Below are 56,299 nucleotides of genomic sequence, written 5' to 3' on the forward strand. Positions count from 1 at the left end.
GCGACCACCTTGAGGATCACACCGTGCTCAATCTTCTTGCCGCGCGGGTCCTGCATTTTCGGGTAATCGATTTTTTGTACTTCGACCTTGCCAGCGCCGAGATACACCACACCGCGATTTCCAGACATCTTGTCACCTCTCTAGTTTTTTTTAACGAGGAGTCGCCGCACGTTTGGTGCCCAGTGTCGAATCTGGCCAGGCATCGGCCCGCCACTGAACCTGCCACGCACAGCGTGTCGCTTGCAGCTAAGGATGCGCCGATTCAAACCGGGCTTTTTCGGTCACACCGCCCTCAGCTATCTCAAAAACGACAAGCACAGAAATAAGCCGCGATTTTGTCCGGACCTGAATTTCAGCCAGGCCAAAACGCCGGAATTGAGCATAGAAGCTCATCCGGGATTTGCGTGTTTAAAACGACAGAGCCTCAGCCCGCAAAGCGGACTGAGGCACGGAGGTAAACCTGAGAGGCCGGGTTACAGAACGACGGTGCGGTTGGCGTTGAGAAACACCCGCCGCTCGATGTGATAACCCACAGCCCGCGCCAGCGTCAGGCACTCGATATCGCGGCCCCTGGCGATCAGGTCTTCGGGGTAGTACGAGTGGTCGACCACTTCCACGCCCTGGGCAATGATCGGCCCTTCGTCGAGGTCGTTATTGATGTAGTGCGCCGTGGCGCCAACCATCTTCACGCCCTTGTTGTAGGCCTGGTGATAAGGCTTGGCGCCCTTGAAACCCGGCAACAGCGAGTGGTGAATGTTGATGGCCTTGCCATCGAGCTTGCGGCACAACTCCGGCGACAGGACCTGCATGTAACGGGCAAGAATCACCAGCTCTGCGCCGGACTCTTCGACCACCTGCATCACCTTGGCTTCCTGACCCGGCTTGTCGTTCGGATCCAGCGGGAAGTGATAGTAGGGAATCGAATGCCAGGCGGCCAACGGCTCCAGATCCGGATGGTTGGAGACCACCGCGACCACGTCCATCGACAACTGATTGATCCGCTGGCGGTACAGCAGATCGTTGAGGCAATGATCGGCCTTGGAGACCATGATCACGACTTTGGGGCGGTAGTTGGGGGCCGTCAGCTCGAAGACCATCCCGAACCCCGCGCCACGCTCGGCAAGGCCACTGCGAAAGGCAGCCTCGTCAAAGCCATCTGGCTGGCGGAATTCGACACGAATGAAAAAGCGCGCGGACAACCGGTCATCGAACGAATGATGCTCGGTGACATAGCAGCCCTGCTCGAACAGGTAGCGCGTAACCGCATCAACAGTACCCAAGACGCTGGGGCAGTCGGCGGTGAGAATCCAGGTATCGGGGGCACGGCTCATGAGTCATCCTTTTTGCAGATGTGAAACCGGCAGGAGCGGCTTTAGCCGCGAAAGGGTCAGGCCCGATCGCGGCTAAAGCCGCTCCTGCGACAGATCAATCAGCCCTTGATACCCAGGCCGTATTCCGCCGAAGCATCCTGCAGCCACAGCCACCAGTAGTCGGAGAAGCTGCGGCGCACCAGCAGCTCCCAGGTTTCTTCGCCGGTGCGGCGAATCACCAGTTGCGACTTGGCGAACACCGTACCCACGGCCTTGCCGACCGGGAAGTTGCTGGGGTGAACATCGTAGCTGGTGGATTTTTTCAGCACATCGACCACGTTCGGGCCGCTCAGCTCAAGAATCGACCAGCCGCCGCTGACGTTGACGATAGCAATATGCTGACCGTCCAGCGCAGCGCGCAGCTTCTGCTCGGTTTCCAGTTCGGTCCCGGTCGGTACGATCAGTACCCACTCATCGGGGCCAAGCCATTGCAGCGAGCGCTCGCCGTCGATCACCAGACCCAGCGGGCCTGGCAGTTCCAGACCCAGGGCTTTTTTAACGCCGGTTGCGAAAGCCTTGTCATGACCATTACCACGAATGGTCAGGTGACCCAGCAGGTTCTTGTCGCGCAGCGACACGCCAGGGTTGGTGTTGCCTTTACCAACCAGTTTGTCCAGGCCCGCGTGGAACAGCGGTTGCTCGGCCTTGGCACCGGTGGTTGGACGTTGCTGGTATACGTTGACTGTAGTCATGACGCACCTGTTATCAATTCTGTTGTACAACCGGGCTTCGACTCTGTAGGAGCGACCTTGGTCGCGAAGGTCTTCGCGAGCAAGGCTGCTCCTACAGACCTCCCATTACTCGATGTTCTGGCGCTCGTTCTTCGGATCGAAGAACACGGTCGAAACGATCTCGGCCTCGATCACGCTGCCATCGGCCAGCGGTGCGTAGACCTTCTCGCCCATACGGTTGATACCGCCTTTGACCACGGCCAGGGCAAACGAATAGCCCAACGAGTTGTGCGCGTAGCTGGAGGTCACGTGACCGACCATCTTCATCGGGATCGACTGGTTAGGATCGAACACCAACTGGGCACCTTCCGGCAGCCAGCGTTTCGGGTCCAGCGGCTTGAGACCGACCAGTTGCTTGCGCTGCTCGCGCACGCAGTCTTCGCGGTTCATGCCACGCCAGCCGATCCACGAAAACGGTTTGGTGCGGCCCACACACCAGCCCATGTTCAGGTCGTCCGGGGTCATCGAGGAGTCAGTGTCCTGGCCTACGATGATGAAGCCCTTCTCGGCCCGCAGCACGTGCATGGTTTCGGTGCCGTACGGGGTCAGGTTGTACTTCTTGCCGGCCTCGGCGATCTTCTCCAGCACACCCATGGCGTAGTCAGCCTGGACGTTGACTTCGTACGACAGCTCGCCGGTGAACGAAATCCGGAAGATCCGCGCCGGTACGCCGGCCACTTCGCCTTCTTTCCAGGTCATGAACGGGAACGCTTCACGGCCCAGGTCGATGTCGGTCAGTTCCGACAGCAGTTTGCGACTGTTCGGGCCCGACAGGGTCAGGGTCGCCCAGTGGTCGGTCACGGAGGTGAAGTACACCTTCAGGTCCGGCCATTCGGTCTGCTGATACAGCTCCAGCCACTGCAGAACGCGCGCCGCGCCGCCGGTGGTGGTGGTCATCACGAAATGGTTGTCGCCGACACAGGCGGTCACGCCGTCGTCGAATACCATGCCGTCTTCTTTACACATCAGGCCGTAACGCGCCTTGCCCACATCCAGCTTGGTCCAGGCGTTGGTGTAAACGCGGTTGAGGAACTCGCGGGCATCCGGGCCCTGGATGTCGATCTTGCCGAGGGTCGAAGCGTCCAGCAGGCCGACGCTGTCACGCACTGCCTTGCACTCACGGGCCACGGCCGCGTGCATGTCTTCACCACCTTTGGGGAAGTACCAAGGGCGCTTCCACTGGCCGACGTCTTCGAATTCGGCACCGTTCTTGACGTGCCAGGCATGCAGTGCGGTGAAACGCACCGGCTCGAAGAGGTGACCGCAGTGACGGCCCGCCACGGCACCAAAGGTGACCGGGGTGTAGTTCGGGCGGAACATGGTGGTGCCCACCTCGGGGATGGTCACGTTCAGCGAGCGTGCGGCAATGGCCAGACCGTTGACGTTACCCAGTTTGCCCTGATCAGTACCGAAGCCCAGCGCGGTGTAGCGCTTGACGTGCTCGACCGACTCGAAGCCCTCACGGGTTGCCAGTTCAATGGCCGCTGCGGTGACGTCGTTCTGCAGGTCGACGAACTGCTTCGGCGCACGGGCGGTGCCCTTGTCGTGCGGCACCTGGAACAGCGCGACAGTCGGCTCTTCGGTACGACTTACGGTTTTCGGCAGCACGCCTTCGACCGCCTGGAAACCGGCTTCGCTGGCCGCACGCACGCCACCTTCGAAACCATCGGCCAGGGTGTCGCCCAGGCTGTAAACGCCGTTCAGACCACCGACGCAAACACGCTTCTGAGGGGCATCGCCGGCCACGAAGCCAAGAATGTCTTCACGCCATACCGGACGGCCGCCCAGGTGCGAAGCCAGGTGCACGACCGGGCTGTAGCCGCCGGAGCTGGCGATCAGGTCAGCATCGAGCCATTCACCAGGGCTGGTGACTTTCATGCTTTTCAGGTCGATGGCCGCCACGCGGGCACCGGTCACACGCTTGGTGCCACGGGCTTCGATCACCGCACTGGAGGTCAGGATGCGCAGGCCTTTGGCACGCGCCTCTTCAACCAGCGAACCACGCGGGTTATGACGGGCATCGGCAATCGCCACCACTTGCAGTCCGGCATCCAGCCAGTCCAGCGCCACGCGGTAGGCATAATCATTGTTGGTCGACAGCACCAGCTTCTTGCCCGGTGCCACGCCATAACGACGCACGTAGGTCGACACGGCACCGGCCAGCATGTTGCCCGGTACGTCGTTGTTGGCGTAAACCAGCGGCCGCTCGTGGGTACCGGTGGCCAGCACAACCCGCTTGGCACGTACACGGTGCACACGGTGGCGAACCTGGCCGATCGGCGCACGGTCACCCAGGTGGTCGGTCAGACGCTCGTGAATGGTCAGGAAGTTGTGGTCGTGGTAGCCGTTGACCGTAGCGCGAGGCAGCAGCACGACGTTCTTCAGGCCCGCCAGTTCGGCAACCACGCTGGCAACCCATTCGGTGGCCGGCTTGCCGTCCAGGCTTTCGCGGGTGTCGAGCAGGCTGCCGCCGAACTCTTCCTGTTCGTCAGCCAGGATCACCCGGGCACCGCTGCGCGCAGCGGCCAGGGCTGCGGCCAGACCGGCAGGGCCGGAACCGACCACCAGCACGTCGCAGTGCTGGTTGTAGTTGTCGTAACGGTCAGGGTCGTTTTCCAGAGGAGAACGGCCGAGACCTGCGGCCTTGCGGATGTACTTTTCGTAAGTCATCCAGAACGACTGCGGGTACATGAAGGTCTTGTAGTAGAAGCCCGGTGGCATCATCTTGCCGCCGACTTTACCCAAGATACCCATCACGTCGGTGTTCACGCTTGGCCAGCCGTTGGTGCTGGTGGCGACCAGCCCGGTGTACAGCGCCTGTTGTGTGGCCCGCACGTTCGGAATCTGGGTGGCCTCGGTGGCACCGAGTTGCAACACAGCGTTCGGCTCTTCGGCACCGGCGGCAAAGATGCCGCGCGGGCGCGAGTACTTGAAGCTGCGGCCGATCACATCAACGCCGTTGGCCAGCAGAGCGGACGCCAGAGAGTCACCGGCAAAGCCTTGGTAGGTCTGACCGTTGAAGGTGAAGTTCAGCACCTTGCTACGGTCGATACGGCCGCCATTGGGCAGACGATTGGTCTGGCTCATACCTTTTCTCCCTCGGCGGTGAACTGTGGCTTGGCGCCAATCGGATAGGTTTCGAGAATTTCGTAGGTCACGGTATTGCGGGTGACGTTGAAGTACTGACGGCAGCCGGCAGCGTGGTCCCACAGTTCATGGTGAATACCGCGCGGGTTATCACGGAAAAACATGTAGTCGCCCCACTGCTCGTCGGTGCAGGCATTCGGGTCCAGCGGGCGCGGAATGTGCGCCTGGCCGGCCGAGTGGAATTCCTCTTCGGAGCGCAGCTCGCCACAGTGAGGACAGAAGATTTGCAACATGTTCGGACTCTCCTGTTAGTGAGCGACGGCAGCAGCGCCGTGTTCGTCGATGAGGGCACCGTTGTGGAAACGGTCGATGGAGAACGGTGCCGCCAACGGGTGCATCTCGCCCTTGGCAAGACTGGCGGCAAACACGTTGCCCGAACCCGGCGTGGCCTTGAAGCCACCGGTACCCCAACCGCAGTTGAAGAACATGTTCGGCACCGGTGTCTTGGAGATGATCGGGCAAGCATCCGGCGAAGTGTCGACGATACCGCCCCACTGACGGTTCATGCGCACCCGCGACAGGATCGGGAACATCTCGACGATGGCCTGGATGGTGTGCTCGATCACCGGGTACGAACCGCGCTGGCCGTAGCCGACCCAGCCGTCGATACCGGCACCGATCACCAGGTCGCCCTTGTCGGACTGGCTGATGTAACCGTGTACGGCGTTGGACATGATCACGCTGTCGATGATCGGCTTGATCGGCTCGGAAACCAGCGCCTGCAGCGGGTGCGATTCCAGCGGCAGACGGAAGCCCGCCAGTTTGGCCATGTGCCCGGAGTTACCGGCAGTGACCACCCCGACGCGCTTGGCGCCAATGAAGCCCTTGGTGGTTTCGACACCGATGCACACGCCGTTCTGCTTGCGAAAACCGGTCACTTCGGTCTGCTGGATCAGGTCGACGCCCAGGGCGTCGGCGGCACGGGCATAGCCCCAGGCCACAGCATCGTGACGAGCCACGCCGCCACGGCGTTGTACGGTGGCGCCGAGGATCGGGTAGCGGGTGTTCTTCGAGCAGTCCAGGTACGGAATCTCGGCCGCGACCTGTTCAGTGTTGAGCAGCTCACCGTCCACCCCGTTGAGGCGGTTGGCGCTGACCCGACGCTCAGAATCACGGATGTCCTGCAGGGTGTGGCACAGGTTGTAGACGCCGCGCTGGGAGAACATCACGTTGTAGTTGATGTCCTGCGACAGGCCTTCCCACAACTTCATGGCGTGCTCGTACAGGTGGGCCGATTCGTCCCACAGGTAGTTGGAGCGCACGATAGTGGTGTTACGGGCGGTGTTGCCGCCGCCCAGATAACCCTTCTCGATCACCGCCACGTTGGTGATGCCGTGTTCCTTGGCCAGGTAGTAGGCGGTCGCCAGACCATGGCCGCCACCGCCGACGATGACCACATCGTAGACCTGCTTGGGCGTTGGCGTGCGCCACATGCGCTGCCAGTTCTCGTGGTGGCTGAGGGAGTGCTTGAAAAGGCCGAAGCCCGAATAACGTTTCATGTAAGGCGACTCCTGACTCAGCGGTAAACCGGGAAATCGGCGCACAGGGCGGCAACATGGCTGGCGACGTTAGCCTCGACATCGGCATCGCCGAGGTTGTCGAGGATGTCGCAGATCCAGCCGGCCAGCTCGATGCATTGGGTTTCTTTGAAGCCACGGCTGGTGACAGCCGGGGTGCCGATCCGCAGCCCCGAAGTCACGAACGGCGACTGCGGGTCATTCGGTACGGCGTTCTTGTTGACGGTGATGTGCGCGCGGCCCAGGGCGGCGTCAGCATCTTTACCGGTCAGGCCCTGACGGATCAGGCTGACCAGGAACAAGTGGTTGTCAGTACCGCCGGAGACCACGTCGAAGCCGCGGTCGATAAACACCTTGGCCATGGCTTGGGCGTTATTGATGACCTGCTGCTGGTAAGCCTTGAAGCCTGGCTCCAGCGCCTCTTTGAAGCACACGGCCTTGGCGGCGATGACGTGCATCAGCGGGCCGCCCTGAGCGCCGGGGAATACGGCGGCGTTGAGTTTTTTCTCGATCTCTTCGTTGGCCTTGGCCAGGATCAGGCCGCCACGTGGACCGCGCAGGGTCTTGTGGGTGGTGGTGGTCACCACGTCAGCGAACGGGATCGGGTTGGGGTACAGGCCCGCTGCGACCAGACCGGCCACGTGGGCCATGTCGACGAACAGCAGCGCACCGACCTTGTCAGCGATGGCGCGAAAGCGCGGGAAGTCCAGGGTCTTGGAGTAGGCCGAAAAACCGGCAACGATCATCTTTGGCTTGTGCTCGACGGCCAGGCGCTCGACTTCGTCGTAGTTGATCAGACCGGTGTCGGTGTCGATCCCGTACTGCACGGCGTTGTACAGCTTGCCCGACGAAGAAACCTTGGCACCGTGGGTCAGGTGACCGCCATGGGCCAGGCTCATGCCCAGGATGGTGTCGCCGGCTTGCAGCAGCGCCAGGTAGACCGCCGAGTTGGCCGAAGAGCCGGAGTGCGGCTGGACGTTGGCGTAATCAGCGCCGAACAGCTCTTTGGCGCGATCGATGGCCAGTTGCTCGACCTTGTCGACGTGCTCGCAGCCGCCGTAGTAACGCTTGCCCGGATACCCTTCGGCGTACTTGTTGGTCAGGCCACTGCCCTGCGCTTGCATGACGCGCTTGCTGGTGTAGTTTTCAGAGGCGATCAGTTCAATGTGGTCTTCCTGACGCTGCTCTTCGGCATTGATGGCCGCCAACAGTGCATCGTCATAACCCTGAATCTGGTCTTGTTTGCTGAACATCGCGGTCTCCCCAGCGGCGTCGCGGCGCCATTCATTATTGGATAGGGTGGGTTCATCACCCAGTGGCTGAGATGGTAGGCCGGCGGCGTCCTGCCCAGATGCCTGCACACGCCACGCAAAGGTGCTTTTACGACATGGATTTGACGGCGTGGAACATTCCGCCATGCGCCGTCGTCGCGGCGCCCCTGAAAAGCCCTGCAAGTGACGCGCAAAGCCCTGTAAACCGTGCCTTTGCGCGATCAGCAGGCGAGCCGCAGCAACCGAGGGCTGCGGCGGTTTTACCGGGAAAAAGAGGGGAATCGGGAGAGGAGAATGGCGTATTCAGACAAGTGACGCGGGTCATTGCAGGAGCGGCTTTAGTCTTCGCGGATAAATCCGCTCCTGCAGGCAACGGCTATCAGGCGTCCGGCTTGCCCGGTGCCTGTGCATCAGCACGGAACATGGCGCGGATGCCGCGCACCGCCTGACGGATCCGGTCCTGGTTCTCGATCAGGGCAAAACGCACATGGTCGTCACCGTATTCACCAAAACCGATACCCGGCGAGACGCACACCTTGGCCTCGGCCAGCAGCTTCTTGGCGAATTCCAGCGAGCCCAGATGGGCATAAGCCTCGGGGATCTTCGCCCAGACGTACATCGAGGCCTTGGGGTTCTCGACCATCCAGCCCAGCTCGTGCAGGCCCTTGACCAGCACATTGCGGCGCTGGCGATACTGTTCGGCGATATCCAGCACACACTGCTGGTCGCCTTCCAGTGCCGCGATGGCTGCTACCTGCAGCGGCGTGAAGGTGCCGTAGTCGTGGTAGCTCTTGATTCGCGCCAGGGCGCCGACCAGTTCCGGATTACCGACCATAAAACCAATCCGCCAGCCGGCCATGTTGTAACTCTTGGACAGGGTGAAGAACTCCACCGCAATGTCCTTGGCACCCGGAACCTGCATGATCGAGGGTGCCTGCCAGCCGTCGTAGACGATGTCGGCATAGGCCAGGTCGTGAACCACCAGCACGTCGTACTGCTTGGCCAGCGCAACCACGCGCTCGAAGAAATCCAGCTCAACGCATTGCGCGGTGGGGTTGGACGGGAAGCCGAGGATCATCATCTTGGGCTTGGGAATCGAGCCACGAATGGCCTTTTCCAGCTCGGCGAAAAAGTCCACGCCCGGCACCAGCGGCACCGAACGCACCTGGGCGCCGGCAATCACGGCACCGTAGATGTGGATCGGGTAACTGGGGTTGGGCACCAGCACCGTATCGCCCTGGTCGAGGGTGGCGAGCATCAGGTGCGCCAGGCCTTCCTTGGAACCGATGGTGACAATGGCTTCGCTTTCCGGGTCGATATCGACTTCGTAGCGCTTTTTGTACCAGTTGGAAATCGCCCGACGCAGGCGTGGAATACCCCGTGAAGTGGAGTAACCGTGGGTGTCTTCGCGCTGGGCGACGGTGACCAGCTTTTCCACGATGTGCGGTGGCGTAGCCCCGTCGGGGTTACCCATGCTCAGGTCGATGATGTCTTCACCGCGACGACGAGCAGCCATTTTCAGCTCGGCGGTGATATTGAAAACGTACGGGGGGAGTCGATCGATGCGCGCAAAGCGGCGCGGCGAACCTTGGTCAGCCATGAGAATCTCGCAAACGTAAGCGCCCGGAACCGTCCGAGCGACGCAGGCCGCATGAGGCGGCCTGCGCGCAAGATAAGCGCAGTGCCAGTATCTTGTCTACACCCTTGGGTTTCGAACGCTGGTTGCCAGCAGCGCAGTCCCCACCCAGAGCGGTGGCAGCCTTTGACTGCTGGTCAGCGCTTCAGGCCCCGGCGGCTTCGGCCTTGTCCTTGACCGGGGCTTTTTTCGCCGGTTCGGTCTTGGCGGGTGCCTTGTTGGCCGGTTCCTTTTTCGCAGGTTCTTTCTTGGCCGGTTCTTTCTTTGCTGGCTCTTTCTTGGCCGGCTCCTTGTGCGCTGGCGCCTTATGAGTGGCCTCTTTACTGGCCGGCTCTTTCTTCACCGTGTCCTTGGCTGGCTCGACCCTGGCCGGAACCACCGGTGCAGGTGCTGGCTCCGGCGCCACGACAGGTGCAGGTGCTACCGGTGCAGGAGCGGCTGGAGCTGGCGCTTTCTCGGCAGGTTTGTCTTCGCCACCAAACATCCGCGAGAAGAAGCCCGGTTGCTCGTCCTTCTTCGCCGGCGCCACTGCCGGAGCCGGTGCCGGCGGGATCACTTTCGGCTCGAACGACTTGCCGGCCGCCAGATCCTGCACTTGGCTGGCTGCGCGCTGGCCGCTGCGCAGCGCGCCTTCCAGGGTGCCGGGGTACAGGGTGTCGGTGTGCTCACCGGCAAACGCGACGCGCTGCACCGGTTTTTCCCAGACCCGCCAGAACTTGCTGATCTGCCCCGGACCATAGGCCAGGTACGAACCGCCCATCCCCGGATCGACGCTGTAGCGGCGGATTTCATAACCGGTATAGGCACCGCGTGCCTGTGGATAGAACGCATGCAGGCGGATCAGCACCTGATCGACCAGTTGCTTGTCACCAAACGCCTGCATGATCCGCGCGTTGTCGCCCGACAGGTTGATCACCACGTTGGCGCCGCCTTTGAGCGCCGGTTCGATCCACAGCATGCCAAGCCCGGTATTGCTGAAAATCTCGCCCGACAGGCGCGCCTTGCTGTCCCATACCGGGGTTTTGAACTTGAGCATGATCTGGTCGCGCCAACCGTAGTTGGTGCTGCGCAGCGCGCCCAGGTATTTGTCGCCCAGCGCCGGGGTCATCTGGATTTTCGCCAGCGCCCGCAGCGGCACGGCCAGCACCACGTAATCGGCGCTGTAGCCGACGCTGCCAACCTTGACCGTCACGCTGTCCTTGTCCTGAATAATCGCCGACACCGGCGACTGAGTCTTGATCGACTTCAACTGCCTGGTAAACGCCTCGGTCAGCACCGCGCTGCCACCGGGCAACCGCGCCGCACGACGGTCGCGGTCATCGACGCCACGGTACACCCGGGTCTGCTGGGCAAAGTACAGCAGCGACAGGCGCGAAGGCTCGTCGTAGCGGGTACGGATTTGCTGGTTGATCAACTGCCGGGCGGTTTCTGGCAGATTCTGCCGGTCCAGCCAGTTGGACACGTTGATCTGGTCCAGGGCAAACAGCGTGCTGTTGGCTGCCGGGTTCTCCGGGTCGTCGATGGAGCGCGCCAGATTATCCAGCGTCTCTTCGTAACGCTTGAGTGCCTCGGCAGTGGCAGGCTGCTTGACGGCCAGGTCTGCGGCGCTGAAGTGCACGCCGTCGATCAGGTAGCTGGGCGTGCGGACAAACTCCGGCGCAGCAACGCTGGTCAGCTTGAAGGTGTTCAGGTACTGGTTGAGCAATGGCTGAACCTTGTTGCTGCCGATCCACTCGCTGGTGGCCAGGCCCGAACGCCCGCCGGTGCTGCCTTTGGCCTCCAGCACAGTGACCTGCCAGCCCTTGGCCTGCAGTTCATAGGCGGCCGTCAGCCCCGCCAGTCCGCCGCCGACCACGATGGCGGTCCGGGGTTTGTCGCTGGCCAGTGCATTAAAGCTGACCAGCCCTATCACCAACAGCGCACAGCCGCGTAGCAAAGCGAAACGCATTGCGCAAACTCCGATAAAAAATGTGGAAAAGTTCAGGAAATGTCGCGAAGAGCCGCGAGCATACGTGACTGACGAAAGGCCTGCCAGCGATCAAAGGTTGTCCCTGAGCCGGGCATTCACTAGGCTTGCGCGATTCGCTTAATGGAGAGCGCCCATGGGCCTGAATGATCAGTGGATGCAACGTGACCTCAAGGTCTTGTGGCACCCCTGCACGCAGATGAAAGATCACGAACAACTGCCGCTGATTCCGATCCGCCGTGGCGAGGGTGTGTGGCTGGAAGACTTCGAGGGCAAACGCTACCTGGACGCGGTCAGCTCCTGGTGGGTGAATGTGTTCGGCCACGCCAACCCGCGCATCAACCAGCGCATCAAGGACCAGGTCGATCAGCTCGAACACGTGATCCTGGCCGGTTTCAGCCATCAGCCGGTCATCGAACTGTCGGAGCGGCTGGTCAAGCTGACCCCGGAAGGCCTGACCCGCTGCTTCTATGCCGACAACGGTTCGTCGTGCATCGAAGTGGCCTTGAAGATGAGCTTTCATTACTGGCTCAACCGCGGCCAGCCCGACAAAAAACGCTTCGTGACCCTGACCAACAGCTACCACGGCGAGACGGTGGCGGCGATGTCGGTGGGCGATGTGGCGTTGTTTACCGAGACCTACAAGTCGCTGCTGCTCGACACCATCAAGGTGCCCAGCCCGGACTGCTATCACCGCCCCGAAGGCGTGAGCTGGGAGCAACACTCGCGCACGATGTTCCAGGCCATGGAGCAGACCCTGGCCGAACATCACGCCAGCGTCGCGGCAGTGATCGTCGAGCCGCTGATTCAGGGTGCCGGTGGCATGCGCATGTACCACCCGGTCTATCTCAAGCTGTTGCGCGAAGCCTGTGACCGCTACGGCGTGCACCTGATCCACGACGAAATCGCCGTGGGCTTTGGCCGCACCGGGACGATGTTCGCCTGCGAACAGGCCGGTATCCGGCCGGATTTTCTCTGCCTGTCCAAGGCGCTGACCGGCGGCTACCTGCCATTGGCGGCGTGCCTGACCACCGATGAGGTGTACAGCGCGTTCTACGACGAATACCCGACCCTGCGCGCCTTCCTGCACTCGCACAGCTACACCGGCAACCCGCTGGCATGCGCCGCCGCGCTGGCAACGCTGGATATCTTCGAACAAGACAATGTGATCGAGGCCAACAAGGCCCTGGCCCAGCGCATGGCCAGCGCCACCGCGCACCTGGCCGACCACCCGAATGTCGCCGAAGTGCGCCAGACCGGCATGGCCCTAGCCATCGAGATGGTGCAGGACAAAGCCACCCGGACCGCCTACCCGTGGCAGCAGCGTCGGGGCCTGAAGGTGTTCCAGCATGCCCTGGAGCGTGGCGCGCTGCTGCGCCCGCTAGGCAACGTGGTGTATTTCCTGCCGCCTTATGTAATCACCCCGGAGCAGATCGACTTTCTGGCCGAAGTGGCCAGCGAAGGCATCGACATCGCCACGCGTGAAACCATCAGCGTGGCAGTACCGGAAGGCTTCCACCCGGACTTTCGCGACCCCGGCTGAACCCGACTATCCCCGTAGGAGCTTCGCGGCTAAAGCCGCTCCTACAGCCGCAAATAGCTGCCCAGAATATCCAGAGATCCCCCCATGAGACTGTCCCGCTTCTTCATCGATGCCCCACTGAGCCTGGGCGAACACACCTTGCCAGAAGCCCAGGCCCATTACATTGGCCGGGTGTTACGCATGACCGAAGGTCAGGCACTGCAACTGTTCGACGGCTCGGGCAGCGAATATCGCGCCACCCTGCTGGAGGTCGGCAAAAAGCAGGTGCGCGTGCAACTCGATGAGTCATTTGCCGGGCAGCCCGAATCGCCGTTGCGCATTCATCTGGGCCAGGGCCTGTCGCGTGGCGAGCGCATGGACTGGGCGATCCAGAAAGCCACTGAGCTGGGCGCCACAGAGATCACGCCGATTGTCAGCGAGCGCTGCGAGGTGCGCCTCAAGGACGAACGTGCCGAGAAGCGTCAGGCTCACTGGCGGCAGATTGCAATCAGCGCCTGCGAGCAATGCGGCCGTTCGGTGGTGCCGGTGATTCATTCGCCTATACCGCTGGGCGAATGGCTTAAAACCACTCAGGCCGACCTCAAGCTGGTACTGCACCCGGTTGCCGCGCCGCTGACCAGCCATCCAGCGCCGCAGAGCCTGGCCTTCCTGATCGGCCCGGAAGGCGGCCTGAGCGATGCCGAGGTCGAGCAAGCCAAAGCCAGCGGTTATCACGCCGCCCGCCTCGGCCCCAGGGTCTTGCGCACCGAAACCGCCCCGGTGGTGGCCTTGAGCGTGGCGCAACAGCTATGGGGCGATTTTCTGCAGGGCAATTGAAGACCCGTAGGCCCTGCTTCAGTAGGGAAGCCTTCGCGGCTGAAGCCGATCCTACGGAATAAATACAAGCCAGATGCTTCACGATGGGTAGCCGCGCCGCTGTGGTGCGCGATAAGCGTGCATAAATGCACGGCCTCAACCGACGGTATCGAACGGCGCAGGCCAACACGCCTTCATGCGACGGCTGCAAAGCCAGCACCACAAGGGCCTGCGAGGCTTTCACAAAATAGAAAGCGGGTTTCCACAAAACTGGCACGCGACCTGCAATATCTCCTGTACCTACCAGTTTTGGGGGCCTTGGTACAGGCAGGCCGGGGATTCCCCTTTTTATTGCTCACGGAGGCTGACTTTCAGCCTCCAGCGCCCGTCCACCTCGTCAGTGTGCCAGTCACCCTGCAACGGACGGGCCGCCAGCAGCGTCAGCACCAGTCCTTTATCCCCCCGCTCGATGCGCCAGCGCGCCACTTTGTTGTCCATGCGCAACTGGCCGTTCCAGGGCCGTCCGTACGCCAGCAGATGCAACACCACGGCGCCGTCCACGGTATCGCCTTCTACTGTGGGTTCTTCGTCGAACCACAAGGCCAGCCCGGTGGGCAGCTCTTCGATCTGCACCAGTTCAACCGGCTCAGGCTGGGTCAGACGACCGATCATCATCCCCACCGAAAACCCGACAATCGCCATCGAGCCCAACACCCGCGGCCAGAACTTCGGCCTGGGGTCTTCTTCAGGAGTAGAATGCATCCCGTCATTTCGTTCGGAGCCGTGCATGTTTCACGTCATCCTTTTTCAACCAGAAATTCCGCCGAATACCGGCAATGTCATCAGGCTCTGCGCCAATAGTGGCTGCACCCTGCATTTGATCGAGCCGTTGGGTTTCGAGCTGGACGACAAACGGCTGCGCCGCGCCGGGCTCGACTACCACGAGTATGCCACGCTGCAAACCCACCCAAGCCTGGCCAGTTGCCTGGAAAAACTCGGCCACCCGCGGCTGTTCGCTTTCACCACCAAGGGCTCGCAGCCATTTCACGACGTCAGCTTTCAGCCTGGCGATGCGTTTATCTTCGGCCCGGAAAGCCGTGGCCTGCCCGCCGAAGTGCTCGACACCTTCAGCCCGGACCGGCGCCTGCGCCTGCCCATGCGTGAAGGCTGCCGCAGCCTGAACCTGTCCAATACCGTGGCCGTGGCGGTGTATGAGGCGTGGCGGCAGCAGGGTTTTGCCTGAAGGGCACCTCTAAAAACTACCTGCGTTGCCATCACTGCGTTAAAAACAGGCTCACAATGCTCATTGACAACGGGTCAACTCCGCTTGCTCGCCTGTTTTTGCCTTGCGCTGGCTGCCTCGCCTACGTTTTTAGAGGCCCCCTGAAGGACACCTTGAACACCGCTGCATAAAAAAAGCGCCTGCAAAGGCGCTTTTTCATGAGCGGTGCGATCAGGCCGAAGGCGCTTCGCCCGACTCTTGCAGACGCTGCAGCTCTTGGGCATACAGGGCGTCGAAGTTCACTGGCGAGAGCATCAGCGCCGGGAACGAACCACGCACCACCAGGCTGTCGATGGCTTCGCGCGCGTACGGGAACAGAATGTTCGGGCAGAACGCACCCAGGGTGTGGCTCATGGACGAAGCATCCAGACCCTTGATCAGGAAGATGCCGGCCTGTTGCACTTCAACGATGAAAGCAGTCTCGTCACCGTTGTTCACAGTAACCGACAGGGTCAGGACGACTTCGTAGAAGTCGTTTTCCAGCGCTTTCTGGCGGGTGTTGAGGTCCAGGCTGACCGAAGGGGTCCACTCCTGACGGAAGATGGCCGGGCTTTTCGGTGCTTCAAACGACAGGTCACGAACGTAAAGACGCTGCAGCGAGAATTGTGGTGCGTTGTCTTCGTTGGCAACAGCGCCGTTGGTGGTTTGTTCGGTCATGTCGGATCCTTCTCGAAATTAGGGTTTGCAATAAAGTTGAGTCAGGCCTGAAGCAGCTCATCGAGTTCGCCGGCACGCTCCAGAGCAAACAGGTCATCACAGCCGCCCACATGGGCGTCGCCGATCCAGATCTGTGGCACCGAAGTACGCCCGGCCTTCTGGGCCATGGCTGCGCGCACCTGGGGTTGGCCATCGACGCGAATTTCTTCGAAGGCTACGTTCTTGCTCTTGAGCAACTGCTTGGCGCGGATGCAATAAGGGCAATAGTCACTGGAATAGACGAGGACATCGGCCATTTACTTCACCAATGGAAGGTTGTCGGCACGCCAGGTGGAAATACCGCCCGACAGCTTGGCCGCCTTGAAGCCAGCCTTGATCAGCTCGCCGGCGGTGCTGCCTGCATGCTGCCCCATGGCGTCGACCAGAATCAACGTCTTGTCCTTGTATTTGTTCAGCTCCGAAGTACGGCTCAGGACTTTGTCCTGCGGGTAATTGAGCGCGCCAACGATGTGGCCTGCGGCGTAATCCTTGGCGGAACGAACGTCGATCACCACGCCCTGGTCGCTGTTCACCAGCGCGGTCAGTTGGCCAGTGCTGATACCGCGGGCACCTTTGCTCACTTCATAAGCGATCAGCAACGCCAGCAGAATCACGAAAGCGCCGGTGATCAGATAGTGGTTTGTGATGAATTCAAGCAGTTGAGCAACCATCTTTAGGTTCCAGGGCGTTAAAATGCCGGCCAGTATACACACCCCCCAAGGACCACCAAAGGGTGCACGGCAGTGACGCCGGGGGAACTTGTCCCTAAAATGCCGATCTTTTCCCTACTTCCCATTTTGCAAAGCAGGCCGTTCGAAACCGGGACGACGTTCCCGACTGAAGCGGCCGGCAAACGAGGGTTTCTATGACTGCTGCGCCCAAACCTCTGGTTCTGATCATTCTCGACGGCTTCGGCCACAGCGAGAACCCCGAAGGCAACGCCATCATGGCGGCCCGGATGCCAGTCATGGAACGTCTCTACGCCAGCAAGTCCCACGGGCTGATTTCCGGCTCCGGCATGGACGTCGGCCTGCCCGACGGGCAGATGGGCAACTCGGAAGTCGGTCACATGAACCTCGGCGCCGGCCGGGTGGTGTACCAGGACTTCACCCGGGTCACCAAGGCCATCCGCGACGGCGAGTTCTTCGAAAACCCGGCCATCTGCGAGGCAGTCGACAAGGCCGTTGGTGCCGGCAAGGCCGTGCACATCATGGGCCTGCTGTCGGACGGCGGGGTGCACAGCCACCAGGATCATCTGGTCGCCATGGCCGAACTGGCGGCCAAGCGCGGCGCCGAGAAAATCTACCTGCATGCGTTCCTCGATGGCCGCGATACGCCACCGCGCAGCGCCGAAAGCTCGCTGCAACTGCTCGACGACGCGTTTGCCCGGTTGGGCAAGGGCCGCATCGCGACGATCATCGGCCGGTTCTTCGCCATGGACCGCGACAATCGCTGGGATCGCGTTTCGGCGGCCTATAACCTGATTGTTGACGGCACTGCCGAATTCACCTCAGACAACGCCGTAGCCGGTCTGCAGGCGGCCTATGCCCGTGACGAGAGCGACGAGTTCGTCAAACCCACGGCCATTGGCGAGAAAGTCACCGTTGAAGACGGCGACGCCGTGGTATTCATGAACTTCCGCGCCGACCGCGCCCGCGAACTGAGCCGGGTGTTCGTCGAGGATGACTTCAAAGAGTTCGCCCGCGCCCGCCAGCCCAAGACCCATTACGTGATGCTGACCCAGTACTCGGCCAGCATCCACGCCCCGGCCGCTTTCGCGCCGGGCAGCCTGAAAAACGTGCTGGGCCAGTACCTGGCCGACAACGGTAAAACCCAACTGCGCATCGCCGAAACCGAGAAATACGCCCATGTGACGTTCTTCTTCTCCGGCGGCCGCGAAGAGGAATTCCCTGGCGAAGAGCGCATCCTGATCCCGTCGCCCAAGGTCGCCACGTACGACCTGCAGCCAGAGATGAGCGCACCGCAAGTCACCGACCGCATCGTCGATGCCATCGAAAACCAGCGTTATGACGTGATCATCGTCAACTACGCCAACGGCGACATGGTTGGCCACAGCGGTGTGATGGCCGCGGCGGTCAAGGCCGTGGAGTGCCTGGACGAGTGCCTGGGGCGCATCACCACCGCGCTGGACAAGGTCGGCGGCGAAGCGCTGATCACCGCCGACCACGGTAACGTCGAGCAAATGACCGACGACCATACCGGCCAGGCGCACACGGCGCACACCTCCGAACCGGTGCCGTTCATCTATTATGGCAACAAGCCTTTGAAGGTCCGTGAAGGCGGTGTCCTGGCCGACGTGGCCCCGACCCTGCTGCTGTTGCTGGGCCTGGACAAGCCCGAAGAAATGACCGGCCATTCGATTCTGGTGGCCAAATAACATCTCAATCGTGGGAGCGGCTTCAGCCGCGAATGCCGTGAAAGGCCGCTCCCACCTACCAGCTTCATTTGTTTTACCGGATAGCGCGGGCATACTAAGCCTGTCGTTCCATTCACCCATTGCCCGGTATCGCCCATTCACATGCTCCGCGCCCTGACCGCCCTTGTTCTGATCTGCCTGCTCAACCCGGCATTCGCCGAGGATGAACGCGCTCAGACACAAAAACAGATAGAGGCTGCCCGCCAGGACATTGCCGAGCTGCAAAAGACCCTGAGCAAACTGCAGGCCGAAAAGAGCGGGGTCCAGAAGGACCTGCGCGCCACTGAAACGGAAATGGGAAAGCTTGAAAAGCAGGTCGAGGTCCTGCAGCTGGAACTAAAAAAGACCGAAGCCGAGCTGCACAAGCTCGACCATGACAAGAAACAGCTCAACAACGCCAAGGTCGATCAGCAACGCCTGATCGCCATCCAGGCCCGTGCTGCCTACCAAGGCGGCCGCCAGGAATACCTCAAGCTGCTGCTCAATCAGCAGCACCCGGAAAAATTCGCCCGCACCCTCACCTATTACGACTTTCTCAGCAAAGCGCGTCTGGCCCAGCTTGAGCAATTCAACGAAACCCTGCGCCAGCTGGCCAATGTCGAAAAAGACATCGACCGCCAGCAGGCGCAACTGCTGGTCCAGAAAAGCGACCTCGAGCGCCAGAACAACGAACTGGCCAAGGTCCGCGAAGAACGCCAGAAGGTGCTGGCTACCCTTAATCAGCAGACCAGGGCCAGCGATCAGAAACTGGCGGCCCGCCAGCAGGACCAGGCCGAGCTGAACAGCGTGCTCAAGACCATCGAGGAAACCCTCGCCCGTCAGGCCCGTGAAGCCGAAGAAGCACGCCAGAAAGCCCTCGCCGCCGCCCGTGAGGCCGAGGCCGCCGCCGAGCGTCAGCGCCAGCAGGCACTGGCCCGCAACAATCGCAGTGACGATGAAGAGCCTGCGCCCAGGCGCCCGGCCAGAACCCCCGGCATTGCCGTGTCCAGCGACGGCGCGGTGTATGGCGGCGTTTTTGCTGAGGCCAGGGGTAAACTTCCATGGCCGATCAATGGTCGATTACTTGCACGGTTCGGCGAAGCCCGCGGCGACGATGAACGCTCACGCTGGGATGGCGTAATGATCAGCGCTGCCGCTGGCAGCCAGGTCCGCGCTGTCCATGGTGGCCGGGTGGTTTTCGCTGACTGGTTGCGTGGCGCCGGACTTCTGGTCATTCTCGACCATGGCAACGGTTATCTGAGCCTGTATGGCCACAATCAGAGCCTGCTCAAGAAGGCCGGTGATATCGTCAAGGCCGGTGAAGCGATCTCCACAGTAGGTAGTAGTGGCGGTCAGGACACCGCAGCGCTGTACTTTGCCATTCGTCAGCAGGGTCGTCCGACCGACCCGGCCCAATGGTGCCGTTCTCAAGGATAAGTCGGCACCACTCAAGATCAGGAGCTTGTCACATGCTGCATTTGCCCCGCCTTACCTCGCTGGCCCTGGCGATTGCCCTCGTGATCGGGGCACCGCTGACTCAGGCCGCCGAGCCAGCCCCTGCCGCCCGAGCGGCGGAGCCTGCCGCTGCGGCCAACGCCAAGGCACCGTTGCCGCTGGACGAGCTGCGCACCTTTGCCGAGGTACTGGACCGGGTCAAGGCTGCCTACGTCGAGCCCGTGGACGACAAAACCCTGCTGGAGAATGCGATCAAGGGCATGCTCAGCAACCTTGACCCGCACTCTGCCTATCTCGGCCCGGAAGACTTCCAGGAGCTGCAAGAGAGCACCAGCGGTGAGTTCGGCGGCCTGGGCATCGAAGTGGGTGTCGAGAACGGCATGGTCAAAGTGGTCTCGCCCATCGACGACACCCCGGCCTCGCGCGCCGGCATCGAAGCCGGTGACTTGATCGTCAAGATCAACGGTGCACCGACCCAGGGCCAGACCATGCAGGAGGCCGTGGACAAGATGCGCGGCAAGGTCGGCGAGAAGATCACCCTGACCCTGGTGCGCGATGGCGGCAACCCGTTTGACGTGACCCTGTCGCGGGCCATCATCCAGGTCAAGAGCGTCAAGGCGCAGCTGCTCGAAAGCGGCTATGGCTATGTGCGCATCACCCAGTTCCAGGTCAAGACCGGCGACGAAGTGGGCAAGGCGCTGGCCAAGCTGCGCAAGGACAACGGCAACAAGAAACTCAGCGGCATCGTCCTGGACCTGCGCAACAACCCAGGCGGCGTGCTGCAATCGGCGGTCGCCGTGGCCGACCACTTCCTGACCAAAGGCCTGATCGTTTACACCAAAGGCCGGATCGCCAACTCCGAACTGCGCTTCTCTGCCGACCCGGCCGATGCCAGCGAAGGCGTGCCACTGGTGGTGCTGATCAACGGCGGTAGCGCGTCGGCCTCGGAAATCGTCGCCGGTGCCTTGCAAGACCAGAAGCGCGGCATTCTGATGGGCACCGATACCTTCGGCAAAGGCTCGGTCCAGACCGTGCTGCCGCTGAACAACGACCGCGCCCTGAAGCTCACCACCGCGCTGTACTACACCCCTAACGGTCGCTCAATCCAGGCGCAGGGCATCAACCCGGACATCGTGGTGCGCCGTGGCAAGGTCACCAGCGAAGCCGATGGCGAGAACTACAAGGAAGCCGACCTGTACGGCCACCTGGGCAATGGCAACGGCGGGGCCGACAGGCCGACCGTCAAGGGCAGCGCAGCCAAGAGCCGTCCGCAGGATGAAGACTATCAGCTCAATCAGGCGCTCAGCCTGCTCAAGGGCCTGAGCGTCACCCGCGGCAACTGATGCGCGGGTTCCTTCACCTTGGGCTCGCTCTGGTGCTGGCGGCTGTGTCTTGCGCAGCCGCTGCCACTGAGGCGCCGAAAGCCTACCTGAGCCTGATCATCGACGATCTGGGCCAAAACCCCAGCCGCGATAGCCGGACCCTGGCCCTGCCGGGGCCGGTGACCCTGGCGATCATGCCTGACACACCGCATGCCACCGACTTCGCCCGGCAGGGCCATAAGGCCGGCAAGACGGTGATCCTGCATATGCCCATGGACCCGGCCACCGGCCCCTACGCCTGGCATCCGGGCCTGCCCACCAGCGAGCTGGAAAGCCGCCTCAACGCGGCATTGCTCAAGGTGCCCTACGCCGCCGGCATCAACAACCACATGGGCAGCCGCATGACCGCCGAGCCTGAGGCCATGAGCTGGCTGATGGCCGAACTGCAACGGCGCCACCTGTTCTTTGTCGACAGCCGCACCAGCGCCCGCACCGTGGCCGCCGCCAAGGCTCAGGAACTGGGCCTGGCGAGTGTCTCGCGGGATGTGTTTCTCGACGACGAGCGCACTGCCGAGGCCATCACCCGGCAACTGCACAGCGCCGTGCGGCTGGCCCGCGAGAAAGGCACTGCCGTGGTGATCGGCCATCCTTACCCGGTGACCCTCGACGTCCTGGAACGCGAAATGCCCAGGCTCAAGGCCCAGGGCGTGGAATGGATCGAGTTGCGCCACATGATCAGCCTGCGCGGCAACAAGGCCATGCCGGCTCATGGCAAAAATGGTGTGTATCGCTAAGAGGGTGCCTACAAAATGGCTGCACTCGGCAATACTGCGTTGAAATCGACCTCAAAATGCTCATGTACTTATGTACACTGCGCTTTTTCGCCCGATTTCGCCTTGTCTTGCCTTCGTTCGCCTATTTTGTAAACACCCTCTGAGAGGGCGCCTACAAATACTGATCGGTGATCTTGTCGATCAGCCCTTCACGGCGAATCTGGTCGAGGGCTTTTTGCAGCCGCTCAACGATCGGCTGCGGGGTGTCTTTATTCAAGGCCAGGTACAGCTCGGCCCTGTTGAAGCGCAATACGCTCTTGAGGCCGGTGATGCCGTCCTGACGCGCCAGCCAGCGCCCGGTCGGGTCGGCGGTGGCCCACAGGTCGATCTGGCCGCTGACCAGCCGGCGCGGGTTGTCCTGGTCGCGCAGCATCAATACCGGATCAAAGCCTTTGAGCAACAGATGCTCGGCCACCGCATCGCCTTTGTAGGCGCCGACCCGGTAGCTTTTCGCCTGTTCCAGGCTGCTGAGCGAGACAATCGGGCTGTCGCCACGGGCCAGCAGGACCCATTGGACCGTCGAGATCGGCCCAACCCATTTGAACAGGGGCTCGCGTTCCGGGGTGCGGACGGTGGAGAACACCGCATAGCCAGGCTTTTCCAGCGCCAGCTTGTAGACCCGTTCCCAGGGAAAGCGCAGGGTCAGGTTGTACTCGACACCGGCACGCTTGAAGGTTTCGCGCATCACCTGCACGGCGATGCCGTCGAGGTTGTCGCCCTGAGCGAAGTTCTTGCCATCCAGGGCCATGTTGTACGGCGGGTAGTTCTCGGTCAGCAGGACGATCTTGCGCACTGCCGCTTCGCTGCCAGACACCAGCGGGCTGAGAAACGGGATGAGGCCAATCAGTACAAGCAGAAGACCCTTGAACATATTCCGGGACTCGAACAAGACGACCGATGCAGAGTGCCGTGAAGCGGGTGGACTGTCTACCGGGATGACTACTTTTGATACATCCCGGCAGAAAATCGTTTCAGCGCACCACAATGCCCCGTGCGGCCATGTAGGCCTTGGCTTCGGGAACCGTGTATTCACCGAAGTGGAAGATGCTCGCCGCCAGCACCGCACTGGCGTGGCCTTCCAGTACACCGGCTGCCAGGTGCTCAAGGTTGCCGACGCCGCCTGAGGCGATCACCGGAATACCCAGCGCATCGCTGATGGCGCGGGTGACGCCCAGGTCGAAGCCATTCTTCATACCGTCCTGGTCCATGCTGGTCAGCAGGATTTCTCCGGCGCCCAGATCTTCCATTTTCTTCGCCCACTGGACCGCATCCAGCCCGGTCGGCTTGCGCCCGCCATGGGTAAAGATCTCCCAGCGCGGCGCTTCGCCCGGCCCGCTCACCTTCTTGGCGTCGATGGCAACGACGATGCACTGCGAACCGAAACGATCGGCCGCTTCACCGACGAACTCGGGGTTGAACACCGCTGCTGTGTTGATCGACACCTTGTCGGCGCCGGCGTTGAGCAGGTTACGGATGTCCTGCACCGTGCGCACGCCACCGCCGACGGTCAGCGGAATGAACACCTGGCTGGCCATGCGCTCGACAGTGTGCAGCGTGGTATCCCGGCCATCGACGCTGGCCGTGATGTCCAGAAAGGTGATTTCGTCCGCGCCCTGCTCGTTGTAACGCCGGGCGATTTCCACCGGGTCACCCGCATCGCGGATATTTTCGAATTTCACACCCTTGACCACCCGACCGTTGTCGACGTCCAGGCAAGGGATGATGCGTTTGGCTAGAGCCATTGGGTCTGATCTCCGATTCTCGTAGGAGCGGCTTTAGCCGCGAAGGCCGCGAATGGTCATGAATAGCCACGACCTGGCCAGCCTGCTTCGCAGCTAAAGCTGCTCCTGCCGGGTATGTCAGTTGCCGTAGTTATCGCAGAAGGCCTGGGCCTCGGCGACGTCGAGGGTGCCTTCGTAGATCGCCCGGCCAGTGATGGCGCCGATGATGCCGGGGGTTTTGGCGTCCAGCAGGGCCTGGATGTCGCCCAGGTTGTGGATGCCGCCCGAAGCGATCACCGGAATCCGCGTGGCCTGGGCCAGTGCGGCGGTGAAAGGTACGTTGCAGCCCTGCATCATGCCGTCTTTGGCGATGTCGGTGTAGACGATGGCCGACACACCATCGGCTTCGAAGCGCTTGGCCAGGTCGATGACCTGTACGGTGCTGACTTCAGCCCAGCCGTCGGTGGCGACGAAGCCGTCTTTGGCGTCCAGACCGACAATCACTTTGCCAGGGAACGCGCGGCAGGCTTCAGCCACGAACTCGGGCTGCTTGACCGCCTTGGTGCCAATGATCACGTAGCTCACACCGGCCTTGACGTAGTGCTCGATGGTTTCCAGCGAGCGAATACCGCCGCCGATCTGGATCGGCAGCTGTGGATAACGCTTGGCGATGGCGGTGACCACCTCACCATTGACCGGCTGACCTTCAAAGGCGCCGTTGAGGTCAACCAGGTGCAGGCGGCGGCAGCCACCGTCGACCCACTTGGCCGCCATGCTCACCGGATCGTCGGAGAACACCGTGGAATCTTCCATACGGCCCTGGCGCAAGCGAACACAGGCACCGTCTTTGAGGTCGATTGCAGGAATAATGAGCATGCTTTTTTCCTTTGTCGTAGGAGCGGCTTTAGCCGCGAATCGCAGTGTCTGTTTCGCGGCTGAAGCCGCTCCTACAGGGTCATCACGATCGTTAATCTTTTTCCAGTGCCCACAGGTCGCTTTCAACCGCTTCGAAGCGTTCCTTGAGCAACTGCTGGGCATCGAAAATCGCCCGGTTGTAGTAGTACGGGGCGATCTCACGCCCGAACAGCTCCAGTACCTCGGCCACCTCAAAGGTGCCCAGCTCCAGCTCGAAGCGCTCGGCGAACAGGCGCTTGAGCTTGTGGGTCGCTTCCTGCTCCTGTTCCGGGGTCAGCTTGAGAATCGGCGCGCGGGTTCTGGAGCGGCTCATGGTCTTACCAGCGCCCGTCCCAGGCCACGAAGTTCTGCAGCAGTTGCAGGCCGTGGGTATGGCTCTTCTCGGGGTGGAACTGCACGGCGAAGCGCGAACCGTCGGCCAGTGCTGCGGCGAAGTCCACGCCGTAATGACCACGGCCCACCACCTGACCGGGTTTGCCGGCTTCGATGAAGTAGCTGTGTACGAAGTAGAAGCGGGCCAGATCCGGAATGTCGTGCCACAGCGGGTGGTCGACACTCTGGCTGACTTCGTTCCAGCCCATGTGCGGCACCTTGAGGTGTTCGCCGCCTTCGCTCAGATCCTTGCCGAAGAACCTGACCTGGCCGGGAAACATGCCGATGCAGTCAACGCCGTCGTTTTCTTCACTGCGATCGAGCAATGCCTGCATGCCGACGCAGATCCCCAGAAACGGACGGTCCTTACTGACTTCCTGCACCAGGCTGTCAAAACCCAGCCGGCGGATCTCGGCCATGCAGTCGCGGATCGCGCCGACACCGGGAAACACCACGCGGTCGGCTTCACGGATGACCTTGGCGTCGCTGCTGATCAGCACCTTGCCGGCGCCGACGTGCTCAAGCGCCTTGGCAACCGAGTGCAGGTTGCCCATGCCGTAGTCGATGACCGCAACGGTCTGCATCAGAGCACCCCCTTGGTGGAAGGCATCTGCCCGGCCATACGCTCATCGAGCTCGACAGCCATGCGCAGTGCGCGGCCGAAGGCCTTGAACACGGTTTCGATCTGGTGGTGGGTATTGGTGCCGCGCAGGTTGTCGATGTGCAGGCTGACCAGCGCATGGTTGACGAAGCCCTGGAAGAATTCCTGAAACAGGTCGACATCGAACCGGCCGACCACCGCACGGGTGTAGGGCACGTGCATCTGCAGGCCGGGGCGGCCGGAGAAGTCGATGACCACCCGCGACAGCGCTTCGTCCAGCGGCACATAGGCATGGCCATAGCGACGAATGCCTTTCTTGTCACCAATGGCCTTGGCAAACGCCTGACCCAAGGTGATGCCGACGTCCTCCACGGTATGGTGGTCGTCGATGTCCAGGTCGCCCTTGCACTCGATATCCAGGTCGATCAGCCCGTGCCGGGCGATCTGGTCAAGCATGTGCTCAAGGAAGGGAACCCCGATATCGAATCGGGCCTTTCCGGTGCCATCCAGGTTGATCGAGACCTTGATCTGGGTTTCCAGAGTATCGCGCTCGACGGATGCCTTACGTTCGGCCATCACCAGCTCCGCAAAATCAGTAGCGAAAAAGGCGAGCATTATAGGCGCAGAAGCGCCCGGCATGAAGTAAAGAGGCGACGAGAAGGCAAGATGATAGCGACCAGGCTGCTCAGAACTACCTGAAACCGCTCAACCTATGGGCGAACAAAGCTCTACCAGCGTGCCGTCCGGGCAGCGCACATACGACACCGTTTGCCCCCAAGGCTTGGTCTGCGGGCTGGCCAGTTCGGTTGCACCGGCCTGCACGGCACGCGCGTGAGCCGCCGCAACATCGTCGGTGACCAGCGCGACTTCCATGCCCAGCGGTTTGCTGGAACTGTGTGCGGCAACGTGACCGGTGCTGAAATTTGATTGCGCCAGTTCATCGGCAGCAAAGGCCAGCGCGGTTGCACCGGTTTCCAGCTCGCCGTAGGTGCCGGACTCATGGACAAAGCGGGTTGCCAGGCCGAACGCCTGGTTGAAGAACGCCAGGGACGCGGCAACGTCGGGGACGTAAATGATGGTGTAGCCGAATTTCATGCGCTGGACTCCTTGTCTGGATGCAATGGTATTCGTATCGCGACATCGGCAACGACACCCCGTAGGAGCTGCTTTAGCAGCGAGCCCTTTCGCTGCTGAAGCAGCTCCTACGGGCGAGGCCAGGTGTCGGGCCGCAATGCTTACGCGAACAGGCTGGCGATGGCGTCGGCGACTTTGTCGACGTTGCTGTCGTTCAGGCCGGCCAGACACATCCGGCCGCTGCGGATCAGGTAAACGCCGTGTTTGTCGCGCAGTTCATCGACCTGTTCGGCGCTCAGGCCGGTATAGCTGAACATGCCGCTCTGCTCCAGGATGAAGCTGAAGTCCTTTTGCGGCGCCTTCTGCGCCAGCACCTCTACCAGGCGTTGGCGCATTTCAATGATGCGCACGCGCATGGCCTCAACTTCGGCCAGCCAGTCAGCACGCAGCGCCGGGCTATTGAGCACCCGCGCCACGATCTGCGCGCCATGCACCGGCGGGCTGGAGTAGTTGCGGCGCACGGTGGCTTTCAATTGGCCCAGCACTCGCTCAGCCAGTTCGGCGCTTTCGCAGACGATCGACAGGCCGCCGACCCGCTCGCCATACAGCGAGAAAATTTTCGAGAACGAGTTACTGACGATGGTGGTGGCGCCCGCCTCGGCCATGGTGCGGATCGCGTAGGCATCCTGCTCCATGCCTTTGCCAAAGCCCTGATAAGCAATGTCGAGGAACGCGATCAGTTCGCGGCCTTTGACCACCTCAACCACCTGATCCCACTGCGCGGGCGTCAGGTCGGCGCCCGTCGGGTTATGACAGCACGGGTGCAGCAGCACGATGCTGCGCGCCGGCAGGCCTTGCAGCGTGCCGAGCATGGCCGCGAAGTCGACCCCGCCGGTACGTTTGTCGAAGTACGGGTAGCTGTTGACCTTGAAGCCCGCACCGCCGAACAGCGCGATGTGGTTTTCCCAGGTCGGGTCGCTGACCCACACTTGAGAGTCCGGGAAGGCGTATTTCAGGAAGTCCGCGCCGACCTTCAGCGCGCCCGAGCCGCCCACGGTCTGGATGGTCGCCACACGGCCAGCCTTGAGCAGCGGGTTCTCGGCGCCGAACAGCAGGTTCTGAATCGCCTGACGATAAGGTGCCAGGCCCTCCATCGGCAGGTATACGCAAGCGCTCTGCTCACCGGCATCGATCTCGTGCTGGGCGCGGACGGCGGTGTCCAGGCGTGGAATGTGACCCACGGCGTCATAGTAGAGGCCAATACTCAGATTGACCTTGTCAGTGCGCGGATCCTTGCCAAAGGTTTCCATCAAGGAAAGGATCGGGTCACCGGCGTACGACTCCACGTGGGCAAACATGCGGACAAACTCCTGAAAGTAAGGGAAATCAGGCCGAGTAACGGTCGGCCCGGTGGTTCTGCGCAATGATGAAGTTCAGCAGTATGGCGCCCAGCACCGAAACGCCCAGCACCGGCAAACTGATGAACGCCAGGGACGCGATCAGCACGCTGATGTCCACGCCCATCTGCAACCAGCCAGCCTTGAAGCCATACCGGTCCTGAACATACAGGGCCAGGATGTTAACACCACCCAGACTGGCCTTGTGACGGAACAACACCAGGAACCCGACGCCCAGCATCACGTTGCCCACCAGCGCGGCATAGAACGGCTGCAACTGATCAATGTGGATAAACAGCCCGTGGCGATCAGAGAAGTACGACACCAGCCCCACCGCACAAAAGGTCTTGAGGGTGAACACCCGCCCCATGCGCCGCAACGCCAGATAATAGAACGGCAGATTGAGCATGAAGAAAGCAGCACCGAACGGTAAGGCCCAGGCGTAATGCAGGTACAGCGCAATGCCCGCCGTGCCGCCAGTCATCACCCCTGCCTGACGCAGCAGCATGACGGCGAAGGAAATCATCGCGGTCGCGATAACAATCGCAAAGATGTCTTCCTGGAGCGAGTGGCGGGTATCGACAGGTTTGGCGGCGGCAACGGTCGTGGTCATGGGTGTCGCTCGGGCAGGATCGGGGCTCATAAGGACGTACGCCACACAGCGCGCGCCTCACACAATGAGCGCCAATACTATCCACAACATCAATTTTGCGCGAATAAATAACGATAAACGCACAAACAAGACACAAAACAAATAATAAATGCACTAATTACGCGCAAATTTGATTCTCATGCATCAACACAGCGCAGTCTTGCCCCCGACCAGCGCGGTGACCTCGCTGTTTTCCTTCAGGCGCTCCAGCACCACTGCGGTCTTGATATGCGCCACCGCATCGCTGGCGGTGATCAGCTCCATCAGGCGATTGAGGCTGTCCAGATTGTCGACCGCGACCTTGAGGGTGTAGTCCGCATCGCCGGTGGTTTTGTAGGCATCGATGATCGAATCAAGGGTCGTCACCAATGAGTGAAATTGTTCGCGATGCTCGGTGCGGTGGCTGGTCAGGCGCACCTCGATCATCGCCAATACCTCGCGGCCCATGGCCTGCGGGGCAATGCGGGCGTGATAGCCCTGAATCAACAGGCTCTGCTCCAGGCTGATACGGCGCCGTGAGCATTGCGAAGCGGACAAGCCGACCAGATCGCTCAACTCCTGATTGGTCAGGCGGCCATTGGCTTGCAAGAGCGTAAGGATTTTCAGATCAAAGTCGTCGATTTCATTCATTTTCATTGTGGTAATCGCCCAGGCTTTAAATGTTTCCAGGCCGCGCAGCCTATCAGCTTAAATGACCTATCCGCGAACCCGCTCAGAGTGCAGAATCACGCCCCTGAAAAATGGCACCGCATTTGCTGTGTCAGCCCCTTACAAGAGCCCGGCTGCAAGCGGGCCATTTGTCATTCATTGCTATGGAAAATCCAATGACCCAAGCAACGCTGCACCGCGGCCTGAAAAACAGGCACATCCAGCTGATCGCCCTGGGCGGTGCCATCGGTACCGGGCTGTTTCTGGGCGTCGCCCATACCGTCAGCATGGCCGGCCCGTCGGTCATCCTTGGCTACGCCATCGCCGGCCTGATTGCCTTCTTCATCATGCGCCAGCTCGGCGAAATGGCCGTCGAAGAGTCGGTGGCCGGGACCTTCAGCCACTTTGCCAACACCTACTGGGGGCCGCTGGCCGGTTTTATGTCGGGCTGGAACTACTGGGTGCTCTATGTACTGGTAGGCATGGCAGAACTCACTGCCGTGGGCCTGTACGTCCAGTACTGGTGGCCAGAGATTCCGACCTGGATGTCGGCGGCAGCGTTCTTCGTGATCATCAACCTGCTGAACCTGAGCAGCGTGAAAACCTACGGTGAGACAGAATTCTGGTTCTCGATCATCAAGGTGGCCGCGATCATCGGCATGATCGTGTTCGGCGCCATTCTGCTGGCCAGCGGCAACGGCGGCCCGCAAGCCTCAATCAGCAACCTGTGGCAGAACGGCGGCTTCTTCCCCAACGGAGTGAAAGGCCTGCTGATGGCAATGGCCTTCATCATGTTTTCGTTCGGCGGTCTGGAACTGATCGGCATCACCGCCGCCGAAGCCCAGGACCCCAAGCGCAGCATTCCCAAGGCCACCAACCAGGTGATCTACCGCATCCTGATTTTCTATGTAGGCGCGCTGACCATTCTGCTGAGCCTCTACCCGTGGGAAAAGGTCGTCACCGGCGGCAGCCCGTTCGTGCTGATTTTCCATGACCTGGACAGCAACATCGTCGCCACCGTACTCAATATCGTGGTGCTCACCGCCGCGCTGTCGGTCTACAACAGTTGCGTGTACAGCAACAGCCGCATGATGTTCGGCCTTGCTGCGCAGGGCAACGCGCCCAAGGCGATGCTCAAGGTCAACGCCCGTGGCGTGCCGGTCAACTCGCTGGCCGTGTCGGCCACAGCCACCGGCCTGTGCGTACTGATCAACTACCTGATGCCCGGCGAAGCCTTCAAGTTGCTGATGGCCCTGGTGGTCGCCTCGCTGGTGATCAACTGGGTGCTGATTACCATCACCCACCTGAAATTTCGCGCCGCCAAGCGTGAGGCCGGCCAGGTCACTCAATTCCAGAGCATTGGCTACCCGTTCACCAACTACCTGTGCCTGGCATTTCTGCTCGGCATCCTGGTGATCATGTACCTGACGCCAGGCATCAGCAGTTCGGTGGTCATCATGCCGTTCTGGCTCGCCTTGCTGATCGCGGCCTACAGGCTCAAGTGCAAGAGCGCAGCACAGCTGTCCAAGTCGTCCTGAGTTTTACAGCGCCCACAAAAAAGCGCCTGCATGCAGGCGCTTTTTTTATAACTGCTGACTGATCGGTATATCTGTAGGAGCAGCTTTAGCTGCAAAGCCTTCGTCGTATTCGCGACAAACGTGCCGAGGCTACAGACCTCTTCGCGACTAAAGTCGCTCCTACGTGGATCAGTTAAACAGTACCGCTGTTTTCTGCAGAGTCACCCACACACCCCACGCCAGCGGGATGCCCACGGCCAGCCAGGCGGCGACCACGAACGGCGCGCTGCCAGCAGCGGCTTTCCATTCCAGCACGGTAGTGCCTTCGCTGCTCTTGTCGTGACCGATGGCGCGCTCGGCGGCCAGTTCGGCGTCGGTCATGAAGTACTTGTCGGCCACCGGACGGATCATCAGGTTGCAGATGAAGCCCAGCACCAACAGACCGGCAAGGATGTACAGCGTGATGTCGTAGGCATCGGCCCGCGCCACACCGTGGCTGAGCTGGTACTCACGCAGGTAGTTGACCAGTACCGGACCCAGCACACCGGCTGCCGCCCAGGCGGTCAGCAGACGACCGTGGATCGCACCGACCATCTGGGTACCGAACAGGTCGGCCAGGTAAGCCGGCACAGTGGCAAAGCCGCCGCCGTACATCGACAGCACCACACAGAAGGCCGCCACGAACAGCGCGATGCTGCCCCAGTGACCCAGCGTTGGCACCGAGGCGTACAGCACGAAGCCCAGCGCGAAGAAGATGAAGTAGGTGGCTTTACGGCCCAGGTAGTCCGAGCACGAGGCCCAGAAGAACCGGCCACCGATGTTGAACAGGCTCAGCAGACCGGTGAAGCCGGCGGCGATCGCCGCGATGGCCTTGAGCTGGTCAGCATTCAGTTCGCTGAAGGTCAGGTCATTGCCCAGCAGCTTGCCGGCGAACACTTCCTGCAGCAGCGGCGATGCCATGCCCAGGATGCCGATACCAGCCGAAACGTTCAGGCACAGCACCAGCCAGACCAGACGGAACTGCGGGGTTTTCCAGGCCACACTGACATGCACGTGGCGGTCAGTGATCATCGCGTTGCTGGCTTTCTTGGCAGGCGCGGTCCAGCCTTCAGGCTTCCAGCCGGTTGGCGGTACGCGGTAGCCCAGAGCGCCACCCATCATGAACACGAAGTAGATCACCGCCATGACCGCGAAGCTCTGCCATACACCTACGCCGTCAGCGCTGGCGAAGTGGCTCATCAGTGCAGTGGCCAGCGGTGCACCCACCATCGCGCCGCCACCGAAGCCCATGATCGCCATGCCGGTAGCCATGCCGCGCTTGTCCGGGAACCATTTGATCAGGGTCGACACCGGAGAGATATAACCCAGGCCCAGACCGATACCGCCGATGACTCCGGAACCCAGCCACATCAGCCAGATCTGGTGGGTATAGATACCCAGCGCGGAAATCAGCAGACCGCCACACCAGCACAGTGCCGAGACGACACCGGCCTTACGAGGACCTGCGTGCTCCAGCCAGCCACCCCAGATAGCTGCCGAACAGCCCAGGAAAATGAAGAACAGCGTGTAGATCCAGCCCAGCATGGAGATCTGCCAGTCACAGCTCGACGCGAACATCTGTGCGAAGAAACCCATGTCCGGTGTGCAGGCGACAGGAGCGGTGATACCAACAGCCTTGGACAACGGCAACCAGAACACCGAGAAGCCGTAAGCCATACCAATACACAGGTGGATGGCCAGAGCGGCGGGCGGAACGAGCCAGCGGTTGAAACCCGGCTTGGCAATAATGCGTTCTTTGGACAAGAACGCAGGCTGGGCAGATTGGCCACCCAACGCTGTGCTTGTACTCATTGTATTAACCCCAATGTATGCAATGCTCGCAGGACTTTTAACGCCGACCCACCCTCAGTCTTCCATGAACGAAAGCCCGGAGCTTTTATATTCAATAGGTTACGGTTATGTGGCAAAAAGCCGCACCTGATCAGCGATGGCGCAAGAGTAGCACTTACAAGAGGCAGTTAGTGTTTTGTTACAGGTTTTTTTCGTCTTTTCTCAATAAGCTTTTTCTATGAAGCAATAGATATAACCGATCATAAAAAACATGCCCCATAGATCAATAAATCAGGGCGCTTAGTTGTCATACAAAGTCCGTTGCTTCGTGCAATTTACCCGACCCAATCGGCGACCAGCCGGCAGGCCGACCGCCATCCTGCCGGCTTGTGCGCCCGACAGCCTGACGACAACGGTATACTCACTGACCCATTTCGAGCGACCGACCACAAGGACCCGCCCATGAAAGCGTTCGGCAAAATCCTGGGACTGTTTATTCTCGGTTTGTTGCTGATCATAGTGGCTCTCGGCTTTGCCTTGACCCATCTGTTTGATCCCAACGACTACAAAGACGAAATCCGCCAACTGGCCCGCGAGAAGGCCAATGTCGAGCTGACCCTCAACGGCGATATCGGCTGGAGCCTGTTCCCCTGGCTGGGCCTGGAATTGCACGACGCCCGGGTCGCAACCCTCAATGCGCCAGACCAACCGTTTGCCGACCTGCAGATGCTTGGCCTGTCGGTCAGGGTGCTGCCGCTGATCCGGCGCGAAGTGCAGATGAGCGATGTTCGCGTCGAAGGCCTGAACCTGACCCTCAACCGTGACAAGAACGGCCATGGCAATTGGGAGGACATCGGTAAACCGGCGACCCCGGCCAGCACCACGCCAACCGCCCCGGCCGGCGAGAGCACTCCGCCAGCACAAGACACTGCGCAAAAACCGTCCAGGCCCGTCAAGCTGGATATCGACAGCCTGACCGTCAACAATGCCCGCGTGCTGTATACCGATGAAGCGAAGAACCAGACCTATACCGCCGAAAGCATCCAACTGAGCACAGGCCCGGTTCGTGAGGGCAGCGACATCAGCCTGAAGCTCACCGCGTTCCTCAGCGGCAACCAGCCTGCATTGCGCGCCCGCACCGAACTGACCGGCAACCTGCGCCTGGATCGGGCCCTGCAGCGCTACCAGTTCGAAGACATGCGTCTGTCCGGTGAACTGGCCGGCGAGCCGCTGCAAGGCAAGACCGTCACCTTTGTTGCTCAAGGCCAGTTGCTGGCTGACCTGGCGGCCAATGTGGCCGAATGGAACAGCCTGAAAATCACCACCAATCAACTGCGCGCGCTGGGCGAACTGCGCGCCCGCGATCTGGACAAGACCCCGCAGCTCAGCGGCGGCCTGTCGGTGGCGCAATTCAACCTGCGCACCTTCATGGACGGTATCGGCCAGCCACTGCCGACCATGGCCGAAGGCAGCCTGAGCAAGGTCGAGCTGGTCACCCGCCTGAGCGGCACGCCGACCAGCCTGGTGCTCGATGAGCTGAACCTCAAGGTCGACGACAGCACTTTCAGCGGTCGCGTCGCCATAGAAGACTTCAGCAAACAGGCGCTGCGCCTGCAACTGAAGGCCGACAGCTTCGACGCCGACCGCTATCGCCCGGCCGCAACCGAGACCGAAAAAGGCGCCAAGGCGGCGCGCAAGTCCGAAGTACAGAACAGCGAAGCCACAGCCATCGCCGGCGCGGGCACCACCCCACTGCCCGAGCCGCCGACCAAGACCGCCTGGAGCACCGAGAAGCTGTTGCCGCTGGAGCGCCTGCGCAGTCTCGACGTCGAAGCCGAGCTGAGTTTCGGCAAACTGATCGTCAACAAGCTGCCGATCGACAATGCCGCGCTCAAGACCCAGGCCGCCGGCGGCGTGATCCGTGTCGACAGCCTGCGCGGCGGTTTGTACAACGGCGACTTCGAGATCAAGGGCAACCTTGATGCCCGCCAGGACATCCCGACCGCCAGCGTGCAGACCCGGGTCAACAAGGTGCCGGTCGAGCGCGTGCTCGATAGCCAGGGCCAGACCCCGCCCGTGCGCGGCCAGTTGATCCTCAACAGTGATCTGAGCGGCAAGGGCAACAGTGAGAAAGCGCTGATCGACAGCCTTAACGGCACCGCCAGCTTCGTCGTCAACAATGGCGTGCTGGTCAATGCCAACCTCGAACAGCAACTCTGCCAAGGCATTGCCCTGCTCAACCGCAAGCCGCTGACCGGCGAGCCACGCGGCAAGGACACCCCGTTCCGACAACTGAGCGGCAGCCTTGCCGTGCGTAACGGGGTCGCCAGCAACCCGGACCTCAAGGCGCAGATCCCCGGCCTGACCCTCAACGGTAAAGGCGATGTCGACCTGCGCGTGCTGGGCATGGATTATCGCGTCGGCATCATCATCGAAGGCGACAAGGGCGAAATGCCCGACCCGGCCTGCCAGGTCAACGAGCGCTATGTCGGCATCGAGTGGCCGGTGCATTGCCGTGGCCCGCTGGAGCTGGGTGCCAAGGCGTGCCGGGTCGACAAGGAAGGCCTCGGCCAGGTCGCCGCCAAGCTTGCGGCCAATGAAGTGCGCAACAAGCTCGATGAAAAGATCGAAGAAAAACTGGGCGACAAAGTCAGCCCTGAACTCAAAGATGCTCTGAAGGGGCTGTTCAAACGATGAATGCTGTACACGCCCTTGCGCCTGAGCAGTTCTCTCAGGCGGTGCTGGACTGGTTCGATGTCCATGGCCGCCACGATCTGCCCTGGCAGCAGGACATCAACCCTTACCGGGTATGGGTTTCGGAAATCATGCTGCAGCAGACCCAGGTCAGCACGGTGCTCAACTACTTCGACCGGTTCATGACCGCCCTGCCCACCGTGCAGGACCTGGCTGAAGCAGCCGAAGACGAAGTGCTGCACCTGTGGACCGGGCTGGGCTACTACACCCGCGCGCGCAACCTGCAGAAGACCGCGAAGATCATCATGGCCGAACACGGCGGTGAGTTTCCGCGCAGTGTCGAGCAGCTCACCGAACTGCCTGGCATCGGCCTGTCCACCGCCGGGGCCATCGCCAGCATCAGTATGGGCATTCGTGCGCCGATCCTCGACGGCAACGTCAAGCGCGTGCTGGCGCGTTATGTGGCGCAGGAAGGCTACCCCGGTGAACCGGCCGTGGCGCGCCAGCTATGGGCGGTTGCCGAGCGCTTTACCCCGCACGCCCGCGTCAACCACTACACCCAGGCGATGATGGACCTCGGCGCGACCTTGTGTACGCGCAGCAAGCCCAGCTGCCTGTTGTGCCCGCTGGAGCGCAGTTGTGAAGCGCACCTGCTGGGCCTGGAAACCCGCTACCCGGTGCCCAAGCCACGCAAGAGCATCCCGCAAAAACGCACCCTGATGCCGTTGCTGGCCAACGCCCAGGGCGAGATTCTGCTTTACCGCCGCCCGTCTACCGGACTCTGGGGCGGCTTGTGGAGCCTGCCAGAGCTGGACGCCTTCGATGACCTGCAGCACCTGGCCAGCCAGCACGCGCTGGAGCTGGGCAGCCACCACGAGCTGCCAGGCGTGCTACACACCTTCAGCCATTTCCAGCTCAGCATCGAACCCTGGCTGGTCAGGGTTCAGACGCCGGCCAGCCACGTGGCCGAGGCCGACTGGCTCTGGTATAACCTCGCCACCCCGCCGCGCCTGGGCCTTGCCGCCCCGGTGAAGAAGCTGCTCAAACACGCAGCCGACGTATTGAATGCAGGAGAGTCCTCATGACCCGCACCGTAATGTGCCGCAAATACAAAGAACAACTGCCAGGCCTGGAGCGCCCGCCGTACCCGGGTGCCAAAGGCGAAGACATCTTCAACAATGTCTCGCAGCAAGCCTGGGCCGACTGGCAGAAGCACCAGACCCTGCTGATCAACGAGCGTCGGCTGAACATGATGAACGCCGAGGACCGCAAATTCCTGCAGACCGAAATGGACAAATACTTCTCGGGTGAGGACTACGCCAAGGCTGAAGGCTACGTCGCGCCGGAAAACTGATCATTTTTTGAACAAAACACGTAAGCATCGAAAAATATTCAGTTTTTTCTAAAAAAAAGTTGACGCATCTCCGGAAAACGCTTTTAATGCGCCCCGTAGCCCAGATAGCTCAGTCGGTAGAGCAGGGGATTGAAAATCCCCGTGTCGGCGGTTCGATTCCGTCTCTGGGCACCATCTTCAAATCAGGTGGTGCACGCATCACCCGATCAATAAAAAACCCGCCCAGTGCGGGTTTTTTATTGCCTGCAGGAAATGCCTTTGGCAGCGTTGCATTCGATTCGCCAGCATCCCGACCAACGGTAACAGGCAGCCGGTTTGCCGAACGGGCGCGAAGACAACCGCAACCCGCTCTCAATGCGCGTCAAGGATCAAACCAGGCAACCCTCAAACATCGGTAGGAAAAAAACCACCCGCGCGCTAATCATGAGTGAAATCAATATATTGAACTTTCAATTTCATACGATTGAAACATCCCGTTCTTTATATATTCACCGCCCTTACCGGACTCGCCACCAGTGCCTGTTTTTCGACTCCCAGTCAAAGTAATGACACGCCGGGTAAAAACCCGACAAACCGCCAAAAATGGGCTACCAGCGGCCAACCGGCTGTTTCCGGGGCAGGTGCTGGCATAGTAGTATCGTATTAATACTTTCTTCTTTTGCGATGTTCGATATGCGTGCTACAGCCTGCAATAAACAAAGCGGTTTTACCCTCGTCGAATTGTTGGTGACCGTGGCTGTGGTCGGCATCCTGGCAGCCATCGCCATCCCCTCCTACGAGAGCTACGTGACCAAGAGCAAGATCAAGGGCGCGCAGTCCGATCTCGCCGCACTGAGCCTGGTGATGGAGAACTTCTACCAGAAGCAGCTCAAGTACCCGACCAACACCGCCAGCACCACTGCCGAGTCGCGCTGCGTGGCCGCCACCGGCACGACCACCTGTTCCGTGTCGGGCTGGCAGCCTAGCCAGGACGGGTTCGTCTACAAGATCGTCACCGCCACCGCCAGCACCTACAAGCTTGAAGCGTTGGGCAGCAGCGGCAAAGTCAACGGCTGCAGCATCACCCTGACCCAAGACAACGTGCGTGCCATCGCCAGTTGCAGTGGCTACAACGGCGGCTGGCAATGAACCGCAGCCGTGGTTTTACCCTGATCGAGCTGATGATCACGTTGGCGATTTTCAGTTTTCTGATCACCATGGGCTCGCAACTGACCAAATCCTGGACTGACAGCGCCAGGCAGCTAGAAGCGGCCAACCTGCTCAAGCAAGGCATCAGCCGCGCCAAGGCCACCGCCCTGCGCAACCCCGGCGCGGCCCAAAGCAACGCGCCAGCCGCCGCGCTGTGCAGCTCTGGCCAGACACTCAAGCTGTTCAGCGTCGCCGACCTGGCCAGCATCAACTGCGCAGCCACCGACAACATTCTCTGGCAAGCCAACCTGCCCGGCTCCGCAACCCTGCAGAGCGGCGGAACCAATATCACCTGCATCGCGTTCAACAGCCGGGGCCTGCCGGTCACCGGCAGCAACTCGTGCACGACCAGCACCATCAACGTAACGGTTGGCAGCGAAGCGTCAGTCAATGTCGAGATCATTTAAGCCCGCACGCCACCGGCAACGTGGCGACATCCTGCTGGAATCGTTGATCGGCATCGTGCTGATGTCGATCATCGGCCTGGGTATGACCTACGCCACCTCCCGCGCCGCCGTGGCCCAGCGCGACATGAAGGTACAGAACATTGCGGTGAGCCAGATGCGGGATTTGATCAGTCGGTATGGCAAGACGCTGTGTGCGGGCAATGCTGCCCTGGCGAAGATCACCGTACCGATGCAGACCGCAGCGCTGACGCTGGATGCCAGCTGCACCAACACCGCCAGCATTACCGTGGACGGCATGACGATAGACACCTCTGGCGCCGTCGTCCTCACCACGCGCAGCAGCGACAGCACTGTGTTCGGCGGCGTGATTCGGGTCGGTGACGAAACGTGAAACGCCCCCAGCGCGGCTTCAACCTGATCAGTTTGATGATTGGCATGACGCTGTCGCTGATCAGCATCCTGGCGATGCTCGCACTGTACAAGAACATGGTCGGCATCTCGGTGCGCTCGATTCAGGATGCGCAGCAGGATGGACAAGTAAGCGCGGGGTTTCTGACCGCACAACTTGAGATGCGCAATGCGGGATTTGGGATAGTTCCTTCTGATACAACTCCTACTGATGTCGCATCCAAGAGCATGCGACTACTGCAAAATGCAAGGCTCACGTCTGGCACCCTGACAGGCGATCCATATACCCCACCTGTTGAAATATCCGGGAATGCCTTGATCTGGGTGTCTAAGATGTCAACGACTGCCGATGCTACTTGCGCCGGGTTACTGGTTCAAAGTGGGCAACTGGTGTATTTGAAAGCAGCCAGTACCTGCAGGGCTATTACCGACTGGGGAACAACCACATGGACCCAGACGATTCTGGTCGCAGCCCCGAAGAATCCGGCAGATGACACCAGCTATGGAAATATACAGTCCGCTAGTTTCTTCAAAACAGAGCAAGGCAGGTGCTGGCCATTTGGAAAGTACTCGGAGACACAATTTCCCAACAGCCTGAAAGTCATCATGACGGCCTCAATCAGCGCCAAGGACTCGACCGGTAACGCTATAAAAAGCGTTAGTGAGATCTGTCTTCCCAACATCCCCATTCCCCTTACGACTCCGTAGCAGGACACCACCATGAACCACCTACGCCTGCTACCCACACAGCCTGTCCCAACGCGACAACGCGGCATGGCCACGACTCTGATCATGACCCTGACCGGCGTGGCCCTGACGGCCGCTACGGTGGGAATGATGTACAGCATCCAGGGCGCAGGGGAGCAACAGATGGCCAGCCACGCCAACGTCCCGGCCGAGTCACGCGCCTGGGAAGGGGTTGAAGTGCTGCGCAAGTACCTTGCCGAAAAGAACCCGGACGCACCCGCCTGCACCGACACCACCACACCGCGCAGCAAACTGATCGATACCCCGGCCATTGCTGCGACCATCGTGTGCAAGGAAACCGCGAACGGCAAAACCCTGTTCACGGCCAACATCACCGGCTACAGCAACGTCAGCAGCCAGCGCGCCAAAGCCACCTCAACCCTGCAAGCGGTATACGAGAAAGGCGCGGGCGCCAGCCCGGCCGGGCAGACCCTGGGTAACGCCCTGACCTTCAACGGCGACCTCAATTACAGCGGTGGCTCGCTGTCGATCGTCAACGGCCCCTACCTGGCTTACATCAACCTCAATGGCACGCTGCGAATCACCAACGGTGCCAAAGCGTCAGTGTCCGGTTGCGCCAAGGCCGGTATCGAACTGTCCGGCGGCGGGGTCGCCGACAACGCGATCCTGCGCACCGAAGGCACCTTCAGCATGAGTTCGGCCAGCCCGCCCAACAACCTGACGCTGGGCGCCAAGAACATCAATATCACCCAGGATGGCGGCAGCTACATCTCGATCAAGGCCGGAGCCTTCAGTGCCGACGTGATGTCCGGCGGCAGCAAGATCGGCACGGCACTGGTCGGCGGCGTGATCAACACCGACACCGCCAGAACCATCACCCCGGTCACAGAAGGCACCTCGCTGATAACCCTGAGCGGCTCACCTGCCACGGTGTATGCGCTGGACCTGAGCAAGATCAGCCTGTCGGGCAGCACCATCACCACCACCGCTGCGGGCGCGGCCAAAAAGATCTCCGGCGACGCCAGCCTGCCCGCGACGATCACCATGACGTACAGCGCGGTGTATGGCGGCGAAGTTGCCTTCCGCAACTCCACGGTCGGCACCTTCTGGGCCAACAACATCAACTTCACCGGCTGGAGTGCCAACTACTCGCTGCTCAAGGCCCACGGCAACGTCTCGATCCTGACCGCGACAATTGGCCAGTTCCAGGGCGGCGGCAATCTGTCGGTAACCCAGTGGAATACCCCAACCTTCAGCAACGCCAGCCGGATCTCCGGCGCCATACTCAATAACAGCGGCGGCACGCCATATACCGGCAACCCGATTGCCAACCTGAGTTTTGCCGTCCCCAATTCCTCTCCCGGCTTGCCCGGCGTGCCGTTCTGCGACCTGACCCTCAGACCGGTCGATGTCTCGACACTGCGTGACCAGGCCAACTACGTGTTCTATTTCGATGGCAACACGCCGATGCTGAGGATACAGAACGTCAAAAGGGCCAATGGCACCGCTGTCGATCCTGGCCCATACAACTTGACCACCACCGACTTGCAGCGTATCGGTGGGGCCGACTTTCTGATCTGTGGCTGGTACTACAACAGTGGTGGCAACAACACCTGCGGCAAGAATGCTACGCCCAGCAACGGCTGGGTATTCAACGGGATCATGGCATTCCCGCCCGGCGTCGCCTGGTTTCAGGGCAACGTGACCCTCGACGGCGTGCAAATGGCCCGCTTCAGCAATACCTTTCTCAGCACCGGTGACGTGACCTTGACCAGTTCGTCCAACGCACCGATTTACGCGCCGAACTTTTCCGGCCCCAGCTTCACCTGCGGCGGCGCCTTCTATGCCACTAACCTGTGCAAGAGCACCACGGCCCTGGCGACCTGGACCGACTCCACCGGCACCACCCGCACCGGCATGCCCATCGGCAATATCGCGGTCGAGGCCGAACGTGCGCTGTACACCAACGGCTGGACGATCTGGGGCAACGTGATTCTCGGTGGCCTGGTCAATGCTTCTGGCGCGACCACCAACATCAAAGGCGGGCTGTCCACCGGCAACAACGGCGTGACCGCTACCACCATCGGTGCGGGCGGTATCGCGGTGGACGTATCCAACATGAGCAGTGACCAGAGCATCGTCGGCACCACCACCGCAGGCTCTGGCAGTACGACAGGCGGAACAGGCGGATCGGGCACCACAACCGTGAAATGGGTACGCCCTCTGTAGACATCGCACTTGGGTTTTACCGCCGTCTGCGCTTCAATGGCGGCCCACGCCACACCGACACCCAAGGACACCTTCATGGCCTCCTCAGACAAGCAGCAAAAGCGCGCCCAACGCGCAAAACTCAAGGCCAAGCAGAATCGCTCCGGCCAGAAGCCGAAGACGTCGGTGCATTCGCTGTTCGATTCGCCGTTGGTCGATCAGCCGTTCGATGACGTGAAAATCGACCTGAGCACCTTTGACTTCCAGGACCTGGTCGAGAATGGCTTCGACCCGGCCGATTACGAAGACCTGTTCGAAACCATGCATCAGGCCGAGGCCATCAGCCAGATCGCGCTGTGCGCGGTATTCCTGCAATACCCGGTACTGGAACTGGTATTGGCCGAGCAGAACGACGAAGAAGCCACCGACTTCATGATGGGCCTGCTGATCACCTATCGCGCGATTTTCCATAACGAAGACGAAGACACCGCGCTGGAATGGATCAGCACACCCGCATTCCAGGCTGCCTACCAGAAGGCTTCGGACCTGCTGGTGATGCGCAACGAAAGCCAACGCCGCGGGCGTTGAGGCAATTCCTTTCAAGCCCTTGCCTGGGCTTTGTGACTGACAGAAAGCAGGCAGTTGCGCCTTGATCGTCTGGCCGAAGAGCTTGCCGGGAAGCTGATGGCTTACCGGCAATAGTCAGAAGAAGCCGGCGAGACCGCTGCCGAGGCACGGGCGAGCGCAGAACAGTTCGCGCAGGACCTGATACGCGCCACAGAGCGCTTGCTGGCTATATCACCTGAGAAACCGCAGGAGCTGCTTTAGGAGCTGCTGTAGGAGCTGCTTCAGCAGCGAACAATACAACCTTGTGGCGGCTAATGTTCGCGGCTAAAGCCGCTCCTACGGGCCAGTCGGCCCCGATGCGCCGGGGCCGATCATGCGGTCAATTCAGCGCAGCAGCACCCTGCTCACCCGCCGCCTTGCGGCGCCGCGAAACCAGCAAACCGGTGGCAACCACACCCAGGCTCAACAGCGCGGTGGCGACGATTTCCATGCGGTGTTTTTCCATGAACAGCATGGTGATCAGCACGCCGCTGATGAAGATGATCACCGCCCAGGTCAGCCACGGGAACAACCACATGCGGAAGGTCAGCGGCTCGCCGCTGGCGACCAGTTTGCGGCGCATGCGCAGTTGCGACACGGCGATCACCAGGTACACCAGCAAAGCGATGGCGCCGGAGCTGGCCAGCAGGAACTGGAACACGGCTTCTGGGGCGATGTAGTTGGCGATCACGGTCAGGAATGCCGCTGCGGTCGAAAGCATCACCGCCCAGTAAGGCGTACCGGCCTGGGTGGTGCGCTTGGCAACGGCTGGTGCATCACCGCGCTTGCCCAGCGAGTAGAGCATCCGCGAGGCGGTGTACAGCGCCGAGTTCAGGCAGCTGGTCACGGCGATCAAGACGATGATGTCCACCACCATTTTGGCGTTGGGAATGCCCATGCGCTCCAGCACGGTCTGGTAGGAACCAACCGAGGCCAGCAGCGGGTCGTTCCACGGCACCAGCGCGACCACGATGAAGATCGACACCAGATAGAACAGGCAGATCCGCCAGATCACCGAGTTGGTGGCCTTGGTGATCTGTTTCGCCGGGTCTTTGGACTCGGCCGCTGCAATGGTGACGATCTCGGTGCCCATGAACGAGAACATGGTGGTCAGAATCGCTGCGAGCACCGCACCCATACCGTTAGGCATGAAGCCGCCGGTGTCGAACAGGTGGCTGACGCCGCTGACCTGGCTGGTCGGCAGAAAGCCGAAAATCGCTGCCAGGCCCAGCGCGACGAAGGCGACGATGGACAGCACTTTGATCAACGCGAACCAGAACTCGAACTCGCCGTAGTTCTTCACACTGAACAGGTTGGTCGCGGTCAGCAGCAGGGTAATGACCAGCGAGTAGACCCAGAACGAGATGTTCGGCCACCAGGCATGCAGGATCGCTGCGGCCGCGTTGGCTTCCAGCGGGATCACCAGCACCCAGAACCACCAGTACAGCCAGCCGATGGTGAAGCCGGCCCAGCGACCGATGGCGCGGTCGGCATAGGTCGAAAACGAGCCGGTGTCCGGAGAAGCCACGGCCATTTCGGCCAGCATGCGCATCACCAGCACCACCAGCGTACCGGCAGCGGCATAGGCCAGCAGCACGGCCGGGCCAGCGGCGGCGATGGCATGCCCGGAGCCGACAAACAAACCGGCACCGATTACCCCGGCAATCGACAGCATGGTGATGTGCCGAGGTTTCAACCCTTGGTCGAGGGTAGAGAAATTTGCGGAATTGCTCATTTAAAGCACCTTTGCGAGACGAGCCAGACACATCGGAGCGCTTCGTAAAAAGAATGCTACGGCGATGTTCTTTATTCTTTACGCAAATTCCGCGCCAGAATGTTCCAAAAACGACGTCGCTCAGGAACCGCCTGACTTACAGACGAAAAAACGATCGAGATCTTTTACGGGGCTGTTCGGGATTTGTTACCGAATACCACAAGCGAACGGGCGTCAACGCACCAGCGAGAAACACTCTGTAGTAACAGGCACTGTTATGGTGCACAGCAAAACGTAACCATCGGGCACAAGCGGCTTCCCTGTACCGACCAAAGCTGGCAACATCGCGCCTTTTTTGCGCAAGGCCGTCGGCAATGGGGCAATCCCCCGGCATGAACGGTTTCTGTTGCGGCGACAGTCCCCTGCATCCATGCGACACGCCGCCACATCCTGCACCTTTGGCACTATGGTCCGATTCTGGCGCTATGCTAGCTTGGCGCACGCCAAGGAAGGCCACCAACAAGCAGGAGCGTATCTATCTATGAGGAACCCACATGGCCGAGGCCACGCCCGCCCTGGAAATCCGCAATCTGCACAAGCGCTACGGCAAGCTTGATGTACTCAAGGGCGTCTCGCTGACCGCCCGCGATGGCGATGTCATCTCGATTCTTGGCTCGTCCGGCTCTGGCAAGTCGACCCTGCTGCGCTGCATCAACCTGCTGGAAAACCCGCACGAGGGCCAGATTCTGGTCGCCGGTGAAGAGCTGCGCCTGAAAGCTGCGCGCAACGGCGAGCTGGTGGCCGCCGATAACCGGCAGATCAACCGGCTGCGCAGCGAAATCGGTTTCGTGTTCCAGAACTTCAACCTCTGGCCGCACATGAGCGTGCTCGACAACATCATCGAGGCGCCGCGCCGGGTGCTGGGCCAGAGCAAGGCGGAAGCCATCGAGGTGGCCGAAGCGCTGCTGGCCAAAGTCGGTATTGCCGACAAGCGCCACGCCTTCCCGACCCAGCTCTCTGGCGGTCAGCAGCAACGTGCGGCGATTGCCCGGACCCTGGCCATGCAACCGAAAGTGATCCTGTTCGACGAGCCGACTTCGGCACTCGACCCGGAAATGGTCCAGGAAGTGCTCAATGTCATCCGTGGCCTGGCCGAAGAAGGCCGGACCATGCTGCTGGTGACCCATGAAATGAATTTCGCCCGGCAGGTCTCCAGTGAAGTAGTCTTCCTGCACCAGGGGCAGGTCGAAGAGCAGGGCACACCCCAGCAAGTCTTCGAGGCCCCACGGTCGGTAAGGTGTCAACAATTCATGTCGAGCAATCGTTAAACGGAGCAACACCCATGCAGACGTACAAGAAGTTACTGCTGGCCACCGCTGCCACACTGGCAATCACCGGCAACGCGTTCGCCGAAACCCTCAAATTCGGTATCGAGGCAGCCTACCCGCCATTCAACAACAAGGACGCCAGCGGCCAGGTCGTGGGCTTCGACTATGAAATCGCCCAGGCCCTGTGCGCCAAGATGAAAGTCGAGTGCCAGGCGGTGACCTCCGACTGGGACGGCATCATCCCGGCCCTGAACGCCAAGAAGTTCGACTTCCTGGTGTCGTCGCTGTCGATCACCGAAGAGCGCAAGGTGGCGGTGGACTTCACCGACCCGTACTACTCCAACAAGCTGCAGTTCATCGCGCCGAAAAGCACTGAGCTGAAAGCCGACAGCGTCGCCACGATCAAGAAAGAGCTCGACGGCAAGACCGTTGGCGCCCAGCGCGCCACCCTGGCCGCCACCTGGCTGGAAGACAACCTGGGCAGCGACGTGAAAGCGACCCTGTATGACACCCAGGAAAACGCCTACCTGGACCTGACCGCCGGCCGCAGCGATGCGATCCTGGCCGACAAGTATGTCAGCTACGAGTGGCTGAAAAGCAAAGACGGCGCGAACTTCGAGTTCAAGGGCAACCCGGTCGAAGAAAACGACAAGGTCGGCATCGCCGTCCGTAAAGGCGACGCACTGCGCGAGAAGCTCAACGTAGCCCTGAAAGAAATCATCGCTGACGGCACCTACAAGAAGATCAACGACAAGTACTTCCCGTTCAGCATCCTCTGATTCGCCCTGCGCCAGCCGCTGCCCCGCGAGGGTGCAGCGGCTGGCCACGGTGGCCTGAAAAAGCCTGCCCATGAACTTCGAACTCCACGAATTCGGCCCGGCCCTTGCGGCTGGCATGCTGATGACCGTCAAGCTCGCCCTCTCGGCCCTGTGCCTGGGGCTGGTGCTGGGTCTGCTTGGCGCCCTCGCCAAAACCTCATCGCACCGCGGCCTGCAATGGCTCGGCGGCGCCTATTCGACGCTGGTGCGCGGCGTGCCCGAGCTGCTCTGGGTGCTGCTGATCTACTTCGGCACCGTCAACGGCCTGCGGGCGCTGGGCGAGCTGATCGGTATTCCCGGCCTGGAACTCAACGCCTTCGCCGCCGGGGTCATCGCGCTGGGCCTGTGCTTCGGCGCTTACGCCACTGAAGTGTTTCGCGGCGCCCTGCTGGCCGTGCCCAAAGGTCACCGCGAAGCCGGGCTGGCGCTGGGCATGTCACGGCCACGGATCTTCTTTCGGGTGGTGATGCCGCAGATGTGGCGCATCGCCCTGCCCGGTCTTGGCAACCTGTTCATGATCCTGATGAAAGACACCGCGCTGGTGTCGGTGATCGGTCTCGAAGAGATCATGCGCCACGCGCAGATTGCCGTGAGCGTTACCAAAGAACCGTTCACCTTCTACCTGGCGGCCGCCTTCATGTACCTGGCGCTGACCGTAGTGGCCATGACCGGCATGTACTTTCTGGAAAAACGCGCCGCACGCGGCTTCACGAGGAGCGCCTGATGAACTGGGAAGTCATCATCAAGTGGCTGCCACGCCTGGCCCAGGGCGCGACCCTGACCCTGGAACTGGTGGCCATCGCGGTCATTGCCGGGCTGATCCTGGCCATCCCGCTGGGCATCGCCCGCTCATCGAAGCACCTGCCGATCCGCGCCCTGCCCTACGCTTACATTTTCTTCTTCCGTGGCACGCCGCTGCTGGTGCAGCTGTTTCTGGTCTACTACGGCCTGGCGCAGTTTGAGGCGGTGCGGCAAAGCGCGTTGTGGCCGTACCTGCGCGACCCGTTCTGGTGTGCGGTCATCACCATGACCCTGCACACCGCCGCCTACATCGCCGAGATTCTGCGCGGCGCGATCCAGGCCGTGCCACCCGGCGAAATCGAAGCCGCCCGCGCCTTGGGCATGTCGAAGAACAAGGCGCTGTTCTACATCATCCTGCCCCGCGCCGCGCGTATCGGCCTGCCGGCGTACAGCAACGAAGTGATCCTGATGCTCAAGGCCAGCGCCCTGGCCAGCACCATCACCCTGCTGGAACTGACCGGCATGGCCCGCACCATCATCGCCCGCACCTACCTGCCGGTGGAGATCTTCTTCGCGGCGGGGATGTTCTACCTGGTGATGTCGTTCTTGCTGGTGCAAGGCTTTAAATTGCTGGAGAAAGCGCTGCGGGTGGACATGACTCACGGGCGCTGATCAAGCTGGCGGCACGCATACCCCGTAGGAGCGGCTTCAGCCGCGAAGCTTTTCGCTGCTAAAGCAGCTCCTACGGGTCATACCACCGTACCCATCGCCCTCCACTCTTCTCCCGCTGAGCGGCCCAACCACCATGTCCACCTCCGACCTGCTCAGCCGCTTCCAGGCCCTGGACCGCTTCCTCATCGAGCACCAGGCACTCTGGCGACCCAAGCCCTTCACTGAACTGCGCCTGCCATGGGAAGCCACTTACCCACAGCTCTCGCAATGGCTGCGCAGCCGCACACTGGAACAAGCCGAGGCCGCGCACAACCATCCAGAACACCTGCAAGCCCCGGCACCATTCACCCAACTGGCCGCGCAAAGCGTTGCCTTGGCACGGGCTGACGAGTTGCCCAGCCAACCGCTAAACCCGGTGGAGCCACGCCTGAGCGTCGATGTACCCGGCCGCAAATGGCAACAGATCGAAGCCTTCGCCAGCCACCTGAACCTGCCGACAACCCCGACCCACTGGCTCGACTGGTGCGCCGGCAAAGGTCACCTGGGCCGCCGCCTTACCGGACCCGACCAGCGCCTGACCTGCCTGGAGTACGACCCGGCATTAGTCGAGGCCGGTCGTGAGCTGAGCCTGCGCCATCGGGTCAATGCCCAGCATGTGCAGCAAGACGTGATGGCTGCCGAGACCGCCAGCCATCTGCACGCCGACCACACCGCCGTCGCGCTGCATGCCTGCGGCGATCTGCATGTGCAATTAATGCGTCTGGCCAGCGCCACCGGCTGCCCGCAACTGGCGATTGCGCCGTGCTGCTACAACCGCACCGCCCACGCGCAATATCAGGCGCTGTCGCAAGCGGGGCAGATTTCGGCGCTGCAACTGTCCCGGGATGACCTTGGCCTGCCATTGAGCGAGACCGTCACCGCGCCCGCCCGGGTACGTCGCCAGCGCGACCTGTCGATGGCGCGGCGGCTGGGCTTTGATCTGCTCCAGCGCCGGTTACGCTGTGTGGACAACTATTTACCCACCCCTTCGCTGCCGGTCGCGTGGCTGGCGAAACCTTACGCCGATTACTGCCATGAACTGGCCGCCCGCAAACAACTGCCCATACCAGGCCCGCAAGACTGGGCTGCACTGGAGGCACAAGGCTGGCAACGGCTGGCAGAAGTCCGGAATCTGGAGCTTGTGCGCAATTTGTTCCGTCGGCCGCTGGAGATGTGGCTGGTGCTGGACCGGGCACTTTACCTGCAAGAACAGGGCTATAACGTGCAACTCGGCACCTTCTGCGCGCCTGAACTGACCCCGCGCAACCTGCTGTTGATTGCCCGACAAATGACCGCACAACCTGTGGATAACTCTGTTGATTAAATTCCGGAAGCTGGGGAAAACGTCTGTAGAAAGCGCCCGACAATGCCGGGCTTTCGGCGTGTATTCAAAGTCAAGCCCGTTCTGGCTCAATGGTTTGCGGCCGGGCACTGCTCAGAACCCGGACCGCACATCAGAAAAATTTCATGTTTACGGAACTTGTGAATAAACCTGCAAACATGCGGCCATCAGGGTTGCTCGACGCACGCCAGTGAGCGCTCCACCATCACTCTGGCCATCTCCGCCATGTGCATCGACGAGAACGCCAGGCTGCGCTGGGCACCGCTAAGACCCTCGCCCAACTCACAGGACGTCGCCGCCGCACAACGCAGGAAATCCAGCGCGTGAAGCAGTGTGGTCTCAAGATGCGGAGGGATAGTGGCGGGGTTGTTTTCTACAACGTCGGTGGCGGGCAGGTAATGCGCCAGGGCGCGTTCTACGATGGATTGATTCAAGACAGGAAGCAGCGTCTTGCTGCCGGGTTTATCGAAAGTATCGTTGACCATGTGCTTTAGCTCCTTACAGTGAGCTGCCACCTGATCACGACTAAACGATAGGGTGGCGGCTGTACGCAGGTTAGTCGTCCGGTGAGCTAAAACCGGTGCATCCGAAGATGCCCTGGCACAGCCGCCATAGAACGTTGGCCTTTGAACAAGCCAACGGAACGGCGGCGCTATGCGCTTTAACTCAATGCGGGCGACTAAACCCGTTCACCGGAAATCGGTGACTGGCGCAGACTAGAAGCGCATTGGGCGGGGCGCAAGCGGGTCGGGATTCTGTCGGAAATGTCTGTCAAAAGAAAGGGACGCATCCCGCAAAAACGTCCCGGAAACCATTGCAAATCATCACCGCAGCCCGCGATCAGAACTGATTGAGCTTGAGTTGCGTCGGTGCAAACGAGCGGCCTTTGAGCTTGCTCAGCGTCAGCCGGTAGACACTGGATTTCACCTGACTGCCCATCGGCGTCTCTTCAAGCAGAATGCGGTTGGTGGCAAACACACAGCCGGTTTTGAGCATCTGGTACTTGAGCTGATAGTAACCGGCGTCCATCCGGGCAAAACTGAACTGCTCACCCGGCGGCACATAGGCATGCCGAAACGCATTGCGCCCCACCGCATCAGTGACCTTGGCATACACCGCCGAATCGCCACCGCGGTTATCCACCACAATCTGCGACCAGCCATTGTTCCTCAGCAGCGGCATGCCTTGCAGATAACCCGCATCCAGCGGCCACGCCGCCCCCAGCGGGTCCAGCGCCGGCACCGCACACTCAGGCTCGGCCGGCGCAGGCGGCGACACCGGCAACACACGCTCGACCCGCTCCGGCTCCGACGCCGGCCGGACATACACCGGCAACGCTTCGGTCGGCGTATACGACAGCCTGGCATTGTGGTCGTAGCCCATCCAGGCACCGGCCGCGCAGAAGGTCATGAACAACAACACCCAACGCACCAACGTGCGCCGCCGCCGACGTTTGGAAACCGGCTGCCCGCCACCCGCAGCCGAAGCAGGTCGCGCCTTGGCCGCCCGCGCAGCAGGCGCCGCCGCAGACGAACCCGCCTGAGCCGCCGCCGCATACACCGCCGCACCCTGGCGGCCCTGCACCACCACCGCCTGAGCCCTCTGCTGACGCCGCTCCTGCTCTAGCAGTTGCGCGTCATACAACAACCGTCGCGCCGGATTGGCCAACACCTCATGCGACGCATTGACCCGGCTCATCAACTCCGACGCATCCTCAGCCGGATTGCGATCAGGATGCAGCTGCTGCGCCAGCTTGCGATACGCCCGCTTGATCTGCTCAGGCGTCGCATCCCGCGCAACGTTCAACTGCTCGTAATGGGTGAGGGTATTCTGCATTGCACCTGCATTCCATGGCCACATGCCAGCTCGGCAACTGTATCGGCCTGAAACGCCAGAGCTTCAATGCCCGACGACCAGCGACACCACATGGCGATTTTTTCAAGCTAATCAGGCAGGTAGGCTTTACAAGCGCGCCAGACTCTATATACTCCTTCGCCATTGCCGGTATAGCTCAGTCGGTAGAGCAACTGACTTGTAATCAGTAGGTCCCGAGTTCGATTCTTGGTGCCGGCACCATACAAGGTTGCAGAGAAGGCTTTCAAAATCTCTGGAACCCCCGAAAAACCCGCCTTCTGGCGGGTTTTTTCGTTTTGGGGTTTTGTCGGATTCTGAGGTAGCCAGCGTCGATAAGAGTCGTGCGCCAGATACACCGAACCTCGCAGCCCTGCAGCAACCTATCCGCTTGGTCGAATATTGCGCCAACCTGTGCCCGTTTCTTTCTCTGGTGTAGTGGTTTTATGAATCGCCCCCGACCGGTGCTCCTCTAATTATTTTTTTGCAAAAGTTCTTCCGGCGTGAGAGGCTGCTTTTTTGCCCATTCAAGAAGCTCAACATTAGGAACTTTCGCGCTGCCACCTGGGCCAACAAGCATATGTGGCCATGGAATATCTACTCCTGCTTTGGAAAGACTCTCGATGCGAGACGCTGCTTCCCTGTCAAAAACATAACATTCGAACTTATACTCTGATGATTCCCTTTTCGAATCATACTGCCTGTACCGAACAAGCACTGTGCATGTCTTCTTCGGCAAATCCGTCATACCTTCCAACTGCTCGACTCTTGCATGTATAAACGTATTATTTGAGGCTTTAAAAACAAGCTGATCACTGGCCTTGAGCAGCTTCTGCTTCTCTGACAAGCGAAAAAATATTTTATCCGTATATTCTTCTGACGACGCATCAAGCTCTACATAATCAATAACAGCTGCGCGATTTCCTACATTAGTTAAAAGAACCTCCATTTCTTCGAAGTCACTATACACGAGCGTAACATCCAGCTTCGAATAATCGCCTTTTACCCAGTCCCATGCCGGAGGAACAACAACCGAGAAAACGGAGACAAATGCTACCGGCAAACCGAACACCAAGCTCAACCACTCCAAATTCGCTTTCGTAAAAAACCCCATCTATCACCTCTCAGGCACATGTTATAAAAACGAGACACATCTAACAAAGCATCCCCTAAGGGAGTCGTTTACTCTAGCCTATCAACCCCATTAGTTCATCCAAGAACTGCAGCTTAAGTTCACTACATTTCATATCAATCATCAAAAGTTGGCAATAATAAAAATAGCGAACCCAAAGTAGAGCTTGAGCAATCGCAAACATTGATACGGCTCTACCTGCCACAGCACATAGAGAACAAAAAAAATTTCGCTCATACACCTGAAACTCAACCTCCCTGTGCTCATACCTTAGTTACAACTGCACCAAAGGTCTCCCCTCCCCTTTAGCTTTAAGCAGTTCAGTTAGATCTCTCATAAGGTTCGAGTATGCGCAGTCCTCTTACTGCCGGGTCGAAAAGTAGATCGTAGAACCAGTAAAACCGCTTCATCGCAATAGAGCACGTAGCCGGATAGACCTGTGCAAAGGCCAACGCTTTCTGATCTTCATCCAGCAACAGAAAAACCCTGGAAACCCGATCCTCGATATTCCGGCGAATGAAGGCTCGCGCGGTTTCCAAGTCATCGGGCTGCTGATAGAAAATGCGGTACTGGTTGAACAGATGTGCCGCGCTGTCTGAATCCTTCACAGCGCATTCGATGACTTCCATGTGCTACTCCGACAATTCCATTGGCTTGCAAGACGATTTCAGGTCGCACATTACATCATTGCCGCACCAGCATGACTACAGCCCCAAACCACCCATCCCGCCCCAGCACAACTCCGTTGAACTCACGCCGCCCCACCCACTCCCTCTCTCAAGCAGCACCCAAAAATCCAAGAAGGAGTTCACCATGAAAAAGGTATTTCGCGCTGGCGCCCTGAGTCTGTTCGTGGCCATGGCCAGCACCACTGCTTTCGCCGCAAGCCCTGCGGCGTTTGTCGATGACGCCTCGGCCAAAAGCATTGCGGAGATCGAGAACGGCAAGCTGGCGGTGGAGAAGAGTCAGTCGGCTGATGTGAAGACGTTTGCCGAGATGATGATCAAGGATCACACGGCGGCGAATGAGAAGCTCAAGGACATTGCCGCCACCAAAAAGCTGGAGGTCAGCGACGACGCCGAGCTGATGGACAAGGCCAAGAAGATGATCCTTGAATACCGCGACGAGTCTTTCGACAAGGCGTACGCCGAGAATCAGGTCAAGGCGCATGAGCAGACCATCAAGCTGTTCGAGGATGAGGCCAAGAACGGTGACGATCCCGAGGTGAAGGCCTTTGCGGCAGAAACCCTGCCCAAGCTTAAAACCCATCTGGAAGCGGCCCGGAAGCTGGCGACCAGTCATGGCGGCAAGGCCGAGTAATTCGGATTACCCCGCTTGAACCCAGCAGCCCAGGCTCATACCTGGGCTGCCTCGCTCCTCTGCCCCTCAAATCCAGCCCAGCCAGTTCCAGTAAGTGCTGGCGAACACCATCAGCAACACATAGCCCACCAGCGTGACGACGATGCCGACCCTGGCAAATTGCTTGGGGGTGAAGGTGTCGGTGCCCAGGCAGACCATGTTCTGCGGGGCGTTGATTGGCAGGATAAAGCCAAAGCTCACCACAAAGCCGAGCAGCATGGTCATGCCGATGCGGCTGAAGTCGCCGGGCAGGGTCAGCAGCACGGCCATGAGGATCGGCAGCAGCGCCGAGGTCAGTGCGGTGGCGCTGGCGAAGCCCAGGTGGATGAGGATCAGAAAGGCGCTGAGGATGGCGAATACGCCGAGCGGGCCGAGGCTGTCCAGGCCGGTGTGGGCAACCACTTGAGCGCCCAGCCATTGCCCGGCCTGGGTCGTGAGCAGTGCGGTGCCCAGGCTGATGCCGACCCCGAACACGATCACCGTGCCCCACGGGATGCGCGCTTGCAGGTCTTTCCAGGTCATTACGCCGAAGCGCGGCAGCAGCAGGATCACTAATCCTGCGTAGGTGGTCGAGGTGGTGTCGAAGGCGTGCAACCGGCCTTCGCTGGCCCAGGCCAGTAACAGCAGCAGCGAGACACCGGCCAGGCGTTTTTGCGCGCCGCTCATGGGGCCAAGGTCGGCCAGGCTTTGGTTTACCGCGGCCATGCCGCCGGGCACGCTGTCGCTCTCGGGCGGCAGCATTTTCAGTACCAGGAAGATCAGCACCAGCGACATGATCAGCGCCCACGGTGCGCCGGCGATCAGCCAGTCGATCCACGACACCCGCTGGCCTAGCATTTTGTCCATGAAGCCCACGGTCAGCAGGTTCTGCGCGGCGGCGGTCTGGATGCCGACGTTCCAGATGCTGGTGCCGTGGGCGACGATGATCATCAGCCCGGCGGCGATGTTGGAGCGTTGGGCGACGCCAAATGCGGCGATCACTCCGACCATGATCGGCACCACGCAGGCACTGCGCGCCGTGGCGCTGGGCACCAGCAGGCTGAGCAGGATGATCACCAGCATGGCGCCGAACAGAATCCGCCGGGTGCTGGCGCCGACCTTGCTCAGGGTCAGCAGGGCGATGCGGCGGTCCAGCCCGGTGTGGGTCATCGCGGCGGCGATGAACAGGGCGCCGACCACCAGCGCCAGCGCCGGGTTGGAGAAGCCGTTAAGGGCCATGCTGATGCCGGCCGATGAGCCGTAGGTTTGTGCCGGGTCTTGCAGGGTGGGTGCGGTGCCGATCAGCAAGGCCATGAGCGAGGTGATCATGATGGCGCTGGCTTCGTAAGAGACCGCTTCGGTGACCCAGACCGTGACCGCAAAGGCCAGGATCGCCAGCATGCGTTGGCCTGCGACCGGCAGTGCGGCGGGCAGTGGCAGCAACAGCACGATCAGCATGGCGACTACGGCGACGATCAGGCCGGGCGGAAAGCGTACCGGCTGAGGCGGGGTTGTGGGTGAGGTAGTGTCGTTCATCAGCGTGCTCCGTCTGGCGCCAGATGTGCGCTGGATCAACGATACGCGTGATGGAGGTTTTGGCACTGACACGGGTCAGGTGGGGCTGTGTTGGTAGAGAAAAGCGCAGCCGAAGCCCCGACTGCCGCACAGCACCGGGCCCCGTAGCTGCTTAGCAGCGAAAAGGCTTCGCTGCTGAAGCAGCTCCTACGGAGGTCCGAGGGTATACAGGCAACCGGCCCCGAATGGGGGCCGGCCTGCCTGCCGGTTATTTGATAAACCGCACCTGGCTGTTGATCTTCTCGATCACCGAGCCTTTGCGCTCGTTGAAGCGGGCCTTGTTCTGTTCGAACAGGTTGTTGCCCTTGGTATCGATAGAGATGATCAACGGCCCGAACTCGCGTACACGGTTGACCCACAAGGTCTCGGGCATGCCGAGGTCTTGCCATTCGGCGCGCTCGATTTCTTCGACCTGGGTCGCGGCCAGTACTGCGCAGCCGCCAGGGAACACCGCATGCACGGCTTTGTTTTCCAGGCAGCCGGTGGTGGTTTCCGGGCCCATGCCGCCTTTGCCGACGATCAGTTTCACGCCGGTTTCTTCGATGAACTGCTTCTCGAATTTTTCCATCCGCATGCTGGTGGTCGGGCCGATGGAGACCATTTCAAAGCTGCCGTCGTCCTTGGTGCGCACGATCGGACCGGCGTGGAAAATCGCCCCACCGCGCAGGTCCACCGGCAGTTCACGCTTGAGCTCGATCAGGCGACGGTGCGCCACGTCACGGCAGGTGACCAGTTGCCCGGTGAGGTACACCACGTCGCCCACGTTCAGTTCTGCCAGGTCTTCATCACGGATCGGCGTAGAGAGGATCTTTTTCACAGGCGCGCTATTCACAGGACCACTCCTTCGTGGGACAGGATGTCGTAAGACAGGTCGGCATTGATGCGGATCTTGCCGCGGCGGTGTGCCCAGCATCCGGTGGACACGGCAACACCAATGGTCGATGGGTGGCGGGCGGAGGATTCGATGTTCACACCCATCACGCTGCTGTTGCCGGTCAGGCCCTGCGGGCCGATGCCGATTTCATTGAGGCCGTCTTCGAGCAGTTTTTCCATCAGTGCAGCGCTTTCGTTGGGGTGGCTGGAGTCCACTTCACGCAGGATCGCCCGCTTCGACAACCGCGCAGCGGTCTCGACCGAGGTCGAGACGCCCACGCCAACCAGCAACGGCGGACAGGCGTTGACGCCCCGAGAGGTGATCACGTCGAAGACAAATTCGGTCACGCCTTCGTAGCCCTGGCCCGGCATCAGCACCTTGGCCGAACCCGGCAGGGTGCAGCCGCCACCGGCCATGTACACGTCCACGATGGCGTGGTCGGCATCGGGGATGATTTCCCAGTCCAGCCACGGGATTTTCGAGCCGGTGTTGGTGCCGGTGTTTTTCTCGATAAAGGTTTCCACCGCGTTGTGGCGCAGCGGCCCTTGAATGGTCGCTTCCTTGGTGGCGTTTTCCAGAATGCCTTCCAGCTCGC

The 56,299-nt window shown here is 60.8% G+C and carries 54 protein-coding genes, 2 tRNA genes and 1 pseudogene (1 of these 57 cut by a window edge); 25 read left to right on the forward strand and 32 right to left on the reverse strand.

Going from position 1 to position 56,299, the window contains the following annotated elements; genetic code table 11:
• The 9 genes and pseudogenes from NRB16_RS25360 to NRB16_RS25400 all read right to left on the reverse strand — a co-directional run.
• A pseudogene (locus NRB16_RS25360) lies at positions 1–128 on the reverse strand (formaldehyde dehydrogenase, glutathione-independent); the annotation flags it as partial.
• Positions 129–473: 345 nt separating this feature from the next.
• Positions 474–1,331, reverse strand: coding sequence for a formyltetrahydrofolate deformylase (locus tag NRB16_RS25365; RefSeq protein WP_253143048.1), 858 nt, complete (start codon positions 1,329–1,331; stop codon positions 474–476).
• A gap of 98 nt (positions 1,332–1,429) precedes the next feature.
• On the reverse strand, positions 1,430–2,062 hold the full coding sequence (locus NRB16_RS25370) for a sarcosine oxidase subunit gamma (protein ID WP_253117850.1): 633 nt from the start codon (positions 2,060–2,062) through the stop codon (positions 1,430–1,432).
• A gap of 105 nt (positions 2,063–2,167) precedes the next feature.
• The gene (locus NRB16_RS25375; protein ID WP_257107258.1) at positions 2,168–5,188 is read right to left on the reverse strand and encodes a sarcosine oxidase subunit alpha; all 3,021 of its coding nucleotides are present in this window, start codon (positions 5,186–5,188) and stop codon (positions 2,168–2,170) included.
• Complete coding sequence (locus NRB16_RS25380; RefSeq protein WP_045484475.1) at positions 5,185–5,481, reverse strand: sarcosine oxidase subunit delta; 297 nt, start codon at positions 5,479–5,481, stop codon at positions 5,185–5,187. Before NRB16_RS25380 ends, NRB16_RS25375 begins: the two co-directional genes overlap by 4 nt.
• Before the next feature lie 15 nt (positions 5,482–5,496).
• Positions 5,497–6,747: a sarcosine oxidase subunit beta family protein gene (locus NRB16_RS25385; protein ID WP_045484477.1), complete on the reverse strand. Its 1,251-nt coding sequence runs from the start codon at positions 6,745–6,747 to the stop codon at positions 5,497–5,499.
• A 17-nt stretch (positions 6,748–6,764) separates the two neighbouring features.
• Positions 6,765–8,018: a serine hydroxymethyltransferase gene (gene glyA, locus NRB16_RS25390; RefSeq protein WP_045484479.1), complete on the reverse strand. Its 1,254-nt coding sequence runs from the start codon at positions 8,016–8,018 to the stop codon at positions 6,765–6,767.
• Between the two features lie 397 nt (positions 8,019–8,415).
• Positions 8,416–9,636 (reverse strand): alanine transaminase, encoded by a 1,221-nt coding sequence (gene alaC, locus NRB16_RS25395; protein ID WP_045484480.1) that lies wholly within the window; start codon positions 9,634–9,636, stop codon positions 8,416–8,418.
• A 181-nt stretch (positions 9,637–9,817) separates the two neighbouring features.
• Positions 9,818–11,620 carry a flavin monoamine oxidase family protein gene (locus NRB16_RS25400; protein ID WP_257107259.1) on the reverse strand — a complete coding sequence of 601 codons (1,803 nt, stop codon included), beginning with the start codon at positions 11,618–11,620 and terminating at the stop codon, positions 9,818–9,820.
• A 154-nt stretch (positions 11,621–11,774) separates the two neighbouring features.
• Between NRB16_RS25400 and NRB16_RS25405 the strand changes: the two genes are divergently transcribed.
• On the forward strand, positions 11,775–13,181 hold the full coding sequence (locus NRB16_RS25405) for an adenosylmethionine--8-amino-7-oxononanoate transaminase (RefSeq protein ID WP_253140034.1): 1,407 nt from the start codon (positions 11,775–11,777) through the stop codon (positions 13,179–13,181).
• An 84-nt stretch (positions 13,182–13,265) separates the two neighbouring features.
• Positions 13,266–13,997, forward strand: a complete 732-nt coding sequence (locus NRB16_RS25410) for a 16S rRNA (uracil(1498)-N(3))-methyltransferase (protein ID WP_045484483.1) — start codon at positions 13,266–13,268, stop codon at positions 13,995–13,997.
• Between the two features lie 327 nt (positions 13,998–14,324).
• Here the strand turns inward: NRB16_RS25410 and NRB16_RS25415 are convergent, their stop codons facing one another.
• Complete coding sequence (locus NRB16_RS25415; protein WP_045484485.1) at positions 14,325–14,765, reverse strand: hypothetical protein; 441 nt, start codon at positions 14,763–14,765, stop codon at positions 14,325–14,327.
• Here NRB16_RS25415 and trmL point away from each other — a divergent pair.
• Positions 14,764–15,219, forward strand: coding sequence for a tRNA (uridine(34)/cytosine(34)/5-carboxymethylaminomethyluridine(34)-2'-O)-methyltransferase TrmL (gene trmL / locus NRB16_RS25420; protein ID WP_253117855.1), 456 nt, complete (start codon positions 14,764–14,766; stop codon positions 15,217–15,219). The genes NRB16_RS25415 and trmL overlap by 2 nt on opposite strands.
• 210 nt (positions 15,220–15,429) lie before the next feature.
• Here trmL and secB read toward each other — a convergent pair whose 3' ends face one another.
• The 3 genes from secB to NRB16_RS25435 are packed head-to-tail and all read right to left on the reverse strand — an operon-like array spanning position 15,430 to position 16,625.
• Positions 15,430–15,915 (reverse strand): protein-export chaperone SecB, encoded by a 486-nt coding sequence (secB, locus tag NRB16_RS25425; protein ID WP_045484490.1) that lies wholly within the window; start codon positions 15,913–15,915, stop codon positions 15,430–15,432.
• A 41-nt stretch (positions 15,916–15,956) separates the two neighbouring features.
• Positions 15,957–16,211, reverse strand: a complete 255-nt coding sequence (grxC, locus tag NRB16_RS25430) for a glutaredoxin 3 (RefSeq protein WP_045484493.1) — start codon at positions 16,209–16,211, stop codon at positions 15,957–15,959.
• Positions 16,212–16,625, reverse strand: coding sequence for a rhodanese-like domain-containing protein (locus NRB16_RS25435; protein ID WP_045484496.1), 414 nt, complete (start codon positions 16,623–16,625; stop codon positions 16,212–16,214).
• Positions 16,626–16,819: 194 nt separating this feature from the next.
• On the opposite strand from NRB16_RS25435, the gene gpmI reads away from it, so the two are divergent.
• The 4 genes from gpmI (at position 16,820) to NRB16_RS25455 (ending at position 21,941) form a co-directional block, all read left to right on the forward strand.
• Positions 16,820–18,352 (forward strand): 2,3-bisphosphoglycerate-independent phosphoglycerate mutase, encoded by a 1,533-nt coding sequence (gpmI, locus tag NRB16_RS25440; protein ID WP_045484499.1) that lies wholly within the window; start codon positions 16,820–16,822, stop codon positions 18,350–18,352.
• 141 nt (positions 18,353–18,493) lie between these two features.
• The gene (locus tag NRB16_RS25445) at positions 18,494–19,807 is read left to right on the forward strand and encodes a murein hydrolase activator EnvC (RefSeq protein WP_045484502.1); all 1,314 of its coding nucleotides are present in this window, start codon (positions 18,494–18,496) and stop codon (positions 19,805–19,807) included.
• 32 nt (positions 19,808–19,839) lie between these two features.
• Positions 19,840–21,168: a S41 family peptidase gene (locus tag NRB16_RS25450; protein WP_253117857.1), complete on the forward strand. Its 1,329-nt coding sequence runs from the start codon at positions 19,840–19,842 to the stop codon at positions 21,166–21,168.
• A complete protein-coding gene (locus NRB16_RS25455; protein ID WP_045484509.1) occupies positions 21,168–21,941 on the forward strand; it encodes a divergent polysaccharide deacetylase family protein in 774 nt (257 codons plus the stop codon). The genes NRB16_RS25450 and NRB16_RS25455 overlap by 1 nt, the downstream gene beginning before the upstream one ends.
• Positions 21,942–22,092: 151 nt before the next feature.
• Here the strand turns inward: NRB16_RS25455 and NRB16_RS25460 are convergent, their stop codons facing one another.
• From NRB16_RS25460 to NRB16_RS25505, 10 genes are all read right to left on the reverse strand, one after another.
• Positions 22,093–22,851 (reverse strand): ABC transporter substrate-binding protein, encoded by a 759-nt coding sequence (locus NRB16_RS25460; RefSeq protein WP_045484512.1) that lies wholly within the window; start codon positions 22,849–22,851, stop codon positions 22,093–22,095.
• A gap of 100 nt (positions 22,852–22,951) precedes the next feature.
• Positions 22,952–23,722 carry an imidazole glycerol phosphate synthase subunit HisF gene (hisF, locus tag NRB16_RS25465; protein ID WP_045484515.1) on the reverse strand — a complete coding sequence of 257 codons (771 nt, stop codon included), beginning with the start codon at positions 23,720–23,722 and terminating at the stop codon, positions 22,952–22,954.
• A gap of 117 nt (positions 23,723–23,839) precedes the next feature.
• Positions 23,840–24,577: a 1-(5-phosphoribosyl)-5-[(5-phosphoribosylamino)methylideneamino]imidazole-4-carboxamide isomerase gene (gene hisA / locus NRB16_RS25470; RefSeq protein WP_045484518.1), complete on the reverse strand. Its 738-nt coding sequence runs from the start codon at positions 24,575–24,577 to the stop codon at positions 23,840–23,842.
• A gap of 91 nt (positions 24,578–24,668) precedes the next feature.
• A complete protein-coding gene (locus NRB16_RS25475; RefSeq protein WP_045484522.1) occupies positions 24,669–24,929 on the reverse strand; it encodes a DUF2164 domain-containing protein in 261 nt (86 codons plus the stop codon).
• Between the two features lie 4 nt (positions 24,930–24,933).
• Positions 24,934–25,572, reverse strand: a complete 639-nt coding sequence (hisH, locus tag NRB16_RS25480; RefSeq protein WP_045484524.1) for an imidazole glycerol phosphate synthase subunit HisH — start codon at positions 25,570–25,572, stop codon at positions 24,934–24,936.
• On the reverse strand, positions 25,572–26,165 hold the full coding sequence (hisB, locus tag NRB16_RS25485; protein ID WP_253117859.1) for an imidazoleglycerol-phosphate dehydratase HisB: 594 nt from the start codon (positions 26,163–26,165) through the stop codon (positions 25,572–25,574). The genes hisH and hisB overlap by 1 nt, the downstream gene beginning before the upstream one ends.
• A gap of 129 nt (positions 26,166–26,294) precedes the next feature.
• Positions 26,295–26,684: a VOC family protein gene (locus tag NRB16_RS25490; RefSeq protein ID WP_045484527.1), complete on the reverse strand. Its 390-nt coding sequence runs from the start codon at positions 26,682–26,684 to the stop codon at positions 26,295–26,297.
• Between the two features lie 140 nt (positions 26,685–26,824).
• Positions 26,825–28,021 (reverse strand): amino acid aminotransferase, encoded by a 1,197-nt coding sequence (locus NRB16_RS25495; protein WP_045484530.1) that lies wholly within the window; start codon positions 28,019–28,021, stop codon positions 26,825–26,827.
• 28 nt (positions 28,022–28,049) lie between these two features.
• Positions 28,050–28,673 (reverse strand): YitT family protein, encoded by a 624-nt coding sequence (locus NRB16_RS25500; protein ID WP_045484533.1) that lies wholly within the window; start codon positions 28,671–28,673, stop codon positions 28,050–28,052.
• A gap of 183 nt (positions 28,674–28,856) precedes the next feature.
• The gene (locus NRB16_RS25505) at positions 28,857–29,348 is read right to left on the reverse strand and encodes an Lrp/AsnC family transcriptional regulator (RefSeq protein WP_231906377.1); all 492 of its coding nucleotides are present in this window, start codon (positions 29,346–29,348) and stop codon (positions 28,857–28,859) included.
• Positions 29,349–29,524: 176 nt separating this feature from the next.
• On the opposite strand from NRB16_RS25505, the gene NRB16_RS25510 reads away from it, so the two are divergent.
• Positions 29,525–30,898, forward strand: a complete 1,374-nt coding sequence (locus NRB16_RS25510) for an amino acid permease (protein WP_045484535.1) — start codon at positions 29,525–29,527, stop codon at positions 30,896–30,898.
• A 168-nt stretch (positions 30,899–31,066) separates the two neighbouring features.
• Here NRB16_RS25510 and NRB16_RS25515 read toward each other — a convergent pair whose 3' ends face one another.
• Positions 31,067–32,728: an OFA family MFS transporter gene (locus tag NRB16_RS25515; protein ID WP_257107260.1), complete on the reverse strand. Its 1,662-nt coding sequence runs from the start codon at positions 32,726–32,728 to the stop codon at positions 31,067–31,069.
• Positions 32,729–33,169: 441 nt separating this feature from the next.
• Between NRB16_RS25515 and NRB16_RS25520 the strand changes: the two genes are divergently transcribed.
• The 10 genes from NRB16_RS25520 (at position 33,170) to NRB16_RS25570 (ending at position 42,262) form a co-directional block, all read left to right on the forward strand.
• The gene (locus NRB16_RS25520) at positions 33,170–35,404 is read left to right on the forward strand and encodes an AsmA family protein (RefSeq protein WP_257107261.1); all 2,235 of its coding nucleotides are present in this window, start codon (positions 33,170–33,172) and stop codon (positions 35,402–35,404) included.
• Positions 35,401–36,486 carry an A/G-specific adenine glycosylase gene (mutY, locus tag NRB16_RS25525; protein ID WP_045484545.1) on the forward strand — a complete coding sequence of 362 codons (1,086 nt, stop codon included), beginning with the start codon at positions 35,401–35,403 and terminating at the stop codon, positions 36,484–36,486. Before NRB16_RS25520 ends, mutY begins: the two co-directional genes overlap by 4 nt.
• A complete protein-coding gene (locus NRB16_RS25530; protein WP_045484547.1) occupies positions 36,483–36,755 on the forward strand; it encodes an oxidative damage protection protein in 273 nt (90 codons plus the stop codon). Before mutY ends, NRB16_RS25530 begins: the two co-directional genes overlap by 4 nt.
• Positions 36,756–36,853: 98 nt before the next feature.
• Positions 36,854–36,929 (forward strand) — tRNA-Phe (locus tag NRB16_RS25535).
• Positions 36,930–37,427: 498 nt separating this feature from the next.
• Complete coding sequence (locus NRB16_RS25545) at positions 37,428–37,883, forward strand: type IV pilin protein (RefSeq protein WP_306456530.1); 456 nt, start codon at positions 37,428–37,430, stop codon at positions 37,881–37,883.
• Complete coding sequence (locus NRB16_RS25550; protein WP_257107262.1) at positions 37,880–38,350, forward strand: Tfp pilus assembly protein FimT/FimU; 471 nt, start codon at positions 37,880–37,882, stop codon at positions 38,348–38,350. Before NRB16_RS25545 ends, NRB16_RS25550 begins: the two co-directional genes overlap by 4 nt.
• The gene (locus NRB16_RS25555) at positions 38,334–38,741 is read left to right on the forward strand and encodes a type II secretion system protein (protein WP_045484553.1); all 408 of its coding nucleotides are present in this window, start codon (positions 38,334–38,336) and stop codon (positions 38,739–38,741) included. Before NRB16_RS25550 ends, NRB16_RS25555 begins: the two co-directional genes overlap by 17 nt.
• The gene (locus NRB16_RS25560; protein WP_257107263.1) at positions 38,738–39,466 is read left to right on the forward strand and encodes a PilW family protein; all 729 of its coding nucleotides are present in this window, start codon (positions 38,738–38,740) and stop codon (positions 39,464–39,466) included. Before NRB16_RS25555 ends, NRB16_RS25560 begins: the two co-directional genes overlap by 4 nt.
• A gap of 66 nt (positions 39,467–39,532) precedes the next feature.
• Entirely contained in the window at positions 39,533–41,695 is a 2,163-nt protein-coding gene (locus tag NRB16_RS25565; RefSeq protein ID WP_257107264.1) for a hypothetical protein, read from the forward strand.
• A 75-nt stretch (positions 41,696–41,770) separates the two neighbouring features.
• Positions 41,771–42,262 carry a hypothetical protein gene (locus NRB16_RS25570; RefSeq protein WP_045484556.1) on the forward strand — a complete coding sequence of 164 codons (492 nt, stop codon included), beginning with the start codon at positions 41,771–41,773 and terminating at the stop codon, positions 42,260–42,262.
• Positions 42,263–42,620: 358 nt separating this feature from the next.
• Here NRB16_RS25570 and gabP read toward each other — a convergent pair whose 3' ends face one another.
• Positions 42,621–44,015 (reverse strand): GABA permease, encoded by a 1,395-nt coding sequence (gene gabP / locus NRB16_RS25575; RefSeq protein ID WP_045484559.1) that lies wholly within the window; start codon positions 44,013–44,015, stop codon positions 42,621–42,623.
• 533 nt (positions 44,016–44,548) lie between these two features.
• On the opposite strand from gabP, the gene NRB16_RS25580 reads away from it, so the two are divergent.
• From NRB16_RS25580 to NRB16_RS25600, 5 genes are all read left to right on the forward strand, one after another.
• Positions 44,549–45,322 carry an ABC transporter ATP-binding protein gene (locus tag NRB16_RS25580; RefSeq protein WP_045484562.1) on the forward strand — a complete coding sequence of 258 codons (774 nt, stop codon included), beginning with the start codon at positions 44,549–44,551 and terminating at the stop codon, positions 45,320–45,322.
• A gap of 14 nt (positions 45,323–45,336) precedes the next feature.
• Positions 45,337–46,101: an ABC transporter substrate-binding protein gene (locus NRB16_RS25585; protein WP_045484565.1), complete on the forward strand. Its 765-nt coding sequence runs from the start codon at positions 45,337–45,339 to the stop codon at positions 46,099–46,101.
• A gap of 70 nt (positions 46,102–46,171) precedes the next feature.
• A complete protein-coding gene (locus tag NRB16_RS25590; protein WP_253117871.1) occupies positions 46,172–46,864 on the forward strand; it encodes an ABC transporter permease in 693 nt (230 codons plus the stop codon).
• A complete protein-coding gene (locus NRB16_RS25595) occupies positions 46,864–47,553 on the forward strand; it encodes an ABC transporter permease (protein ID WP_045484571.1) in 690 nt (229 codons plus the stop codon). The genes NRB16_RS25590 and NRB16_RS25595 overlap by 1 nt, the downstream gene beginning before the upstream one ends.
• A 133-nt stretch (positions 47,554–47,686) precedes the next feature.
• Positions 47,687–48,916 carry an SAM-dependent methyltransferase gene (locus NRB16_RS25600; RefSeq protein ID WP_257107265.1) on the forward strand — a complete coding sequence of 410 codons (1,230 nt, stop codon included), beginning with the start codon at positions 47,687–47,689 and terminating at the stop codon, positions 48,914–48,916.
• A gap of 185 nt (positions 48,917–49,101) precedes the next feature.
• Here NRB16_RS25600 and NRB16_RS25605 read toward each other — a convergent pair whose 3' ends face one another.
• Entirely contained in the window at positions 49,102–49,419 is a 318-nt protein-coding gene (locus NRB16_RS25605) for a DUF6124 family protein (RefSeq protein ID WP_257107266.1), read from the reverse strand.
• Between the two features lie 355 nt (positions 49,420–49,774).
• Complete coding sequence (locus NRB16_RS25610) at positions 49,775–50,770, reverse strand: J domain-containing protein (RefSeq protein ID WP_257107267.1); 996 nt, start codon at positions 50,768–50,770, stop codon at positions 49,775–49,777.
• Positions 50,771–50,934: 164 nt separating this feature from the next.
• Here NRB16_RS25610 and NRB16_RS25615 point away from each other — a divergent pair.
• Positions 50,935–51,010: transfer RNA gene (locus tag NRB16_RS25615), tRNA-Thr, on the forward strand.
• A gap of 247 nt (positions 51,011–51,257) precedes the next feature.
• On the opposite strand, the gene NRB16_RS25620 is transcribed toward NRB16_RS25615, so the two are convergent.
• Together NRB16_RS25620 and NRB16_RS25625 are read right to left on the reverse strand one after the other, a co-directional pair.
• Positions 51,258–51,899, reverse strand: a complete 642-nt coding sequence (locus NRB16_RS25620; protein ID WP_257107268.1) for a hypothetical protein — start codon at positions 51,897–51,899, stop codon at positions 51,258–51,260.
• Between the two features lie 338 nt (positions 51,900–52,237).
• Complete coding sequence (locus NRB16_RS25625) at positions 52,238–52,546, reverse strand: hypothetical protein (RefSeq protein WP_257107269.1); 309 nt, start codon at positions 52,544–52,546, stop codon at positions 52,238–52,240.
• A 184-nt stretch (positions 52,547–52,730) separates the two neighbouring features.
• Between NRB16_RS25625 and NRB16_RS25630 the strand changes: the two genes are divergently transcribed.
• Positions 52,731–53,237 carry a DUF4142 domain-containing protein gene (locus NRB16_RS25630; protein ID WP_257107270.1) on the forward strand — a complete coding sequence of 169 codons (507 nt, stop codon included), beginning with the start codon at positions 52,731–52,733 and terminating at the stop codon, positions 53,235–53,237.
• A gap of 66 nt (positions 53,238–53,303) precedes the next feature.
• Here NRB16_RS25630 and NRB16_RS25635 read toward each other — a convergent pair whose 3' ends face one another.
• From NRB16_RS25635 to ttdA, 3 genes are all read right to left on the reverse strand, one after another.
• Positions 53,304–54,791: an anion permease gene (locus tag NRB16_RS25635; RefSeq protein WP_257107271.1), complete on the reverse strand. Its 1,488-nt coding sequence runs from the start codon at positions 54,789–54,791 to the stop codon at positions 53,304–53,306.
• 247 nt (positions 54,792–55,038) lie between these two features.
• Positions 55,039–55,647: a L(+)-tartrate dehydratase subunit beta gene (gene ttdB, locus NRB16_RS25640; RefSeq protein ID WP_045493943.1), complete on the reverse strand. Its 609-nt coding sequence runs from the start codon at positions 55,645–55,647 to the stop codon at positions 55,039–55,041.
• A gap of 11 nt (positions 55,648–55,658) precedes the next feature.
• Positions 55,659–56,299, reverse strand: partial view of a L(+)-tartrate dehydratase subunit alpha gene (ttdA, locus tag NRB16_RS25645; protein ID WP_084709880.1) — the 3' portion only. 259 nt of this gene lie beyond the right edge of the window; 641 of the gene's 900 nt are visible here — the last part of the coding sequence; its start codon lies beyond the right edge, outside the window; its stop codon occupies positions 55,659–55,661.

Source organism: Pseudomonas sp. LJDD11, from assembly GCF_024584215.1.
Lineage (GTDB): Bacteria > Pseudomonadota > Gammaproteobacteria > Pseudomonadales > Pseudomonadaceae > Aquipseudomonas.

Bases quoted from the DNA above. Each gene is read 5' to 3' on its own strand.
- NRB16_RS25605 (WP_257107266.1), bottom strand. From the start codon at position 49,419: ATGGTCAACGATACTTTCGATAAACCCGGCAGCAAGACGCTGCTTCCT.
- NRB16_RS25565 (WP_257107264.1), top strand. From the start codon at position 39,533: ATGGCCACGACTCTGATCATGACCCTGACCGGCGTGGCCCTGACGGCC.
- grxC (WP_045484493.1), bottom strand. From the start codon at position 16,211: ATGGCCGATGTCCTCGTCTATTCCAGTGACTATTGCCCTTATTGCATC.
- NRB16_RS25625 (WP_257107269.1), bottom strand. From the start codon at position 52,546: ATGGAAGTCATCGAATGCGCTGTGAAGGATTCAGACAGCGCGGCACAT.
- NRB16_RS25570 (WP_045484556.1), top strand. From the start codon at position 41,771: ATGGCCTCCTCAGACAAGCAGCAAAAGCGCGCCCAACGCGCAAAACTC.
- NRB16_RS25380 (WP_045484475.1), bottom strand. From the start codon at position 5,481: ATGTTGCAAATCTTCTGTCCTCACTGTGGCGAGCTGCGCTCCGAAGAG.
- NRB16_RS25580 (WP_045484562.1), top strand. From the start codon at position 44,549: ATGGCCGAGGCCACGCCCGCCCTGGAAATCCGCAATCTGCACAAGCGC.
- mutY (WP_045484545.1), top strand. From the start codon at position 35,401: ATGAATGCTGTACACGCCCTTGCGCCTGAGCAGTTCTCTCAGGCGGTG.
- NRB16_RS25505 (WP_231906377.1), bottom strand. From the start codon at position 29,348: ATGAAAATGAATGAAATCGACGACTTTGATCTGAAAATCCTTACGCTC.
- hisA (WP_045484518.1), bottom strand. From the start codon at position 24,577: ATGCTCATTATTCCTGCAATCGACCTCAAAGACGGTGCCTGTGTTCGC.
- NRB16_RS25530 (WP_045484547.1), top strand. From the start codon at position 36,483: ATGACCCGCACCGTAATGTGCCGCAAATACAAAGAACAACTGCCAGGC.
- gpmI (WP_045484499.1), top strand. From the start codon at position 16,820: ATGACTGCTGCGCCCAAACCTCTGGTTCTGATCATTCTCGACGGCTTC.
- NRB16_RS25400 (WP_257107259.1), bottom strand. From the start codon at position 11,620: ATGCGTTTCGCTTTGCTACGCGGCTGTGCGCTGTTGGTGATAGGGCTG.
- NRB16_RS25475 (WP_045484522.1), bottom strand. From the start codon at position 24,929: ATGAGCCGCTCCAGAACCCGCGCGCCGATTCTCAAGCTGACCCCGGAA.
- NRB16_RS25410 (WP_045484483.1), top strand. From the start codon at position 13,266: ATGAGACTGTCCCGCTTCTTCATCGATGCCCCACTGAGCCTGGGCGAA.
- NRB16_RS25585 (WP_045484565.1), top strand. From the start codon at position 45,337: ATGCAGACGTACAAGAAGTTACTGCTGGCCACCGCTGCCACACTGGCA.
- NRB16_RS25545 (WP_306456530.1), top strand. From the start codon at position 37,428: ATGCGTGCTACAGCCTGCAATAAACAAAGCGGTTTTACCCTCGTCGAA.
- NRB16_RS25590 (WP_253117871.1), top strand. From the start codon at position 46,172: ATGAACTTCGAACTCCACGAATTCGGCCCGGCCCTTGCGGCTGGCATG.
- trmL (WP_253117855.1), top strand. From the start codon at position 14,764: ATGTTTCACGTCATCCTTTTTCAACCAGAAATTCCGCCGAATACCGGC.
- gabP (WP_045484559.1), bottom strand. From the start codon at position 44,015: ATGAGCAATTCCGCAAATTTCTCTACCCTCGACCAAGGGTTGAAACCT.
- NRB16_RS25600 (WP_257107265.1), top strand. From the start codon at position 47,687: ATGTCCACCTCCGACCTGCTCAGCCGCTTCCAGGCCCTGGACCGCTTC.
- NRB16_RS25435 (WP_045484496.1), bottom strand. From the start codon at position 16,625: ATGGTTGCTCAACTGCTTGAATTCATCACAAACCACTATCTGATCACC.
- NRB16_RS25515 (WP_257107260.1), bottom strand. From the start codon at position 32,728: ATGAGTACAAGCACAGCGTTGGGTGGCCAATCTGCCCAGCCTGCGTTC.
- NRB16_RS25460 (WP_045484512.1), bottom strand. From the start codon at position 22,851: ATGTTCAAGGGTCTTCTGCTTGTACTGATTGGCCTCATCCCGTTTCTC.
- hisH (WP_045484524.1), bottom strand. From the start codon at position 25,572: ATGCAGACCGTTGCGGTCATCGACTACGGCATGGGCAACCTGCACTCG.
- NRB16_RS25610 (WP_257107267.1), bottom strand. From the start codon at position 50,770: ATGCAGAATACCCTCACCCATTACGAGCAGTTGAACGTTGCGCGGGAT.
- NRB16_RS25455 (WP_045484509.1), top strand. From the start codon at position 21,168: ATGCGCGGGTTCCTTCACCTTGGGCTCGCTCTGGTGCTGGCGGCTGTG.
- NRB16_RS25635 (WP_257107271.1), bottom strand. From the start codon at position 54,791: ATGAACGACACTACCTCACCCACAACCCCGCCTCAGCCGGTACGCTTT.
- NRB16_RS25550 (WP_257107262.1), top strand. From the start codon at position 37,880: ATGAACCGCAGCCGTGGTTTTACCCTGATCGAGCTGATGATCACGTTG.
- NRB16_RS25520 (WP_257107261.1), top strand. From the start codon at position 33,170: ATGAAAGCGTTCGGCAAAATCCTGGGACTGTTTATTCTCGGTTTGTTG.
- NRB16_RS25385 (WP_045484477.1), bottom strand. From the start codon at position 6,747: ATGAAACGTTATTCGGGCTTCGGCCTTTTCAAGCACTCCCTCAGCCAC.
- NRB16_RS25405 (WP_253140034.1), top strand. From the start codon at position 11,775: ATGGGCCTGAATGATCAGTGGATGCAACGTGACCTCAAGGTCTTGTGG.
- secB (WP_045484490.1), bottom strand. From the start codon at position 15,915: ATGACCGAACAAACCACCAACGGCGCTGTTGCCAACGAAGACAACGCA.
- NRB16_RS25445 (WP_045484502.1), top strand. From the start codon at position 18,494: ATGCTCCGCGCCCTGACCGCCCTTGTTCTGATCTGCCTGCTCAACCCG.
- NRB16_RS25620 (WP_257107268.1), bottom strand. From the start codon at position 51,899: ATGGGGTTTTTTACGAAAGCGAATTTGGAGTGGTTGAGCTTGGTGTTC.
- NRB16_RS25450 (WP_253117857.1), top strand. From the start codon at position 19,840: ATGCTGCATTTGCCCCGCCTTACCTCGCTGGCCCTGGCGATTGCCCTC.
- NRB16_RS25500 (WP_045484533.1), bottom strand. From the start codon at position 28,673: ATGACCACGACCGTTGCCGCCGCCAAACCTGTCGATACCCGCCACTCG.
- NRB16_RS25555 (WP_045484553.1), top strand. From the start codon at position 38,334: ATGTCGAGATCATTTAAGCCCGCACGCCACCGGCAACGTGGCGACATC.
- hisB (WP_253117859.1), bottom strand. From the start codon at position 26,165: ATGGCCGAACGTAAGGCATCCGTCGAGCGCGATACTCTGGAAACCCAG.
- NRB16_RS25495 (WP_045484530.1), bottom strand. From the start codon at position 28,021: ATGTTTGCCCACGTGGAGTCGTACGCCGGTGACCCGATCCTTTCCTTG.
- NRB16_RS25415 (WP_045484485.1), bottom strand. From the start codon at position 14,765: ATGCACGGCTCCGAACGAAATGACGGGATGCATTCTACTCCTGAAGAA.
- NRB16_RS25370 (WP_253117850.1), bottom strand. From the start codon at position 2,062: ATGACTACAGTCAACGTATACCAGCAACGTCCAACCACCGGTGCCAAG.
- glyA (WP_045484479.1), bottom strand. From the start codon at position 8,018: ATGTTCAGCAAACAAGACCAGATTCAGGGTTATGACGATGCACTGTTG.
- NRB16_RS25375 (WP_257107258.1), bottom strand. From the start codon at position 5,188: ATGAGCCAGACCAATCGTCTGCCCAATGGCGGCCGTATCGACCGTAGC.
- NRB16_RS25490 (WP_045484527.1), bottom strand. From the start codon at position 26,684: ATGAAATTCGGCTACACCATCATTTACGTCCCCGACGTTGCCGCGTCC.
- NRB16_RS25630 (WP_257107270.1), top strand. From the start codon at position 52,731: ATGAAAAAGGTATTTCGCGCTGGCGCCCTGAGTCTGTTCGTGGCCATG.
- NRB16_RS25510 (WP_045484535.1), top strand. From the start codon at position 29,525: ATGGAAAATCCAATGACCCAAGCAACGCTGCACCGCGGCCTGAAAAAC.
- hisF (WP_045484515.1), bottom strand. From the start codon at position 23,722: ATGGCTCTAGCCAAACGCATCATCCCTTGCCTGGACGTCGACAACGGT.
- alaC (WP_045484480.1), bottom strand. From the start codon at position 9,636: ATGGCTGACCAAGGTTCGCCGCGCCGCTTTGCGCGCATCGATCGACTC.
- NRB16_RS25365 (WP_253143048.1), bottom strand. From the start codon at position 1,331: ATGAGCCGTGCCCCCGATACCTGGATTCTCACCGCCGACTGCCCCAGC.
- NRB16_RS25595 (WP_045484571.1), top strand. From the start codon at position 46,864: ATGAACTGGGAAGTCATCATCAAGTGGCTGCCACGCCTGGCCCAGGGC.